Here is a 54,895-nt window from a genome sequence, read left to right as displayed (position 1 = left end):
TTGCTGCCGGGGGAAAAGTTTGCCGAACTGGCGGCGGATCAGCTTGAGGCGCAGACCGGGCGCCGGATGCAGGTGCAGGGCGAGGTGGCGTTTTCGGTCTGGCCAGTGCTGGGTATTCGCACCGGGGCGGTGACCCTTTCCAATGCAGACTGGGCTGGCCCCGAACCCATGCTGACGGCCGAGGGCCTGTCGGTTGGCGTTTCAGCGCCCGATCTGTTGGGCGGCGACATCAGGATCACCTCGGTCACAGCAACAGCGCCGCATCTGAGCCTGGCCACCAATGCCAATGGGCAGGGCAACTGGGTACTGGCGAGCTCTGCCGCAGCTGCTGATCCGGCCTCCACTGCGGAGGCGAGTGCTTCTGCGCAGCCATTTAGTATCGAAAAACTGGTGCTGAGCAGTGCCAGCGTCACCTACGCAGCGCATGGCGAGGCCCCGGTTGAAATGACAGCAATTGATCTGGATCTGACCTGGCCGGAGCCCGGTGGCACGGCGGATCTGACACTGACCCTGCATCCGAACGGCACCCCGGTGAAAGTTGTGGCAGAAGTTGGCACATTTGCAGCGTTTCTGGGCGGGCAGGTGTCTTCGGTTGGCGCCACGGTGACCACTGCGGGTGGATTTGCGCGGTTCGATGGCCGTGCCGGGGTCAGTGGTGAGGTGACCGGACGGTTTACCGCCAAGGCCGAGGACACTGTTGGACTGATGCGGTCAACTGGCCTGGGTGAGGTCAGTCTCCCACGCGGGTTGGGGCAGGGCGCTGTGATTGGCAGTGATCTGACCTATACTCCAGACGGCCGATTGGCGCTGCGCGACCTGAGCCTGGATCTTGATGGCAATGCCATGACCGGAGCTGTGGATCTGGTCATGGGGAAGGTGCCGCAGTTTACTGCAAAGTTGCAGGCCGAGGCGCTGGATTTGTCGGCACTGGCCGCAGAGGGTGACAGCAGCGATGGAGCCGGGGGGGCAGCGAGTACAAACAGTGGGTGGTCAGCAGAGCGGATTGACGCTTCAGCTTTGGGATTGGCCAACGGAACCCTGGACCTGTCGCTGGCCAGTCTGGATTTGGGGCAGGTCAAATTAGGGGCGAGTAAGTTCAGCCTGTCGATCGACAATGCACGGGCTGTCATGCGTTTTCATCCGGCCGCGATTTTTGGCGGCACGGTGCAGGGCCAGTTGGTGGCCAACAACCGCGGTGGGCTGTCGGTTGGCGGTAAGCTGACCTATTCGGGTATCCAGCTGGAACAGGCGCTGGGGCAGTTGGCAGGGTATAATCGACTGAACGGCGAAGCCTTGGGCGAGCTGAATTTCCTTGGGGTTGGCAATTCACAGGATACCATTATGCGATCCTTGAGTGGCGCGGGCTGGTTGGAAATTGGCAAGGGATTTTTTGACGGGTTTGATCTGGAAGGGTTGATGCGGTCCGGCGGTGGCAATGGCGGCAGTACGGTATTTGATGCGCTGAGTGCCAGTTACACCATGAAGGAAGGCAATCTGGACAATCAGGATCTGCTAATTTCGCTAAAAGCCTTGCGGGCAGAGGGTAAAGGACGCATCGGGTTGGGCGCGCAGGATCTGGATTACCTGTTTGTGCCAACAGCTCTGGCTGCAAACAGTGGACAGGGGCTGTCTATCCCGTTGCGGATTACTGGCCCTTGGGCTGATCCCAAAATCCGCCCCGACCTGAGCCAGGCGCTGGAGGCTGAGATAGATGGTCTTGAAGAGCAGGCCACAGATCAGCTGCGTCAGAAGTTGAGCGAAGAGCTGGAGGTTGAGATTGCACCAACGCAGGATCTGGAAGAGGCGATTCAGGATGGGCTGGAGCAACGTGCCAAGGACAGTCTATTGCAGCTGCTGCAGGGGAACTAAGAGCGGGTAAGAGCTGGGGCGCTGCCCCAGACCCCGGGATATTTTTAGCTAGATGAAACCTGGGATCCCGACTGGGGCCTCATGGCGCGAGGGTTGAAAACAGCGCGCCATGAGAATGTGTTGATCAGAAGGTTTGGTCGTAGTCACCTACCAGAGGTTCGGTGCGGATCACGGCATCGATTTCGGCAAAAATGGCGCGCAGTTCTTCTTCACTTTGCGAACTTTCGCAGACTACCACCAGATTGGGGGTGTTGGACGAGGCGCGCACCAATCCCCAAGAGCCGTTGTCAAGAATGACGCGGGCCCCGTTGACTGTAACCACCTCTTTGATGCTGCGGCCTGCCAGGGTTTCGCCAGCTGTGTGTTTCGCAACCAGCTTGGCGACCAGACGATCCAGCACATCATATTTTTCGGTATCAGCGCAGTAGGGTGACATGGTGGGCATCGCCCAGGTTTTGGGCAGCGCCCTGCGCAGATCGGACATTTTCATGTCCGGGTTGCGATCCATCAGTTTACAGATCTCAACCGCCACCCGCATACCGCAGTCATAACCACGGCCAATGGGTTCTGCCAGAAAGTAATGTCCGGACTTTTCAAAGCCAGCAAGGGCCCCGATTTCTTTGACTCGGCGCTTCATGTGGCTGTGACCGGTTTTCCAGTAATCAGCAGTGACGCCGTTTTTCTTTAGCTCTGGATCAGAGGCAAACAGACCGGTGGATTTCACATCCGCAACAAAGGTGGCGTTGGGGTGCAGTTTGGACAGATCGCGCGCCATGATGACGCCCACTTTGTCGGCAAAGATTTCTTCGCCTTCATCGTCGACCACACCGCAGCGGTCACCGTCGCCATCAAACCCCAGCGCAAAATCTGCCCCCGAGGCTTTGACGCTGTCCGACATGTCGTGCAGCATTTCCATGGCTTCGGGGTTTGGGTTGTAATGGGGGAAGGTATAGTCCAGCTCGTTATGGCTGGGCACAACTTCAACGCCGATGCGTTCAAACAGCTCCGGAGCAAAGGCAGCGGCAGTGCCGTTGCCGGTGGCACAGACCACCTTGAGCTTGCGGGACATTTTGAAATCGCCGACCAAATCATCCAGATAGGCTTCTTTGACGCCATCGACAAATTCGTAGGATCCACCAGCACGGGCAACACCTTTGCCCTGCAGGACGATTTCGCGCAATTCGCTCATCTCATCTGGGCCGTGCGTCAAGGGGCGTTCAAAGCCCATTTTAACCCCGGTCCAGCCGTTGGGATTGTGGCTGGCGGTGACCATGGCAACCGCAGGCACATCCAGATGGAACTGCGAGAAATAGGCCATGGGTGACACAGCTGGACCAATGTCTTTGACGGCGATACCGGCCTGCATCAGACCCAGCATCAGTGCGTTTTTGATGCTGAGCGAATAATCGCGATAATCGTTGGCGACGGCAATGATCGGGTCAATGCCGCGCGCAATCATCTGTGTGCCCAGACCAAGACCCAAGGCGGTAATGCCGGGCAGGTTAATCTCATCCGGGTACTTCCAGCGCGCGTCATATTCGCGAAAACCGGTGGGGGTTATCATTGGATCGCGCAGGAAATTCCAGGTGTTGGGCGTCACCGGGGCGGTTGGTTTTGTCATGGAAAACTCTTATCGCTAAATCAAAAGGTCATTGGATTGGCTTTTGCCAAAGTGTCAAATGCCATCAGGGTTTCAATGAGCTGGGGCATCTGGTCGAGATAAATCATGTTGGGACCATCCGAAGGAGAACGGTCAGGATTTTCATGTGTTTCGATGAAAACTGCACCAACGCCAATGGCGGCTGCTGCACGGGCCATCACCGGCGCAAACTCACGCTGACCACCAGTTGAGCCCCCAAGGCCAGCCGGTTGCTGCACCGCATGGGTGGCATCCATCACAACGGGATACCCAGTGGAGGCCATTTGCGGCAGGGACCGCATGTCGGTGACCAGAGTATTATAGCCAAACGAGGTTCCCCGCTCGGTCAGCAGAATGCGCTGATTGCCGGTGCTTTCGATCTTGGTGACGATATTGGCCATGTCCCAGGGCGCCAGAAATTGGCCCTTTTTGACATTGATCGCGGCGCCGGTTTCCGCCGCTGCCAGCAATAGGTCGGTTTGACGACATAACAGCGCCGGGATCTGCAGGATATCACAGACCGCAGCTGTTGGCGCACATTGATCGGTGGTATGTACATCCGTCAGAACAGGCACACCGATGGCCTTTTTGACGCTGTCCAGCATCGCAAGACCTTCGTCCATGCCGGGTCCACGAACACCGCTGATCGAGGTGCGGTTGGCTTTGTCGTAGGACGCTTTGAACACATACTGTGCCCCGGCGGCGTCGCATGCCTCTTTCATTTTTCCTGCGATCATCTGTGCGTGATCGGCGCTTTCCAACTGGCAAGGGCCAGCAATGAGGGTCAGGGGGCGGTCATTACCGATGGTTAGGTCGGCGATTTGGATATTTTTCATGGCTTAAGATGAGACCTGTTCGCGAAGGATGGAGGCTGTGAGTGAGAACATCAGATAGATACCTGAAAAGATCAGGAAAGCCAAAATCGTATTTTCGAACTTGCGCGGATAGGAGGGTTCCTGACTGGGAACAGGCTGCACCGCCGTGGTCAGATAGCGCACCTGACGGTTGGCTTCCATGCGGGTTTGTTCAACTTGCTGCAGCGCGGATTGCAGCATCAGATCACGTGTGGCGAGATCAGCCTGCGCCATCTGGATCTGTACACTGAGACTGGCCAGGGAATTTTCACCAGCAGAGGCGTTGATCATGCGTTGGTTCAAACGATCAATAACGGCTTGCAGCCGGGCGATGTCGGCACGGGTGCCGGCGACTTTTGCCTTGTTGGGGCGGGCATTGTCGAGCAAAGCCGCAAGTTCCAGCTCGTTTTCCTGAACTTGTAGTTCAAAGGTGCTGATTTGCGACCGCAACGACAGAATTACACCTTCTGGGTCTAATACAGCCCCCTTTTGCTGAAGACGCACAAGCGCCTCCTGGGCTTTTCGGCGTTCAATACCAGCGATTTCCATGCCACGCTCAGCGTCTTTCATCTGATTGGAGCGTTTGTTCACGGACAGATTGTTGACCATCTCTTCGGCATAATTGATCAGGCTTTGGGCGAACTGGGCTGAGACCTCGGGGTCGGCGGCAGAGACCTCCATCCGGACCACACCTTCGGTCGGATCATAGCCAATTTTGACGTTGCGCGAATAGGTTGTATAGGCCTCTTCGTTGGTTGGGTTTTCGTTCAACCGTTGCAGGGGATCGATCCACTCTTGGGTAAAGTGGGACTTGAAACCGACATCTCTGTCCAATCGCAACATGGCCTCTTTGGACTGCAAAAAGCTTTGTACTGCGATCGAATCCTGGCTGGTGGCAAACTGGGTGCCGCTCAATAATCCGCCAAGACCAGCGCCGCCAGCATTGTCAGCCTTAAGGATCAGGAATTCAGATTTGGCGGCGTACATTGGGGTCGCCACTTTGTAGAAATAATAGCCAGCAAGAATTGTTGGCAACATGACGAAAAACGCCAGACGACTAACCAAAAGCAGCAGCTTGCGGCGACGGCGGCTGGCAATGTCGCGCTGGATATCCTGAATTTGGCGATTGCGCCGCTCGGTTGCACTCAACTCGGTTGATGGCAGGTTGGTCTTGGCTGCGGGCACCGTCTGTGGCAGCTGCACCGCGCCAGGGGCCAATGGCCCGCCAGCAGGTTGGGCGCTGTTCTGCGGCACCACCAGTTCAAGCATATTGGCGCGTTTGAATGGATCGATACCCTTTTCCCGCAACAAACGTACCGCGTCAAAATCGGAGGTGGCGGGTAGATTGTGCTTTTGCGCGACACGGCGTGCCATGCGCAATTGGCGCCCCGTCAGACCTTCGTGGCGAATGGCATCGATATCAGTTTCAGCACCGGTCTCTCGTGCTGAGCTAACCTGACCGCTCATTGCGGGTTTTGCATTTGGCGGAGCCGATGCCGCAGCTGCATCACCTTTGGGGCCGGGAACAGATTGCGCCCGTGCCGGTTGCTCCGACGGCTGTGCCGCAGCCTGAGGGGCCGCATCCGCGGACGGGCGGGCGGCGGCTGCCGCTGCGGTAGGTCCGGCGCCGCGGCGGATGCGAAATTTCTTAGCCTTGGGTTTCATAGTCATAGAGCTGTTTCGCTTCTTCCAAGGTTTCAAACATATGCAAATGCCCGTCCAACAGGACTGCGGCAGAGCGGGCAAATTTTTCCAGCGTCTTTGCCTGATGCGAGACGATGATAATGGTGGTGGTCAGCAGCCGCTCTTCCAGTATTGCGCCGGCTTTCTTATTAAATTCAACATCTGTGGTGCCGGGCATGCCTTCATCGATCAGGTAGATATCAAAATCCAGCGCCAGCATCAAAGAGAACGAAAACCGCGCCCGCATACCTGAGGAATAGGTGCCCAGTGGCTGGTCAAAGTACTCGCCCAAGCCACAAAGCCAGCGGCAATAGGCTTCGACGTAATCAGGGTCCAAACCATATAGTTTGGCAATAAAGCGAGAGTTTTCAAAGGCCGAAAGCCGGTTGACCACTCCGCCCATAAAGCCAAGCGGAAACGATACTTTGCTGGATCGGATGATTTCCCCATCATCGGGTTTTTCCAATCCGGCCATCATGTTGATCAGGGTTGTCTTGCCAGTACCGTTTGGTGCAAGCACGCCCAATGACTTGCCCAGTTCCACCTGGAACGAGACTTTGTCCAGGATCACCTTGCGCTGGGTTCCTGTCCAAAAGGACTTGCTGACATTTACAAACTCAAGCATCGATATTCCGGTACTGCCCGATTGGCCCCTGGTCCGGGACTCTTGACACGGTTGTTACTTGGTGACGTGGCACCTTTTCCCTCCATATCAGAGGAGTGTTAACGGCTTACGCGTCGAATTTGGCCATATTATGTCGAATTGTAGCATAGTTTATCAATGGTCTATTAACCTTTTTGGTTGGCCTGAAACTGCGAATGCGTAAATTACTATGGTTATTTCGATGGTTAAACGAAGTTGGGTCTAGGGTCTTATTGTTTCCTGATGGGCGACAATAGATATGTCAAGAGGGTGAACAATGGAGAACCTTGGCGCGCTAAAGCGTGAGATCCGCGCTTGTCAGTTGTGTGCGGATAGGTTTGCGATGACAGCCACGGGCCACTCGCCCCGGCCCATAGTGTGGTTTCGATCCTCGGCGCGCCTCTTGATTGCAGGTCAGGCGCCTGGTGCTCGCGTTCAACAAACCGGTCGCCCTTTTACCGATGCCTCTGGTGACCGGTTGCGAGAGTGGCTGGGGATTAGTGATGCTGACTTTTATAACAAGGACCGCGTCGCGGTGGTGCCGATGGGGTTTTGTTTTCCCGGTTACAACGCCAAGGGGGCTGACCTGCCGCCGCCTGCTTTGTGCCGCCGCACCTGGCATGAACGGGTGTTTCAGCACCTGCCACAGGTATCGTTGACGGTCTTGGTAGGTGCGCATGCACTGCACTATCACTTGGGGGGCAAAACACCGGTGAACGATCTGGTGCGTGGTTGGCGGGATCATGCGCCGCAGGTCTTTCCCTTGCCACATCCGTCTTGGCGCAATACCGGATGGTTGAAGAAAAACCCGTGGTTCGAGTCTGAGCTGGTGCCAGAACTGCAAGCCAGGGTGAAAGAGGTGTTGAGATGACTGAGACCACAGCGCTGGACCGCGCCCATGCTGCGATGATCGCCGCGCCGCAAGATGATACTGCGCGACTGCGCTTTTACGAGCGACTGGCGGATTCCGAATTGTTCATGATGCTGAGCAAAGAGGCAGAGGGCGACAATATCTCGCCTGAGATGTTTGAGTTGGCTGATGGTGCGTTTGTTCTGGTGTTCGACCGCGAAGAGCGGCTGGCCCAATTTGCCGACCGGGTGGTGCCCTATGTGGCTCTGTCCGGGCGGGTAGTGGCCCAGATGCTGGCCGGGCAGGGGATTGGGCTGGGGGTGAACCTCGAAGTCGCTCCTTCATCGATCCTGATCCCGGCCGAGGCAGTGGATTGGCTGCATCAAACCTTGGAACATGCGCCAGATCAGGTCGAGGCCGCGCTGACCGAGATTGTGCCTCCGATCGGACTGCCGGAGGTTCTGTTGACTGCGCTGGACGCGAAGCTGGCCAGTGCCGCCGGGCTGGCAACATCGGCGTATCTGGTTGGTGTACGGTATGACGGAGGAGGGCAGGGGCACCTCTTGGGCTTTGTTGATGCCAAGGAGGCCGCGCAATCGGCCCTGGCCAAGGCCGCAGGTGAAGCGTTGACCTTCTCTGGGATCGAGGCTGGGGCGATGGATGTCGGCTTTTTTGCATCGTCTGATCCGATGTCAGCCAAACTGGCTAAGGTCGGTTTGCGGTTTGACCTGCCTCAACCGGAAGAGCCCAAGGTGCATCAACCAAAGATACCGGGAGGAGACCCGGACAGTCCGCCACGGCTGAAGTAAATATATAGGCAAGCCCGGCCTGTCGGCCGGGCAAGATGTCTTACTCCGCTGCTGTTTCCAGCTTGTCTTGTGTGCGGGTGTCGAAATCCGATGCATCGTGGCGTTCGCGCAGCTGAGTGTGCAGCTCGCCAAAGGCACGGTTTACCATACGGCCACGGCTGACCGCTGGGCGGGCGTCGATGGCTTTGGCCCAGCGTACCACATGGGTATAGCTTTCAACGTCCAGGAATTCGGCCGCGTCATACAAGCGGCCCAGAACCAACTGGCCATACCAGGCCCAGATCGCCATATCGGCAATGCTGTAGTCACCACCAGCGATGTACTGATGATCCGCCAGTTGGCGATCCAGCACATCCAACTGCCGTTTGGCTTCCATCGCAAAGCGATCAATGGGGTATTCCCATTTCTCGGGCGCATAGGCGTAGAAGTGGCCAAAGCCGCCGCCCAGATAAGGCGCGCTGCCCATCTGCCAGAACAACCAGCTCATCACTTCGGTCCGCTCAGAGCCTTCTTTGGGCAGGAATGCGCCAAATTTTTCTGCCAAATGCATCATGATCGAGCCGGATTCGAAGACCCGCTGTGGGGCGTCGCCGCTGTGATCCATCAATGCAGGAATCTTGGAGTTCGGATTGACGTCGACAAAACCGGATCCAAACTGGTCGCCTTCGCCGATGTTGATCAGCCAGGCATCATATTCGGCCCCTGTATGGCCGGCTGCCAGCAGTTCTTCCAGCATCACCGTGACCTTGACCCCATTGGGGGTGGCCAGCGAATAGAGCTGCATGGGATGTTTGCCCACGGGCAGGTCTTTGTCCTGGGTGGGGCCTGCCACGGGACGGTTGATCGAGGCAAAACGACCGCCGCTTTCCTGGCTCCATGTCCAGACCTTAGCGGGGGTATAAGAAGTATCACTCATCTGTTGGGCCTTGTTGTTGGAAACACTGTTTAGTCCAGCAATAACGTTTTTGCTGCAAATTGCATTCCCTGACTTAAGGTGCATTCTGAAAATTCCAATGACTGGAAGGTCTGATTGAAACATTTTGGCCTGTTTGTTCACATCCACTCGTGGCCGGACACAGAGACGTGACACCCCCTTCGCATTATGGCTGCAATGCATATTGTGATCAGCAACCCGGCGGGATGCTGGTGAAATTGAACGAATAACATCTTTGAGAGGATGACGTGATGAAGCGTATTTTATTGGCGGCCGCAGCGGTTATCACCCTTGGTTTGCCAGCCCTTGCGGGGGAGCAGTATATCGATGGTACGGGGTATGCGGTGTCCGGGTATGATGTCGTTGCCTATCGCAGCCTACCGCAGTCGACGGTTGGCACCTCTCAGCCCTCCGGAGTTCCTGGGAAATCCAGCCTCACCGCAGAACATAATGGCGCTACATTTGCCTTTGCAACCGAAGCCAACCGCGCAGCGTTTCTAAGCAATCCTGATTACTACGCGCCGGAGTACGATGGCCACTGTGCATATGGGGTGTCCAAAGGTGGCAAAGTGCCGGGCAACCCAAACCTGTGGCGCATTGTCGATGACAAGCTCTACCTGAACATTACCACGGTTGTGAACGGCTTCTGGGAAGAAGACATTCCCGGCAATATCAACCTGGCAGAGGGAAACTGGCCGGGGATCGAGGCCAACAATGCCTCGGGTAACAAGATCCCCAACTTCACCTCATCCGCGCCTGATTAAGGTCTGAAAACAAAACCCCCGGTGACCATTTCGGGTCATTGGGGTGTTAATCGGATGCTAGGTTTTGTGCCATGTTGCACAGCATTTCGAACATGATCGAAGCCCCCAAAAATGCCGTCGCACCAGCCGTGTCAAAGGGCGGCGAGACTTCGACCAGATCTGCGCCGACAATATTCACACCGTCCAGCATCCGGGCCACCTGAATGGCCTGAAACGAGTTGGGGCCGCCAACTTCGGGGGTGCCGGTGCCGGGGGCATAAGCTGGATCGACAAAATCGATATCGTAGGACACGTAGGTTCTGCCGTGACCTGCTATTTCTTTGGCTTCCGCCATCACATCCTCGACGCCACGCGCATGGAATTCCTCGATGGGAATGATTCGCACGCCGACGCTTTGGGCGAAATCACGGTCTTCGCTGTCGTAGGTTGTGCCCCGAATACCAATTTGGACAACGCGTTTGGGATCCAGTAACTCCTCTTCGATGGCGCGACGGAATGGGGTTCCGTGGGTATACATCGTGCCGCCAAAATAGCTGTGGAACAGGTCTGTGTGGCTGTCAAAATGGATCATTCCCAGTGGGGCGTCCTTTGCAAGTGCGCGCAAAATTGGCAACGAGCACAGATGGTCTCCGCCAGCAGTCATGGGGAGAATGCCAGCCTCGGTGACCTGATCATAAAATGCGGTGATCCGCGCCATACTGTCTTCCAGTCCGGCCGGGTTGGGGGCTACGTCGCCCAGATCGGCGCAGTTCACCAGTTCAAACGGGCGGATTTGGGTGGCCCCATTCTGGGCGCGTATCATCGTGGACATGTCCCGCAACTGACGGGGGCCGTGGCGGGGACCGGGCCGGTTGGTTGTGCCACCGTCCCAGGGAGTGCCGATCAGGCCGATCTGAACGTCTTTGATCCGGGGATCGTCTAGCGATACATGTGGCAACCGCATGAATGTCGGTACGCCGGCAAATCGCGGCAGATCAAATCCCGATACCGGGTGGAAAAATGGATCGCCCATATTGCAATGTCCTTTTGAAGTGTCCGTCCTAGACGCTGCGGTAGTCCGCAGATGAAGTCGAATGAAGCTTGGGCTATTGAGCATCACCAGATGATCTCGGGCAACAAAAAAACGGCGCCCCAAAGGGCGCCGTTAGGTTATTCATATATCTGCCAGAGGTTACCGTTTACGGTCGCGGCGCGCACTCATCGGCTGGAAGGCGACGCCAACATGGGCTTCGCAATAGGGTTTGCCCTGCTGAACTGACAAACCGCAGAACCAGAAGTCCTCGGTTGCAGGATCGCCAACAGGCCACTTACAGGTGCGCTCGGTCAATTCCATCAGAGACAGGCGCTTGGCCTTCTTCTCGATCTCGTTGACCTTGGCCAGTGCCTCTGGGCTGATTTCATTGGCCGAGGGCTGCGGTGGCAGCGGCTGACCAGCTGGAATGATTTGCTTGCGAGCAGGTAGCATCGGCTTGCCATCGGCTGACTTGGCAGCAGGTGGGGTGATTGGACGTGCAGGCTCGGTCTTGGGCTGCACTTTGGGCTTGGGCACAGGTTTTGCCGCGGCTGCGGGTTTCTCCTTGGGCTCAGCAGACTTGGCCCCACCAGTGGAGTTGCGGTTGGATAGGCCCAACCGGTGCACCTTGCCGATCACTGCATTGCGGGTGACCCCGCCCAGTTCTTTGGCGATCTGGCTGGCCGACTGACCCTCGCCCCACATCTTTTTGAGCAGTTCAACGCGCTCGTCTGTCCAGGACATATCTTGCCTTTCCAAGCTAAAAGCGGCCCCAAGAAACCTGCGACCGCCATAGTATTCCGTATCAGTGGCCTATTCTAATCACTGCGCCGCGAGTTACAAGCCATCTTGCACTTGTCGGAGCAATAGGTATGCAGGCCGGACACAGAATGTAGGGGCAGTCATGTCAGACACCAGCTATCGTATTGGCCTGGGCGAACGTCGCTTTGGGCGTTTTAACTGGATGGGGCTGCGCACACTGGCCGGTCGGGAGATCACCCGGTTTCTGGTGGTCTGGACCCAGACCCTGCTTGCCCCATTGGTAACGTCTGCGCTGTTTCTGATGATTTTCAATATCGCCATCGGCCCACAGCGCGGCGATGTCATGGGGGTTCCGTTCCTGACTTTTCTGGCACCGGGCATCTTGATGATGACGGTAATCCAGAACGCCTTTGCCAATACCACATCATCGATTGTTATTACCAAGGTACAGGGCAATATCGTGGATACCCTGATGCCGCCATTGTCCGGGCTGGAGATCCTGTTGGGATATCTGGCGGGCGGTGTTGCCCGCGGCTTGCTGGTGGCGCTGGGCATTGCACTGGGGCTGGGGCTGACCTTAGGCATCTGGCCTGCTCATCCCCTTGTTGCGCTGGTGTTTGTCCTTCTGGGCGCGTGTTTTCTCGGGGGGCTTGGCATCGTTGCCGGCGTGTTTGCTGAAAAATTCGACCAGATGGCAGCGATCACGAATTTTATCGTCACACCTTTGGCGTTTTTGTCCGGCACCTTCTACTCCGTCTCGGCATTGCCACCGGTTCTCAAGACACTTTCTTATCTGAACCCGGTTTTCTACCTGATTGATGGGGTGCGATTCGGCATGATCGGCACTTCAGACAGCTCACCTTGGTTGGGATTGGCGGTCTGCAGTGGCGCAACCTTTGCAGTCTGCCTGCTGGGTTGGGCGATGCTGCGCACGGGTTACCGTCTAAAGGCCTGAACGCGGCGGATACGTGATCGGTCATTTACAGACCCTATGTGCCGTGCAATTCTCCGTCGGCCTTACATATGGAAATACCTATGACCTATGAAACCTGGATCGCTTTTGTCCTCGCCAGTGCAATTGTGGTCGTGATCCCCGGCCCAAATATTATCCTGACGGTGAATTTTGCACTGCGCAGCGGACGGCGCACCGGTTGGGGCACAGTGACAGGGACAGCATTGGGGGCGCTGGTGGCGATGTCTGCGACGCTAATGGGCGCAGGCGCGATCCTTGCAACTTCGGTGACATTGTTCTCAATCCTTAAAATTGCCGGGGCCGCTTATCTGATCTGGATGGCCTATTGCTTGTGGACTGCGCCAGTCGAAGAGGTCGAGGAGCCAGGGAGCGTTGCAGGCAGGTCCCTGTGGTCGATCTTTGCCCAGTCTTTTCTCGTCAGCGCGCTGAACCCAAAAGGTCCAGTGTTTTACATGGCGTTTGTACCGCAATTCGTGAACACATCGCTGCCGGTGTTTGAGCAGTTTGCGATTCTCACTGCCACGTTCGTGGGTGTTGCCGCACTTAACGGGCTGATGTGGCTGTTCTTTGCGTCCGGGTTGCGGGCGCGATTGCAGAAGCCGCGTGCGCGGCGCGCGGTCAATAGAACGGGCGCATCCTGCATGTTTGCAGCAGGCGTATTTACCGCCAACGCCTCCCGCGTTGGCTGATCCTGACAGGGGCGTTATTGCGGGCTTTTGGGCTTTCGCAACCGCCCCTCTCGCCAGGCAAGGACCGCCGCTCCGGTCAGGATGATACCGGCGCCGAGAATGGTCACAGCATCTGGTACTGCACCAAAGCCAAGAAAATCATAAAGAGTGGCAAAGATCAGCGTTGCATAACTGAATGGGGCCACAAACGATGCATCGGCACGCGCCATTCCGTTGACAAAGCAGGCTTGAGCACAGGCCATCAAAACACCGATTGCAGCTAGGGCGACCCACTGCTCAACACTGGGCATCTGCCAGACTGGAATGACCGCTGCAGAGGCAATCAGCATGCCAATTGTGTTGTTGATCAACAGGACCTGTAGCGGAGATTCGCGACTGGCCAGCTTTTTGATGAAAATCAGTTCAAATCCCATGATCATCGCCGCCGCAAGGGCCAGCAATGCGGCGGGCTGAAAGCTGTCCGGGGTCGGCCGCAGCAGGATCATCGCGCCAAGCAACGCCGTCACGGCAGCCCCCCAGCGCCACGGGCCAACCCTTTCCCCCAGCAACGGAATGGCCAGCATCATCGCAAAAACCGGGTTCAAGAAAGTGATCGCAGTGGCATCCGCAAGCGGGATATAGGCCACCGAGGCAAACATCAGCGAAACCCCAGCCCAGCCAAATGAGGTTCGCCCGATATGCAAACCCCAATGGGGACGGCTAAAACGAGGCCGCAGCATAATTGCGGCTGTTGAAATCGCCACAAAAGCAAACACAAACCGCCCATGACTGACTTGCAACGGGTGAAGCGGTTCTCCCAGCGCATCGGTGACCAGCGCCTTGGCCACCAGCGTGGTGCCGGCAATGAACGTGGTCGCTACCAGAATGAAGGCGGCAGCTAGGGATGGGTTTTTCTGGATTGCTTTTTGCATAGGGTTGCGATGCGTCAGCCGGTCTTGGGATGCAAGAGTTTTTGGTCAGCTCGCCAACGAAGCTTTTTGAATAGAGGGTAGGAAAGTTGCGCGTTCAGTTTCGCCGGATCTGCCGAAGTGCTCACCGTGGGTGTACAAAAGGACTTTCCTTCTGGTCTATCCTCCGCTATGGGCTGTTCCTATGATCAAACTTGCACATACCACCCGACGGGCACCTGCACTGCGACGCCGACGCTAATCCGCGTTACGGCCTCTTGATCCATGCGTCTCTAATTGGCGCACCTCTCTTCAACATCGTTGACCAACTGCCCATCATACTGCACGTCTTGGGCGTCTATTTTCGAAAAGGATGATCCCGATGATCGCTTCCGTTCTGCCAACCTATAACCGCGCCCCTTTGAACTTTGTCAAAGGCGAAGGCTCCTGGCTGATCGAGGCGGACGGGCGACGTTTTCTGGATCTCGGCGCAGGCATTGCGGTGAACGCTTTGGGCCACGCCCACCCGGCATTGGTTCAGGCCCTGACGGATCAGGCACAAAACCTGTGGCACGTCTCCAACCTCTACCAGATCCCACAGCAACAGGCATTGGCCGACAAGCTGGTGGAGCATACCTTTGCCGACACCGTATTTTTCACCAACTCCGGCACCGAAGCCTGTGAGTTGGCGGTGAAAATGGCGCGCAAGTATTTCTATGACAAAGGGCAGGAGCAGCGGGTTGAAATCCTCACCTTTGACGGCTCTTTCCACGGTCGCTCATCTGCTGGGATTTCGGCCGCCGGATCCGAGAAAATGACCAAGGGCTTTGGTCCTGTCTTGCCGGGTTTTGTACACCTGACATTTGGTGATATGGATGGTGTGACCAATGCGATCACTGACAACACTGCGGCAATCCTGATCGAACCCATTCAGGGGGAAGGTGGCATTCGCGCGGTTCCCGATGCAGAGTTAAAAACTCTGCGGGCTCTTTGTGATGAGCATGGTATCCTGCTGATCCTGGACGAAGTACAATGTGGTGTTGGCCGGACTGGTAAACTGTTTGCGCATGAATGGGCGGGCATCACCCCGGATATCATGATGGTGGCCAAGGGCATCGGCGGTGGCTTCCCGCTGGGCGCAGTGCTTGCCACCGAAGACGCGGCTTCAGGGATGACCGCGGGCACCCATGGATCGACATATGGTGGCAACCCGCTGGGCTGCGCGGTTGGCTGCGCGGTGATGGATCACGTCACCGACCCCACTTTTCTGGACGAGGTGAACCGCAAGGCCGGATTGCTGCGGCAAAAGCTTGAAGGTCTGGTTGGTGCCCACCCAGAGGTGTTTGAAAGTGTCCGCGGCTCTGGCCTGATGTTGGGGCTGAAATGTAAGGCCACCAATATCGATGTGGTCAATGCCGGCTATGACAATCAGGTCATAACTGTCCCAGCCGCTGACAATGTGATCCGCCTGTTGCCGCCACTGACTCTCAGTGATGACGACATCACCCAGGCCCTTCTTCGCCTCGATCAAGCTGCAACTCAGATTGAAACGGCCTGATCCTCATCTAGCTATAAATATCCCGGGGGTCCGGGGGCAGCGCCCCCGGCCCGGTCTCACGAAAAGCGAAACAGCATGAACCATTTTCTCGACATTCATAAAACAGACCCCACCGAACTGCGCAGCATGATTGATCAGGCCAGCGTGATGAAACAGGCGCGTCTCGATCGCCCTAAGGCGGCACCGGATGATGACCAGCCGCTGGCGGGCCGCATGGTTGCTCTGATTTTCGAAAAACCGTCAACCCGAACCCGAGTCTCGTTTGACGTTGGCGTACGCCAGATGGGTGGCCAGTCGATGGTGTTGTCGGGCAGTGACATGCAGCTGGGCCACGGTGAAACCATCGCTGACACCGCCCGTGTGCTGTCGCGCTATGTCGATATGATCATGATCCGGACTTTTGACGAAACCGTGCTGATGGAAATGGCTGAATACGCCTCAGTTCCGGTCATCAATGGCCTGACCGACCGCACTCACCCCTGCCAGATCATGGCCGATATCCAAACCTACGAAGAACATCGCGGTTCGATCAAAGGTAAGAAAGTGGTCTGGACAGGGGACGGCAATAACGTCTGCGCTTCGTTCCTGCATGCGGCTGGGCAGTTTGGTTTTGACCTGACCTTTACCGGCCCTTCGCAGTTGGACCCTGAGGACGAGTTTATTGGTCTGGCCCGTAACGCCGGATCCAAAATCGTGATCGAGCGTGACGCGCAAAAAGCTGTCGAAGGCGCGGATCTGGTTGTTGCGGACACCTGGGTGTCGATGCATGACAGCCAGTCCTCCAAGGAACGTCGCCACAACATGCTGCGCGGCTATCAGGTTAATGCCGAACTGATGTCCCATGCCAAACCTGACGCGCTGTTCATGCATTGCCTGCCTGCGCACCGCGAGGAAGAGGTCACTTCAGAAGTGATGGATGGCCCACAATCGGTGATCTTTGACGAAGCCGAAAATCGTCTGCACGCCCAAAAGGCGGTCATGCGCTGGTGCCTTGGCGTCTAAGGCAACCCGTTATGAACGCACCTAAATTGCTGCTGCGGGAATTGCCGGGGGACTATGCTGTCTCTCGTCTGGCGGCCGGTAGCGACACGCCAGACTGGGTGAATGGGCCCGGTCTGGTCACTGTGACCAGTGCCGAGGACGAAACCTCGATCCTCTGTCTGCGCGAACGGGTTCCGTCGGAGGTTAAACAGTCGGCAGGCTGGACCGCCATCCAGGTCTCCAACCTGTTTGATTTTGATGAACCCGGCGTAGTTGTCGCTGCAACCCGTCCTGTTGCCGAGGCCGGACTGGGTATCTTTGTTGTTTCGACCTTTGACCGGGACTATCTGCTGGTGCGTCAGGACAGTCTGCACCGGGCAGAGATGGCGTGGTTGGGCTATGGGCATAGGGTTCAGCGAGGTCAGTTGTTTTTGCGAAACGCAGAGATATCGGACTGCGATGCGATTGCTGCGTTTCACCTGCGGATCTGGCGGCAGACTTACGGTGCGATTGCGCCTACCGCTGCGGTTGAGGCGCTGAATTTTGACCGCCGACAGGAGCAGTGGCGTGTCAAACTGTCTGGAAATCGCGAGCAGTCTGTCACTTTGCTGGCAGAAGATGAGCAGGGACAGCTTATGGGCCTTTGCGATCTCACAGGTTCCACGATCTCTGGATTTGAGGATGCGCTCGAAATTACACATCTGTATCTGGATGAGAAATTGCGCGGGCAGGGGGGTGGGCGATACTTTCTGAACTTGGCGCAGCACATTGCGCAAAGGTTTAAGAAGCCAGCCGTGGTGCTGGAGGTGGTCCGCGAGAATACGGCTGCGCTCGATTTTTACCGCGCGTGTGGCGGTGATCCCGTGGCTGAGCAAACCTATCGCGGGCCTTTGTGGCCGTCGGAAAATGTGATTATACGCTGGTCTTCAGATCTCTGACCTGTACTCATTGCGTTTGGTATTTAGAACGCGAGAAATGACATGGACCAGACAACTGCTCTTTTGATTGTCGATATGCAGATGGAAATGACCTTCCGAACAGAGGCAGGTCGTCCACGCGCAACCCCACAGGCCGAAGACCGTGTCACGGATCTGGTGGCAGGGTTTCGCAGTGCAGGACTGCCAGTTCTACATGTCCACCACGATGCCCCTCAGCCGGAAAGCCCCTTCCGCCGGGATGCCCCCGGTGGCGCGCCAATGCCCTGTGCCGCGCCCATAGGGGATGAGCCTGTATTTTGGAAAACCGGCTCATCCGGGTTTGTTGACACCGGGCTAGAGGATCACCTGCGTAAAAACGGCATTACCCGACTGGTAATTGTTGGCGGTGTCGCGGCATTCTGCGTGAATTCAACCGCACGGTCCGCGGCAAATTTGGGGTTTGAGGTGCTGGTCCCCGAAGATGCGCTGATCGCTTTTGCACTGCCATCGCGGCACGGTGGCGACATTGACGCAGATGTGGCTCTGGAGGTGATACTGTCGGCCCTGCATGCTGGATTTGGCCGGGTGTTGCCAACCAGCGAAGTGTTGGCAGAGATTTCCTGACTGTCAAAAATAGACCTCCGCAGTCGTGCTGCGGAGGTTTCCGTTGGTCGGTGTCTAGCCAAGATCAAGTTATCTGGAGTGGAAATAGTCCCGAAACTCCTGACGCAGGCGCAGGCGCTCAGGATGTTCTGCAACAAATTGCTCCGGCGGCTTGCCTTCCCACACCTGCGCATAGACCCGCATTTTATTGCCACCATAGATTTTTGCCAGATCTTCGTTGGTATAGCCGCGTTCCCATAAGTCATCGGTGATGGCTGCCAAGATCTTAGCCAACTCTCCATTTCCGGTCGCCCCTTTGTTGAAGGCGTCGATCATATAGCCGCCGTCGTCATACATCGCGGCGTTTTTGGTCGCAAAATCCACAACCAGTTCTGTTGAAAACATGTCGTCGGTGGCCAGGCCCACGTGATCTACACCGACAAGTTTGACATAATAGTCGATCATGTCTGCCGCCTGTTTGGGCGAAATGTCCTCGGGCCAAACACCGTCCATCATCCATTCGGTAAAGGTAGGCGATACATATCCACCGGAGTTGGCCGCACGGAGGGCTTCGTCATCGGGTATGGCGCGATAACACCCGCGAGCTGTCGCATTGGGTTCGCTTTTATACAGCCCAGCCGGAACAGAATGGGTGTAGATAAAGGGTATGCCGGGATAGGTCTCTTCCATGTAAGCCATGGCATCGTTGGCAGTTTTTGATCCGGTGTGACTCAGGTCTAGCAGAATGCCGAACCGCACCAGCTCGTCGATCACAGCTTTCCCCCAAAGGGGTCAGGCCAATGTCATTGCCGTTATAGGCTGCCAACTGTCCAGTTCCGGTGCGAAAAATGTCGTTGTAAGCCAGCATCATGCTCTTGATGCCCATATCCTTGAACACAGCCATCTTCTTGAGGTCGCCATTCAGGATGGTGGCAGTCTGACTGTTCCACAGCACTGCGGTTTTGCCATGTTGGTGCGCGGCCTCAATATCGCGAGTGTGGTTGACGATTTGGTACTTGTCTGGCCGTTCTGCCATAGCTGCGCGAAAGTGGTAGTGCTGTTCCAGTAACGTCTCAAACGACTGATCTGCCGCAGCCAGTGTCATTTCGTGGCCTGTTATGCCGTTGGCTCGTGCTCGGTCAAAATACTCGTGCAGCTGGCTGTATTTGGTCCAGCCAGTGCCATAGGGGCTGGCGAGCATGCCGATGACGATGGTGTCCTGGACAAATTGTTTGGCTTTATCTGAGGCATCCCAGACTTTGCTTTCTTCGCTGGCAGTTGCAGGGAACGCCAGTGTGACAGCAATCGCTCCAATATAAATTGCTTTTTTTAAACATGCTTCAAATCCTCCCTGATATGGCGATGAGCATGCACAAGAGGTTGCAAATGGCAAAGAAAAACCCTCGCAGGCATACTGCGAGGGTTTTTGCAGTTTTTCTGTGTGCAGGCCTTAGCCAACCATGGTGATCAGCAACAGGTAGATCACTGCTGACATGACCGCTGCCGCAGGAACCGTGATCACCCAGGCGGCGATGATGGTCATGAAGTGGCTGCGGCGCACCAGTTTGCGGCGGCGGCGTTCTTCAGGGGCCAAAGCTTTCTTCTTGGGATGTGCCAAGGCAGATTTGCGCAGACGGCGCTCCATGTGCCATTCCCGGAAAAAGCCAACCCCAAACACCGCACCCACAGCAATGTGGGTCGAGGAGACCGGCAGACCGAGCCAGCTGGCCACAATCACGGTGATGGCAGCCGACAGGGACACACAAAAAGCGCGCATCGGGTTGAGCTTGGTAATCTGGCTTCCAACCATGCGGATCAACTTGGGCCCAAACAGGAACAGACCAAACGAGATACCAAAGGCACCAATCACCATGACCCAGGTTGGAATGGCCACCTTGGCGGCAAAGTCGCCAAACTCAGAAGCATGCACAATAGCCGCAAGTGGTCCCACTGCATTGGCCACATCGTTGGCACCGTGCGCAAATGAGAGCAGCGCGGCAGAAATCACCAGCGGAATACGGAACAGGATTTTCAGGGATTTGTTACGGTTTTCCAGACCTTCGGATTGCTTGCTGATCAGCGGTTTGGTGATCGCCCAGCAGGCGGTTCCCAGAACCAGACCAATCAATAATGCGGTCTGAAGGTCGATCTTGACGATCCGCTTGAGCCCCTTAACAGCAAGGTAAGAGGCAAATGCCCCGGCCATGATGCCCACCAGGATAGGAACCCAGCGGCGGGCGGCAGCAATCTTGTCTTCTTTGTAGATGACCTGCGCCTTGATCAGCGCCAAGAAGGCCGCCGCGATAACACCACCCAGAACGGGAGAGATCACCCAGCTGGCGGCAATTTTGCTCATGGTGCCCCAGCTCACAGCGGAAAGGCCGGCAGCGGCGATTCCAGCGCCCATCACGCCTCCAACAACCGAATGGGTGGTCGAGACAGGGGCGCCAACCCAAGTGGCCAGATTGACCCAGAGTGCCGAAGAAATCAGCGCCGCCATCATCGCCCAGATAAAGATATCTGTTGAAGCCATCACCTGCGGATCAATGATCCCTTTGGAGATAGTCGAAACAACATCACCTCCGGCCAGCAGGGCACCGGCACTTTCAGCAATGGCGGCGATCAGAATGGCGCCACCCATGGTCAGCGCATTTGCACCTACCGCTGGCCCCATGTTGTTGGCGACGTCGTTGGCGCCGATGTTGACGGCCATATAGGCGCCAAAAGCAGCGGCTGCGACCACCACAAAGTTAACAGGTGTGGTGCCCAGTAAGACGGCTGCGGCCAGACCGGCCAAAACGATAAACACCAGCGCAATGCCTGATCCAACCATAGGCCGCGCGACATAACTGGTCGCATTTTCCAGCTGCGCGATCCTGTTCAGATCTTTGTCGAGTGTTTTCCATTGTCTGCGTTGAGGGTCGTCGCTCATCGTATCAGTCCCGAATCCAGTGATCGGAAACGCGCCTAGCCCTCCCTTGGATTCGGTGCAAGGGATTTGTCGCAAATAGTTCGTAAGACTGTTACAGTTGGCGTAGCAAATCGCGCAACTGTGGCTCATGTACCAGATTGGCGGCGTCTTCGACGGGGACCCATTGGCGCTTGCGTTGTTTACGCTCGGGATAGGATTTGGACAGTTTGGTCACCTGAGCAATATAGACCAGTGTTTCTACCGTTTCGACCCGGCCCCGACCTCGATTTTTTTGATAGTCATAGTGCCCGATCGGTTCGCCTTCGATCTTGGCTTTTTTGACCCCGGCTTCTTCCCAGGCTTCTTGTAGAGCGGATTGGGCGCCGTCTTTGCCCTGGATCGGCCAGCCTTTGGGGAGGATCCAGCGGCCGGTGCCACGGCTGGTGATCATCAGCACATCCGTGCCGTCGTCTGTCTTGCGGTAGCACAGGGCTGCTACCTGTAGGCGCTTTGGCCTAAAGATCATGGGCCTGAGAATCTCTTCCCAGGCACGGGTTAACGCGCGCGTCATAACTGCTCGGTGCCTTTGCGGCTTGCCTCAGTGTGATATTTGGATGTCGGACATATAGGCCCAGCTCGCCTTGGTTACAATGCGGGCTGGGGACAACGGCTCAAAGTGCGGTATTTTTGACGATCTCAATCTTGTGGTGTGAATGGATTGACAATTGCAGTGTGCTGAGGCGCCATGCGCCAGTGAAGAAACTGGCCTAGGAGAGTTCGATGAAATCTGCACTGATCACCGGTGGCGCGCGCGGCATTGGTTTTGCCACAGCCAAAGAACTGATGGCCGAAGGCTGGCAGGTCGCAATTCTGGACCGCGACAGCGCCGAGTTGGCAGTGGCGCTGACTAAACTGCCCGGTGCCATCGGCATTGATGCGGATGTCTCAGACCCGGCAGATGCGGATCGGGTTCTGGCTGAGGTAACCGAAGCATTTGGTCGTCTGGACGGGCTGGTCAACAACGCAGGTGTGGCGGATTTTGGTCCTATCCGGGACACAACGTTTGAGCGCTGGCAGCGCGTGATGCAAACCAATCTGGACGGTCCATTCCTGATGACACAGGCCTTTACCGGCTTGCTGGCGGAAAGTGGTGGCGGGGCGGTGGTGAATATCACCTCGATCTCCGGGTTGCGCGCCAGCACATTGCGGGTCGCCTATGGCACCTCTAAGGCGGCCTTGGCACAGCTGACGCTGCAACAGGCTGCTGAGCTGGGCGAACTGGGCATCCGGGTAAATGCGGTGGCTCCGGGGCCCGTGGCCACCAAACTGGCAATGGCAGTGCACTCGCCTGAAATTATTGCCGCGTATCACGACGCGTTGCCTTTGAACCGCTATGGCAAGGAAGAAGAAATCGCCGCGGCCATAACATTTTTGCTGTCGGATAAAGCCAGTTTTATCACCGGTCAAATCCTGGCGGCTGATGGCGGTTTTGAGGCTGTGGGGATTGGATTGCCTGCGCTGAGAGCCACAAACACAGCGGACTGACAGACTTGCCCCGATCTTAAGGCAGGCGATGCCGCATTGCTCATCACTTTGGCAGGGGGTGTTGTTGGGGAAATGATGGGGGCAGCGCGCCGGGGAGGGATTAAACGCGCCGCCCCACTTCAGGCTCAAATGCCTGATGCCCCTATTGCCCGAGATCATCTCGGGTAAAGAGGAAGGGGGTGAAAAGAGGTGCTACTCGATGCCTGTCAAGTCTGCCTATATTCAGTGTTCTTAGGGTCGTGTTTTTGTTTTTGGTCTTGTTTTTGTTCTTGTGCATTTAAGATACATTTTAGATGGCTCTGTGGATATGAGCATTGACGCCAAAATTTTCATAAATGCCGCCAATGTGGCGGGTGGAGTGGCAGATCCACCATTTTTGCCGCCAAAAGCACCAGAATAGACGCCGATTCGCTGCATTTTGTCGTGGCTATCTAGGTCGCCGCTTTGCACGCAGGGTTGGATCTGCCTGTGTGGGGTCTTCTGGCCAGGGATGTCTGGGATATTGCGCCCGCATGTCCTTGCGCACGTCCGCATAAGATCCGGTCCAAAATCCGGGTAGGTCTCGGGTGATCTGAATGGGGCGACGGGCAGGGGACAGCAAGGTTATTTTCAAGGGTACACCACCACTGGCCGGATGCCGGGTGACGCCAAACAATTCCTGTATCCGCACCTCGATCTCGGGGCCGGTCTCGGCATAGGTGATCGGTATCCGGTTGCCCAGTGGGCTGGTGAAGTGGCTGGCGGCCTCGCGGTCCAGCAGTTGGGTTTGGTTCCAGTCCAGCGCCGCACGCAGGGCAGGCAGCAGGTCGAACCGCTTCCAGTCCTCTGCAGTTTTTATCCCGGTCAGCATCGGCAGCAGCCAGTCACCTATAGTGTCGGTGAGGCCTTGGATTGAGAAGTCAGGCAGGTCGTGACCTTCGGCGCGCACCAGTTCAACCCGCGCTGCCAAGCGTGCCGCCGCCCCCGTTAGGCGTAAACCAAGGTCACGCACCCCGTCCAGCATCGCCTCTGCCACCGCTTCGGGTGGGACATCTTTCCAGACCTGATCGTCCAGGACTATGGCGCCAAACCGCTCTTGCTTGCGCGACACCACCCGCCGGTCACGTTTGGACCATTCACAAATGTCGTTCCAAGCGATCTGATCCTTGAACAGGGCACGGATCTCGCTTTGTGAGATCTGTGCCGCCATCCGCACCCGCGCTTCGCGCAGGTTACCGTCACTGTCCAGCGTCACAATGAAGGGCGCCGATGCCAGGGTATCGCTGTCATCCAGCACCACGCCCTTACCGCCGGAGAGGACATAGCGCGGCGTGTCCCCTTTGCGGCGCTGTCCGATACGATCAGGATAGGCGAGCGCGGCCATGGCGGCAGGGGTCAGCGGGGCATCAGGTTTCGGCTGCTTCGTGCCCTGCCGCCGCAGGCGGCGGCTCTCTGCTTTGATCCGTTCAATCACCGGCATGTTCACCTGGTAGGGGCGTTTCCGCATGAACCCCTTGGGATCCTGCATGGCCTGCATCCGCAGCAAGAGGTCACTTGGTGCACCGCGCAAGGGATCGCGTTCGGCCATCAATGCTGCCAATTGCACCGCGTCTGGACCGCCGGTGACCAGCATATGCCCCAGTCGTGGGTGGAGCGGCAGGGTGGCCAGAGCCTTGCCGTGCCCGGTGATCCGACCCTGAGCATCCAAGGCGCCGAGCATTCGCAACAGGGCCTGTGCCTCAGTCATTGCCCCCTCGGGCGGTGGGGTCAGGAAGGACAAATCGCTTGTGGCGGCGCCCCATAAGGCCAGTTCCAGCGCCAGCCCTGTCAGATCTGCAGCTTCTATCTCGGCTGGTGGATAGGCCGCCAGCGCGCCCTCTTCGCCCTTGGTCCACAGCCGATAGCAGATGCCCTCTGCCACCCGTCCAGCCCGGCCTCGCCGCTGGGTGGCTTCGGCCCGTGTTACCTTTTCGGTGATCAATCGCGACATGCCGGAACCGGGATCAAACCGGGCCCGGCGCGCCTGACCCATATCGACCACCACGCGAATGTCCTGAATGGTCAGTGATGTCTCAGCAATGGACGTCGCCAGCACAACTTTGCGGCCGGATTTGACAGGTGCGATGGCGGCGCGTTGTTCACTGAATGGCAGGGCGCCAAACAAGGGCCGCACGACGCAGGTTTCCGGCAGCTTTGCCGTCAGTGCCGAGGCCGCCCGGCGGATCTCCCCTTCGCCGGGGAGAAACACCAGGATACCCCCCCCTGTGTCACGCGTGTCTTTTTCGGCCTGTTGCACCAGATCCACCAGCGCATCCAGTCGCTGTGTTCGCGCGGCGGCCCCGCGTGATGGCCCACGAGGCCCCTGTGTCGTAATGGGTCGGTCAAGCCAGCGTGTTTCTACATCATAGCTGCGTCCCTCAGACGTAACCATTGGGGCCTGCATCAACTCGGCCACGGGACCCGCATCCAGTGTCGCAGACATCGCCATCAGGATCAGATCGTCGCGCAGGGCCTCTGCCACTTCCAGACAGAGAGCCAAGCCAAAGTCGGCGTTCAGCGACCGTTCGTGGAATTCATCAAAGATCACCGCGCCGATGCCCGGCAGGTCTGGATCTGACTGTAACATCCGGGTCAGGATGCCCTCGGTGACCACTTCGATGCGGGTGGTCTTGGACACTTTGGATTCGCCGCGCACCCTGTAGCCAACGGTGTCGCCAACCCGCTCGCCCAATGTCTCGGCCATCCGTTCAGCTGCGGCACGCGCGGCCAGACGGCGCGGTTCCAGCATTACGATGCGGCCCTTGCACAGGTCGGCCTCCAGCATCGCCAATGGCACACGGGTGGTTTTGCCCGCACCAGGGGGAGCTTGCAGGACGGCCCGGCCATCGGCGCGCAGGGCATCAATCAATTCGGGCAGGACGGCATCAATGGGAAGTTTTGTCATGGCGCTGTTATCGCCAATGACTGCACGAAGGTCTAGCCACTGGACAAGCTGCACCGAGCTGCGTCAAGTAAGCGAGACCAAACCAAGGGGGCAGGCATGGATATTGCCGAGCTGAGCACAAAGATTCTGAGCAGTGACCGACGCGCATTGGCCCGCGCCATCACGTTGGTGGAAAGTGGTCGTGCTGATCACCGGGCGCGGGCAACCGAGCTGCTGGATCTTTTGGCCCGACACAAACGGCAGGCGCTACGCATTGGCCTGTCCGGCACGCCCGGTGTTGGCAAATCCACCTTCATCGAGAGCTTTGGCCTGATGCTCACCGCACAGGGGCTGCGGGTGGCGGTGCTGGCAGTCGATCCAAGTTCAGCGCGTTCGGGGGGATCGATTCTTGGCGACAAGACCCGGATGGAACGACTGTCACGTGACCCCAACGCCTTTATCCGCCCTTCGCCCAGTCAGACCAATCTTGGTGGGGTGGCGCGGCGGTCCCGTGAAGCTGTGGCGTTGTGTGAGGCTGCGGGCTACGATGTGGTGCTGATCGAAACGGTTGGGGTTGGTCAGTCCGAAACCGTGGTGAGCGAAATTTCTGACCTGTTCTTGCTGTTGCTGGCCCCGGCTGGTGGGGATGAGCTGCAGGGGGTCAAGCGTGGCATCATGGAAATCGCCGATGTGATTCTGGTCAACAAGGCTGATGGAGAACTGAAGTCTGCCGCCAGCCGTACCTGTGCAGACTATTCCGGCGCGCTGCGACTGCTGCGCAAGCGCCCGCAGGACCCTGCGGGTTTCCCCAAAGCACTGATGGTGTCTGCGCTGGAAGATCAGGGGCTATCCATTGCCTGGGACGAGTTGCAGCAGTTAGATGCCTGGCGCCGCGAACATGGGCACTGGCAGCAACGTCGTGCCGAACAGGCCCAATATTGGTTCCACGAAGAACTGCGACAGGCGGTATTGTCTCAATTGAGTACCGCTGAAGCGCAAAGTGAGATCAATCAGCTTGCGCTTCAGGTTGCCAGTGGTGAGGTGTCTTCGGTCAAAGCGGCGGGCCTTGCCTTGGCCTGCCTGAAAATTACCACCGGGTAGAGGGCTGGCGACCTGTTTCATTGAACAGGCCAATGTCCTTTTGAATATGGCTGGACAAATCGCGCAGCGATGAACGTGCTTGCAACTGCCGGACCAACTGATCGCGGCGCTTTTGGGGCCAGCGCAGTTTCAGGCCTGTCCAAAGTGATCTTTGTGGCTGGTGCTCAATACAATGCGTGGTCATAGCGCTTTCCTTTCATCTCTTACATTGGCTAAATGGGGATGAGGTGCCGGAATGACCAATTGAATTGCCATGGGGAGGCATAAGGAGATTTTATGCCAGATCAGCTACCTCTTCCACCGTTGACCGCCGTGCGCGCATTTGAAGCCGCGGCGCGCTTTGGCAGTTTTACCCGCGCAGCTGAAGAGTTGGGGATGACTCAGGCCGCGGTGAGCTATCAGATTAAACAGTTGGAAGATCGCGCTGGGGTGCCCTTGTTTCGCCGCCAGCCACGCGGCGTGCAACTGACGCCAGACGGGGCGCAATTGGCGGCCCGCGCCGGAGAGGCGCTGGAGATCCTGCGTGAGGCCTTTGCTGAACTGCGCCAGACGACCGAGGACACTTTGGTGATTTCTGTTATTGCCGCTTTTGCAGCCAGTGTTCTGGGGCCAAGGTTGTGGCAGTTTCAGGCCGAGAACCCGGATATCGCCACCCGGATCGATATCAATCAAAAACCGGTCAATCTGGAGGCCGGTGAGGCGAGCGTTGCCATCCGCATTGGTGATGGCAATTGGGAGGGCATGCGAGCGGACCATTTGATGCGGCCTGAGATTACGCCGATGATCAGCCCGGCCTACATCGAACGTCACGGGCCGTTGACCTGTCTTGAGGATCTGTTGACAGCTCCGCGCGTGGTTGCAGGGCATCCTGCCTGGGATCGCTGGTTTGAAGCGGCCGGGCTGACACCGCCGTGTACCAAGAACCTGCGTGATAAAACCATGGGGTCGCAAATTTTTGAGGTTCAGGCCGCCAAGGCCGGGCAGGGGGTAACCCTGCTGACCCCAACCTATTACCGGCGGGAACTGGCCAATGGGGAATTGATACAACCCTTTGATATCGTGGTTGAGAGTGGACGCCCGGTGTGGTTGGTCTATGCTGAACGCAGGCGGAAATCTCCTGCGATCCGGGCGTTTCGGAAATGGCTGCTGGCAGAAATGCAAACACTAGTGGTCGCAGGGTGACCTGACTCGCTTGACGCCCGTTTTGATTCCGCGTATGAGCAGCCAACGAAATTCTGAGTGCGGCTTAGGCGGCGCTCTCTTACATTGACGGGGTCTGCTTCCCCGTGACGAAAACGAGGATAATGCCATGTCGCGCCGTTGCGAATTGACCGGAAAAGGCCCGATGACGGGCAATAACGTAAGCCATGCCAAAAACCGCACACGCCGTCGGTTTTTGCCAAACCTGAACGACGTAACCCTGCAGTCCGAGACTCTGGGCCGCGGCGTTAAGCTGAAGATTTCGGCTGCTGCTCTGCGCACCGTTGATCACCGTGGTGGTCTGGACGCATTCTTGGCAAAAGCCAAAGACGACGAGCTGTCAACAGGCGCGTTGAAAGTGAAGAAAGAGATCGCCAAGGCAGTTGTTGCTGCTCAGGCCTGATCCCTTCACCGGATCAAAAAATTTGCACCCTGTACGAGTGATCGTGCAGGGTGTTTTTGTTTGTTGTGCCAGCACAAACTGCGACTGTTTTGCGACTTGCAGATTGACCAAACCCCGGCCTATCTTGCGGCAATGAGACATCTTATCCGTTCATACCTGACCCTGTTTCTGGTCTTTGCGATCACCCTGACCGCCCATAGCGCCGGCGCTGCGGCGGGGATGCGTGATGCGACCGGTCAGATGGTGATCTGTTCAGGCAATGGACCGGTGGTGATCTATGTGGACGCGGATGGTCAGCCCACGCGGGCGCCACATGACTGTCCTGATTGCATTTCTGCGGCGCTGGATGTGGTGTTGCCAGTGCAACACGCAGAGCATGCCACCCCCGAGCCAATGCGCCGGGCTGAGTTTCTTGTAGCGATACGTCTCCAGTCTCGGATGCCACTGCAGGCCGGTGCGCGTTCACCGCCGGTTGGGTCCTGAACCTACACAAACTCAAACTAAGAAATCAAAATCAGACTAAAGGAGAGACGACTATGTCTTTCAAATCCGTAGTTATTGCTGCCGCTGCATCCCTGACTCTGGCTGGAGCAGCCTTTGCCGATATGTCCAAGATCATGGTGGAAGATGCTTATGCGCGGGCTTCTAACAAGATGGCAGGCGCGGCCTTTATGGCTGTTGCCAACCACACAGGTGAGGACGACCGCCTGATCGCAGTCAGCAGCGATATCGCCAAGCGCACCGAGCTGCACACCCATAAGGACATGGGCGATGGTGTCATGAAGATGATGCATGTCGAGGAAGGCTTTGCGATTCCTGCTGGCGAGACACATATGCTGCAACGTGGTGGTGACCACGTGATGTTTATGGGTCTGACCCAGGAGCTGAAACAGGGGGACACAGTTACGCTGACCCTGACCTTTGAAAAGGCTGGTGATGTGGTTGTTGAAGTCCCAGTCGATCTGGAGCGCAAGGCGAGCCATGGTGGTATGGGTCATACCAAACACAGCAACTAAGCAAGCGGGGCGCGGCGTCCGACGGCGCTGCCGCCCTCCTGCGCGCCTGGCCAGCCCTTTGGGGCTGGCTTTGACGTTTCAGGGCTGGCCGATCACCTCATTGACCCATTGAGGGACAATCACGGTGGCAGGGCCAAAGCGTGTTTCAGCAAAACTCGAAACCATTGACGATGGCTCCAGATTAAGCTCAACCGTGTGAGCGCCCGCCGCCTGAGCTTCGTGGACAAATGCCGCTGCCGGATAGACCTGTGATGAGGTTCCAATGGAAGCAAACAGATCCGCACCGGCGAGCTGGGCATAGATCTGCTCCATGTCATAAGGCATCTCGCCAAACCAAACGATATCGGGACGTGCTGCAGGCATCTGACAAGACGGGCAGAGTGTGCCCCGGTGCATGTCCTCAGCTGCGTACCAGCGGTGGCTGCAAGCCGCACAAAGGGCGCCGTCCAGAATGCCATGCATATGCCAAACGTTAGAGGCCCCACCTTTCTCATGAAGCCCATCAACGTTTTGCGTGATGATCACAACCTCGCCGGGGTGTTGGGCCTGCAGCTGTGCCAGTGCCATATGGGCGGCATTGGGCTGCGCCGCCGAGGACTGGTGCCTGCGGGCATTATAGAAGGAATGAACAAGATCAGGATTGCGGGCAAAGCCTTCGGGTGTTGCGACATCTTCGATCCGGTGTTGCGCCCAGAGCCCATTTTCATCTCGAAACGTGCCCAAGCCACTTTCAGCTGAGATCCCGGCTCCGGTGAGAATAACGATCTTGCTCAATTCAACACTCCCAGGGCCAAGGCCTTTGCGGCTTCATAACTCGGTTTTCCCGTGAAGAAATCGAGGGTGCCATGCTCGTCTTCTTTGTAATGATCGGCATGAAACAACCGCCCGGAACCATCATGCATCATCGCGGTAATCGCATAAGAACCAATGGAAATCACTTCGCGAAAGCAGATGCCATCATCAAACAGGAACATATAGGCCTTTGCAAAGTCTCCGACTATGGGCGACAACTCATATGCAAGAATGTCTCCATTAGGGTGTGGAAGAACTTCTTTCAGAGTGATTTCCTGTTCGTAGGGGGCAAGGTAGCCAGCCCAGGTTTTCATTGTGCAGTCTGTTTCGTAGGGGGATGGCGCAGTGTCTGCCCAGAGCGGACTGGCCGAGATGACAAATAGGGCTATGGCAAACCCATGCAAGCCGTTGTTAAGTAACTTCACATCTGCGCCTTTCCACAACTAACACAGGACACCTCTCTACCATGCCTCAGAAAATTCTGTTTGTCTGTCTTGGTAACATCTGCCGCTCGCCTGCAGCTGAAGGCGTGTTTCGCGATCTTGCGCCGGAGTTTATGACGGACAGTGCTGGCACATCAGACTGGCATGTGGGGGAGCCACCATATGGGGCCATGCAATCTGCGCTGCGGGGACGTGGGGTTGATATCTCTGACCTTCGGGCCCGGCAATTCGCCCCATCTGACTATGATCGTTTTGATCTGATCATCGTGATGGATGCCGACAATCAAGCTAAAGTCGAGACCCTGCGCCCATCAGGGTGTCAGACACCAGTGCAGTTGTTCACAGACTACGCCGCTGCGACGCAGGCGGATCATGTGCCCGACCCCTATTCCACCCGCGATTTTGACGGCTGTCTGGATTTGATTGCTCAGTGCGCCACTGGATTGAAGCAGGCACTCGACGCGCCTGATTGATCTTTCGCAGGAGCCAGCGAGAGAGGCAGGGTATTACTCTTCCATCACCTGCAACTGTCCGGCTAGCCAGGGTAACTGGCTGATCGCAGGCCCAATGACCTGGCTTTGCAACAGGTGACGCATGGTTTGCGCGACGTCGCGTGGTACCCGATCGGCCCAATCGGCGGCGGCGAACAAGGAAATGTCGCGTGAAAACGCCCCGAAAGGCAAAGGAAAAGCATCAATTTGATCGTGGAACCGACCCGCCCGCATATAGCCAAGTGGCGTGGTCACCGACCAGCCAATCCGCCGCGCAACCATAGCCATAAGGGCCAAATGAGAGCCGATTTCAAAGCGCTCTTCAAACTCTAGTTTCTGCTGCGCCAGATGGGCTTCGATTTGTTGTGAAATCAGTTGCTCGTGATCATACCGGAGCAGGGGCAACTGTCTTAGTAATTCTTCCTGAGTGCTGGGATCGGACAGGAACCCTTTGGGGGCCACCAGAATGAAAGGGTCGCGTACCAGAGGGTATTCCACAATGTCTTCGCGCTGTTCACCGGTGCTGGCTGCCACCGCAATGTGCAAATCCCGCGCGGCCATTGCCCGGCTGATGTCATGGCTGGACGCAGTGATCATCTTGAACCGGCATTGGGTCAGGCTATCGGCCAGAATGGTAACCAGACGAGGGGTGAGATCATTGTCGAAATCGTCGATCAGGCCAATCGACAAGGTCGACAGGTGGGTCAGATCCATGACCGTCAATTCGCTCTGCGCCAGCCGCAGCTCTGACAAGACGACCTCGGTTCGGTTCAGGAAATTGCGGCCAGCTGCGGTCACCAGCATCGGGCGGCGGCTGTGATCAACCAGGTCAGACCCCAGTGCCTTTTCCAGATTGCGCAGCTGTTGGCTCACGGCCGGCTGGCTTAGTCCGGTCAGTTCAGCGGCCTGTGCGACTGACCCCGTTTTGGCCAGGGCTTCAAACACCTCGAGCCCCCGAAGGGTTACCCCTTTCATCAGCATTTGCACGCTCCCCATTTTTGTTCAGCCTTTTGTGAGTATGCGGGGTACTAGGGTCAAGAGCGAAAACCGGAAGGCGGGAATGTCGAGGCGGCGTAACAACTTAAAAGTCATTAAAATTGTAAGTACTTGGTGGAAGTGATTTCCCTAGCGTCACACGTCCTGAAGTGACGCCAGAGGTCTGGAGGTGGTTTTGGGCGGAACAGGCAGCGCGTTGATTAGCTGCAAGTGCGGGCTGCACGCTCTCCAAAGGCCTTGTAGCGCAGCCAGAGACGCTCATCGCTGCGGCTATCGGATTGCCGGATTACTTGTGCCTGATGTGGATCATCAAACCACTTGGCGACGGTGCGCTGTTCAGAACTCGAGAGGCTGGCCTTGGCGACCTTGCCAATGCACCGACACAGCGATGGCGATGACGCCGAGCGGTCGGATTGGCGGCAAGCGCGCTCAACGGTACTCGCCTGAACAGGCGCGGAAGGTACAATAACAAGTGGCCCTGCACAGAGCAGGGGGATCAGCAGCAGCTTCATAGTCGACGTCCTCGGGCCAGATAAGCGAGTCTTGGTGCTCGCGTTTTGGGCACTATGACGAAAGCGCGGGTTTGTTGCAATCATGGTAAATGCAGCAAAAGCTTTGGGCAGGAATCTGCCGGGCCTATGTTGTTTGAGATGTATTGCGCTAAAATATCAGGTGTGACCCGAGGACAGTGTCGTCAGGATTGATTGGGTCCGCGCAGCGCGCGAATGGCTTGCCGGATGGCTTTCCAGTCCTGAACCTTGTCACTGTTACCCGCGGCCTCACATTCTTGCATCTTATGAGCCGCTTCTGCTTCTGCCTTGTCGCCATGCGCGCTGTACAATGCACGAGCAAATTCTGCGGTTTGGATGGCATTCATAGGGTGGTCCTCCTGCGGTTGGCACCTGGCTGTTCGCGCGCCTGGAGAGGTTAGTATACACGAAATGGCGGTTTGATGCATGGGGGGGGGACGCAAGTAAGGCCTTAGAACTACCGCTAAGGGCAGCGGCTGACGTTGGGGAGGTGCAAAGCGCCTTCTCCGTTTTGCCGGAGGCAAACCTCTGGTTTGACGGGAAGGTCAGGCGCGGCCCGGTCTGGCGACCGGGCGAAGGAGCTAGCGTTCCTCTTCAGCCAGCTTTCTAGCTGCTCCATATCCTCAATAGCATCAAAATCCGCCAACGAATGCACCCATAGATCAAATAACCTTGCCCGCACCCTATACGGCCGCTTGACCAGCGCAAGAATCCAAATCATATCCACACCCATGACCGAACTGTCCAAAATCCGCAATTTCTCGATCGTGGCGCATATTGACCACGGCAAATCCACCCTTGCTGACCGTCTTATCCAAGAGACCGGCACGGTGGCTGGCCGTGATATGAAAGCGCAGTTGCTCGACTCTATGGATATCGAGCGCGAGCGCGGTATCACCATCAAGGCCAATACGGTGCGGATTGATTACAAGGCGGACGACGGGGAGAACTATGTTCTGAACCTGATCGACACCCCCGGTCACGTCGATTTCGCCTATGAGGTCTCCCGCTCGATGCGTGCGGTCGAAGGCTCGCTGCTGGTCGTCGACAGCTCGCAAGGGGTCGAGGCGCAGACGCTGGCCAATGTCTACCACGCGATGGAGGCCGACCATGAGATCGTGCCTGTGTTGAACAAGATCGACCTGCCGGCCTCTGACTGTGACCGCGTGGCCGAACAAATCGAAGATGTGATTGGTATTGAGGCCACAGGCGCCATTCAGGTTTCTGCCAAAACCGGGCAGGGGATCCACGAAACTCTCGAAGCTATCGTCAACGAACTACCCGCCCCAACCGGCACCCGCGACGCGCCGCTGAAGGCGATGTTGGTGGACAGCTGGTATGACAGCTATCTGGGTGTGATCGTTCTGGTCCGCATCATCGACGGTGAGTTGAAAAAGGGCATGCGGGTCAAGTTCATGTCCAACGACACCCTGCACAGCGTTGACCGCATCGGCGTGTTCCGCCCCGAGATGGAAACTATTGATGTGCTGGGCCCCGGCGAGATGGGGTTCCTGACCGCGTCAATCAAGCAGGTGCGCGACACCCGTGTGGGTGATACCATCACCAATGACCGTCAGGGCTGCGAAGTGGCGTTGGACGGCTTTAAGCCCGCGCAACCCGTGGTGTTCTGTGGCTTATTCCCGGTCGACAGTGCCGAGTTCGAAGACCTGCGCGACGCGATTGACAAGCTGGCGCTGAACGACGCCTCCTTTACGTTTGAGATGGAGACATCCGCGGCGCTGGGCTTTGGCTTCCGTTGTGGCTTCCTGGGGCTGCTGCACCTCGAAGTGGTCCGCGATCGTATTGAGCGTGAGTATAACATCGAGCTGATCACCACCGCGCCCTCGGTGGTGTATCACGTGTTCATGCGCGATGGCACTATGGTTGAACTGCACAATCCAGCAGATATGCCCGACCTGACCCATGTGGACCACCTGGAAGAGCCGCGGATTAAGGCGACTATTCTGGTGCCTGACGAATATCTGGGTGATGTGCTGAAGCTGTGTCAGGATCGCCGTGGTCTGCAGGAAGACCTGACCTATGCCGGTTCGCGTGCGATGGCAGTTTATGACCTGCCATTGAACGAGGTAGTGTTTGACTTTTACGACCGTCTGAAATCGGTGACCAAGGGCTATGCCTCGTTTGATTACCAGATGACCGGCTACCGCGAGGACAATCTGGTCAAGATGTCGATCTTGGTCAATGACGAGCCGGTGGATGCGCTGTCGATGATGGTGCACCGTGACCGGGCTGATGCCCGTGGCCGCGCCATGGTCGAAAAGCTCAAAGACCTGATCCCGCGCCACATGTTCAAGATCCCGATCCAGGCGGCCATCGGCGGTAAAGTGATCGCCCGCGAAACCCTGTCTGCCCTGCGCAAAGACGTGACCGCCAAGTGTTACGGCGGCGACGCCAGCCGTAAGCGGAAGCTGCTGGACAAGCAGAAAAAGGGTAAGAAAAAGATGCGCCAGTTTGGTAAAGTCGACATCCCACAAGAGGCGTTTATTTCCGCACTTAAAATGGACAGCTAAAGCTGCCCATTTTAAGTGACGGCGGCAGCGAATGACGAAGTCAATCGCGCGCCCACACGGGAATGTTCTGCGGTACGTCGCGCAAAGGCCCCCTTCAGCACCAACCTCAATCGCATCACCTAAAAACCGGCGGGGCACCAGCTCCGCCGGTTTCCGTTGTACGCCCCCCTAACAGCCCTCCAGCCCGGCGGCACGTCGGGCCGCGCGACCCTCTCCCCACGGGAGGGCGCTTCACGCCCAGCCAGGGTCGTGCGCTTCCCTTAGTTCTATTATCAAAACTGTGCCGCTAGGAACCTGCACCCATGGGCTCCGTTCGTTTAGAAACGAAACCATCCCCCAGATGGTTTCTGAGAAGTGTCTTCACTCCCTCAGATCATTTCCAAGACAGTCCTCACCCCCAAAGCACACCAAACGCACCGGCAAAGGCTTTCACTCTGTCGGGGTGGCCAATCTAGGCTGGGTTCTACTCAGAGGCATCATCTCGTGACGTCCTCGTGAAACGGTTCTGTTGATCATCCATTGTAAATTCAGGCGGCGCCGCCCGAGGGGCGGAGGAGGTCGGGGGTTTCACCCGGCCCGCAATATCCATTGCTAGGCGCCCCGGTTTTAATCGGGGCCCGGTTCCATGTCAGCCGGAGGTGTCAGGTCCGGCTGGGGTGTCGCGACAGGGGGACACTGGCGTATTGGTTTTAACATCGTGCAAGCGTTGCGCACGCCGATAATATGGGCGCGCAACGCTTGGGGTGGCTTACAGCGCGTTCTGGACGTCTTGTGCGGCGTCGCTGATGGCGGTTCCGGCTTTGGAAATGTCGCGGCCGGCGCCTTTGGTGGTTTCACAGGCGGCAAGAGCAAACAGGGCCAGGCCCAGTGCGAGGAATTTGGTCATTGGTGTCTCCGTCTTTAGCGTTGGGGATCTCTACCAGCATTCCGTTGTCTCTGCCAATAGGAGGCTTGGGGCGGGTTTGGGGGCGGCGCAGACTCCTCATATCCAGTGAGTTTATTGCGTTGGGTCAACGAACTAAGCTTCCAGTGACGTCAGGAGATGGCGCAGGGGTTGTGAAGGGAGCGATGGAGATGAATTTTGCCGCCCGCAGAAACACACTAGAAGCACAGCGTCGGATACTGGCCGGACATCTGCCCGAGATCGGCACTGGTGCGGGGGCTGCATTGGCTGGGGCGATCCCTCTGGGTTGGCAGCCAAAAGGAGACGAGCAGCGATGTGGCGAAATGTTGGGTCATTTTGAAATGGATGAGCTGCGGCGGATTGATGTGGCCTTGGCCCGGTTGCGCGAAGGCAGCTATGGCTTCTGCCAGATCTGTGGCGACGATATCGAAGAAGAACGGCTGGACAAATGCCCGGCAACCCCTTTTTGCTCTAGCTGTGACGGCTGATACGTCGCTGCTTTCCTTTGTGTTCCGGCTGACTTATAGCACCTTTGACTTTTGTCTTTTCCGGAGTGCCCCCAAATGACATGCGCCCTATGTTCCGCTGATGTCCCGCTGTCTGATGTCCCTGTCAGTGGCGGCCCAGACGGCGCAATTGCAGCCATTTGCGAGACCTGTCAGACGCAGATTGAGGGGGATTTGGACCCCAGCCACTGGCGTTGTCTGTCTTCGTCGATGTGGTCGGAAGACCTGCCAGTACAGGTGCTGGCTGCTCGTCTGTTGACCCGGCTGGCGGATCACGATTGGGCGCGCGATCTGAGCGATCAGCTGTGGCTGGATGATGAGACCCGCGCCTGGGTTGAGAACGTCGCAGCTGTTGTCGTGCATCGCGATAGCAATGGAGGCAAGCTCAACCAGGGCGATACCGTGGTTCTAATCAAGGATCTGCCGGTCAAAGGGGCCGGATTTACGGCCAAACGTGGGACCGCGGTGCGCGGCATTTCGCTGGTGGCGGACAATCCTGAGCATATTGAGGGCCGTGTCGAAGGGCAGCGCATTGTAATACTGACCCAGTTTGTCAAAAAGAAGTAGACGCGCAGCATCAGCACACTGCAATTTTGCCATCTCCCGTTGCCGCGCCTTCGGGGATGTGGCACAACCGGACACAACTGACTGAACAGATGAGTTTAGCACATGACTGACTTTGCCGAACGCCGCCGTATGATGGTGGATACTCAGGTCCGCCCGTCGGACGTCACCAAGTATCCGATCATTGAGGCTATGCTCCACGTCCCGCGCGAGAAATTCGTTGCTGGCGCACAGAGAGATGCGGCCTATGCCGATCAAAATATTGATCTGGGGCAGGGCCGGACCTTGCTGGAGCCACGCACGCTGGCCAAGATGCTTGATGCGCTGGATGTGCAGAACGACGAGCTGGTGTTGGATGTCGCTTGTGGGATGGGCTATTCTTCGGCTGTTGTTGCCCGCATGGCAGAGATGGTTATCGCTGTCGAAGGCGACGAAGAGCTGGCCGCTGAGGCTCAGGCCCAGTTGAGCGAAGTTGGCGCTGATAATGCAATCGTACATGTCGCCGATCTGGTTGAGGGTGCTGACGAGCACGGCCCATATGACGTCATTCTGATTCAGGGCGGGGTCGAAGAGCTACCACAATCGCTGCTGTCGCAACTGAAAGACGGCGGCCGCGTTGCCGCGATCTTCATGACCGGTGCGCTGGGGCAAGTCAAAGTTGGCTACAAAAACGGCGAGCAGATTTCATGGCGTTTTGCATTCAATGCGGGTGCTCCTGTTCTGCCAGGGTTCGCTGCGGCGAAAGAATTTGCGCTCTGATACCGGGATCGGGTCAGGGCATGATCTGCTGTTATTTTCGGCGGTGACTAGAAACATGTTCTGACCGGGACTATTTGTATCGTTCAGAATTCCAACGACAGGGCCTCTAATGGCCTGAACAGGTGAGGCGACAGATGCGCAAGACAGTAACAGCAGGACTAATCAAAAACTTTGTTTTTGCGGGCGGCCTGCTGGCTGTTGCGCTGGCTCCCAAGATTGTGCAGGCCGACAATATTTCGGATGCCATGATTGGCGCCTATAAAACCAGCGGCCTGCTAGAACAGAACCGTGCTCTGCTGCGCGCGACCGACGAAAACGTCGCAATTGCTGTGGCGCGGTTGCGTCCTGTAGTGAATTGGACGCTGACGGCGGCGCAGTCGTATAGCCGCACCAACACCGGCGCAGTGATATCGCAGACCAGCAGCGATGCTTTGTCCACAGGGCTGCGTTTGGATTGGTTGTTGTATGATGGCGGTGCGTCGCTGCTCAGCCAGCGGGCTGCACAAGAAACAGTTCTTGCGACCCGTCAAACATTGATCGATATCGAGCAGCAGGTCCTGTTCTCTGCTGTGCAAGCTTATGTAAATGTGCTGCTGCAGCAAGATACGGTTGCCTTGCGTGGCAACAACCTGCGCCTGTTGCAAGAAGAGCTGCGGGCCGCACAGGACCGGTTTGATGTCGGCGCTGTAACGCGAACGGATGTGGCTCTGGCGCAGAGCCGCGTGGCTGCTGCTCAGGCTAACCTGACCGAAAGCCGCGGAGATTTGCTCACAGCTCAGGCCGTTTATATCGAAGTGGTTGGCCATGCGCCCGGTGGGCTTGCAGGGCAACCCAACATACCACGCCGGGCTTCCTCTCTTGATTCTGCAACGTCTGTAGCTGTGCGCAATCACCCTGCGTTGTTGTCACAACAGCATTCGGTCAAAGCGGCAGAGTTGACATCTGAGAGCACAAGCAAGTCGCTTGGGCCGAGCGTTTCCTTTAGCGCCAGTGCCGCTTACTCGGACCCATGGGGCAGTACTGGCGGGACCGATACCTCTAGCACCAGCATAACCCTGACACAGCCAATTTATGCTGGCGGTGCACTTGCTGCCACCACCCGCGCCAGCGTGGCCCAGGTTGATGCCCAAAAAGGGGCTTTGATCTCGGTGCAGCGCTCGGTGGTGCAGTTTGTCAGTCAGGCCTATGTTGTTCTTGAAACTTCGCGCGCGAGCCTGGTGTCCTCAAACGAGCGGGTGCGGGCTGCACAAGTTGCTTTTGACGGGATCCGCGAAGAAGCGACCCTGGGTGCACGTACGACTCTGGATGTCTTGCAGTCCGAACAAGAATTGCTGGATGCACAGACAGCGCGGGTTCAGGCCCGGGCCAATCAGGTGATCGCAGCCTATGGGTTGCTTAGTTCGCAGGGGCTTTTGACAGCTGAACATCTGGGTCTGGCAGTCGAAATTTATGACCCGACGCTCTACTATAATCTGGTGAAAGATGCGCCAGCTTATGTCAGCCAGCGTAGCAAAGATCTGGACCGGGTGATGAAAGCCTTAGGAAAGAATTAACAATTCGTTCTATCGGTTGTGCGGATAAGCTAATCTCGCTACACTTTCCCCAAGAGGCGAAAGTGGTAAGCGAGATATGTCTGAACCTGTAACCCATGCTGAGATAGAGGATGTGCTGTCTTCGATTCGCCGTTTGGTGAGTGATGATGGCCGATCCTCTGCCCCCGTGGCTGACCGACCAGCTGAGCCTACCCAAAAGCCTGCTGCGCGTTTGGTTCTGACACCTTCCCTGCGAGTGGCCGATAAGGCGTTGGACGCCGTCGAGGATATTGGCAGCCGCGAGTCTGCTCACAAACTTGATGCATACCACCTTGTAGATGCCGAAGCTGAAGATACTTCGGCCCAAGCCATCACCGAAACGGGTGGCACTCCAACGGATGAATCTTTGGCAGAGTCATTGGATCTGCAACAGGCTGCTTCAGTGTCTTCGGAGGAACCTTCTGCCGAGGCGTTCAATATTGAGCCTGCAGAAGTTGAACCAGTTCAAGCCACCGAGCCCGATGCGATGTTACAAACGCAAGAGTTAGCTCCTGCGGAACCATCAACTGATGCGCCACAGGCTGAACAGGTGGAACCGGACGATGCCCCTTGGCGCGATCCAGATGCAACGCTGTATGCTGCGGCTGGTGTGGCCGAAACACCGGCAGCGGATGGCTCCGCTGCGCTGGATGACGACAAATCAAACTTTAGCTTCGCCGATAAAATCGCTGCTTTGGAGGCCGCCATTGGCCAGACCGAAGAGCAGTGGGAGCCGGATGGCGAGACGGATGAAGAGTATTCCGGCACAGCAGTAGAAACTCTGGATTGGGAAGATCTTGAGGAAGATGCTGCCGAACCGGGCGTCAGTGCTGCTGATGATGTTGTTGAGGCTAGTCCTCAATTCACAGCCTCGCCTGAGGTTGTTACGACAGAAGCAGACACTTTGAACGCGGCACATCTGGCTGAGCAGGCAGTTGCAGACGAAGTCCTGGGTGATTTTGCTGCTGACGAAGCCATCATGGATGAAGAGACACTGCGCGAATTAGTTGCAGATATCGTCCGTGAAGAACTTCAGGGCGCTTTGGGCGAACGTATCACACGCAACGTCCGCAAACTGGTCCGCCGCGAAATCCATCGTGCCTTGGCGGTGCAAGATCTAAGCTAAATTGCGATCAACGCCGGGTGACTTTGGCTCAGCTCAAGTGGATTTGGGCAGCTTAGGCTTTGACGGGCTTTGCCAGGTCCAACAGCTGATCCAGATCCATATAGCGCTCCAGATGATCCGCCAGCGCGTCCAGTGTTGCTTCGACACCATCGTCGTAGCCTGCGCTGCTTTCGTGCCCCAACCCAGCCAGAAAGCGGGCTCGGAATAGATCCGAGCTGAACAACCCATGCAGATACGAACCACGCACCCGTCCGTCCGGTGACGTCGCGCCCTCGGGGCGGCCTTCGACGCTCAGCCAGGCCCGAGTACAATCTGGCCCTTCGCTGCGCCCCATGTGGATTTCATAGCCAGAGACTGGTTCATTGCCACCAATGGCATGTGCGTGACGCAGGGCAACTTGCTTGTCTCCTGCCATCACCGTGTCGATATCCAGTAGTCCCAAACCAGGCACTTTACCCGGTGCGCCATCAACACCGTCCGGGTCATCAATGCTCTGGCCCAGCATTTGATAGCCACCGCAGAGCCCCAAGACATGTCCGCCGCGACGATAATGCGCCAGAATGTCGATATCCCAGCCCTGCGCCCGCAGATAGGCCAGATCGCCGATGGTGGATTTGCTGCCGGGGATCAGGACCAGATCGGCATCGCCGGGCAGGGGGCGGCCTGCAGGAACGATCTCGACAGTAACGTTGGGTTCCGCCGCCAGTGGGTCCAGATCATCAAAGTTTGCCATCCGTTCCAGCTGCGGCACCACCACTTTGCAGGCACCACCTTTACGCGACGTAATGTCCATCATGTCCTCGGCTGGTAGCTTCCAGGCGTCAAAGAACCACGGAATCACCCCCAACGATGGCCAATTGGTGCGCCGCGCGATGTCGTCGCGCCCCGCATCAAACAGGCTGAGTTCGCCGCGAAACCTGTTCACGGCAAAACCAACCACGTGATCCAAGTCCTGTTGGTCCAGCACCGCATGTGTCCCAACGATCTGTGCTATCACACCACCCCGGTGGATGTCACCAACCAGCACCACAGGGACATCGGCGGCGCAGGCAAATCCCATATTGGCAATATCATTTTTACGAAGGTTGGTTTCGGCCGGAGAGCCTGCGCCTTCGATTAGCACCAGATCGGCGGTGTCTGACAACCGATGGAAGCTCTCCAGCGCGGCCTCTAGAAGGCCGCTTTTGTCGCGCATGAACGAGCCAGCCACCTGAGTGCCACGTCGCTTGCCTTGCACAATCACCTGAGCGCCAGTGTCACTTTCGGGTTTTAGCAGGACAGGGTTCATATCCGTGTGTGGAGCGCGCCCGGCTGCCCGTGCCTGCAGCGCCTGTGCGCGACCTATCTCGCCGCCCTCAGGAGTCACTGCGGCATTGTTGGACATGTTCTGGGGCTTGAACGGTGCCACCCGCAGCCCACGCCGCAGGTAGGCGCGTGCAAGGCCCGCTACAATCAATGACTTACCAACATTGCTGCCGGTGCCTTGTATCATGATCGCCTTGGTCATTGCGTGCCTCCCGTTTCATCCTATTGCATGCCGTATTCCCCCCCATGAGGGAAGACCTGCATTGTAAAGTAGGCGATGCTTTTTGTCCGGTGTCAGGCCTGGGAGGCATCTCAGACTTCATTGACGACGATGGAGGGGAATATTTTGGGAGCCAGAAACAGAAAAACGCGCCCCCAGGACGCGTTTTTCTGTAGTCAGCTTGGCAGGCTAATCTTAGGCAGCTTCGGCCTGAGCAGCATTGCGGCGCTCGCTTTCTTCGCGGGACAGTGCAACCGAGGTGCGGACACCACGACCAACAAAATCCATCAATCCTGAAACAACCCGCTCGTTAGGGTCGATACCTGCACAGGACAGCACTTCGCGACCATCGCGCGAGCGTGCCCAGCGGGCGATTTGTTCAGGTCCATTGCCGTATTTCTTGTCATCGGCTATGGCATCATCCAACGCAGCCAATACAACAGCTGCGAACAGTTTACGGGCACGATTACCTTGCTCGTTATTAAAGGCAGTGCCGTCAACGAAATCTCTCATCTCGTTTCCTTTGTTGTTCTTGCTCTTGCAATTCTGGCGTGGCGCTCCTTATGACTGATCTAAAACGATTCGGATAGGCTCTTGTTGCATGGCTCTTATGCAAATTTTGCATACCTTTTTCTTGCTAACCACAAAATATCGTTGTCTTGCCAGTAAGGGGCACGCCAGATATAGGAACGGTTAACAATTCATCAACACCCGAGAGAGATTTATCTCATGCCCAAGATCAACGGAAATGAAATCCGGCCCGGTGCCGTGCTCGAGCACAACGATGGACTTTGGGCTGCAGTCAAGGTCGATCACGTCAAACCAGGCAAGGGTGGGGCCTTTGCACAGGTAGAACTGAGGAATTTGCGCAACGGTTCCAAACTAAACGAGCGTTTCCGCAGCGCCGATAAAGTTGAAAAAGTGCGCCTGGAGCAGAAAGATCAGCAGTTTCTCTATGAGAGTGACGGAATGCTGGTCTTCATGGACACAGAAACCTACGAACAAATCGAATTGCCAGCTGAGTTGTTGGGCGACCGCCGCCCTTTCCTGCAAGACGGTATGACCATTGTGGTGGAATTTCACGAGACAGAGGCCCTGCATGCAACAGTGCCACAAAAAGTGGTCTGCAAAGTGGTTGAGACCGAACCTGTGGTGAAAGGTCAGACTGCGGCGAAGTCTTTCAAACCAGCCGTACTGGACAATGGCGTCCGCGTGATGGTGCCGCCGTTTGTTGGCCAAGACGAAATGATCGTCGTCAACACTGACACCATGGAATACGCTGAGCGCGCTTAAGCAATAAGCATCGCTATGTATGAGGCTCTACGCTGGCAACAGCGTGGGGCCTTTTTTGTTCCATTTGCATATTAGTGCATTGCTAGTGAAAAACCGCATTCGTCCATCATTTTACCATATGCGGCGGTGAAACCCGCGAGCGAGGCAGTGGCAATGACATTGGGGCCAATATGGGCTTCAACAGAGTCTGAACGGCGCATTGACATCAGCATGGACAGAACTGAGTTGGGCAGTGGCGCACCTTCAGCCTGAAAGAAGCCTTCCTCGTTTATATAGGCACTTGCTTCGCCCTGAATGGAGCTGCCTGTGTCAAATTGAAACTGAACGGCTTGCTGATCCTGCATGGCCGTTTGGTGGTGACTGGGAGCAATTTCGATTATGCGCGGCGCGGGAAAAAAGTCGGGCGGTCCGGCGTCCCCGTTGGAGACTTCCAGTGCCCAGACGGGATCACCATCGCCACCTGTATGAGCATAGCAAGTGATCCGCAGGTCTTCGCCAGTGTCAATTCGATTCACCGAGACGTGCCAGTCCTTGTAGTTCCAATAGTCGCCACCTATGGCAGCGACGGGAAAGGCAGGCGCAGTGGCCAGCGTCAGTGAAATCATCAATACTCGCATCAATCTACCCTCTGATATCTGCTGTCAGGGTGGCACGTGATGGCACGTATGGCTATTCCCGTTCATGTACAATTCGCACAACCCATAGCCTCATTGCTCTCTGCAAGGTTGCGAGTGAAAGGATGGCTTCAGTATTTAGTTGAAACTATTTGATATTTTTTGGGCCCGGAAGAATGTCACGCAATAGCTCAAATTTGACCCGATTGGCACTGACCTGGCGATAAAACGCGATCAGAAAGGCCGTGGGGGCCTGCAAGCGTGACAATCCAAGTGTCGCGGCCACAACAGTGCCAACGTCAGTGCGCCCCTGAAGCACCAGCCAGCCACCCAGCATGAGAACAGAAACGGTGCCCGCGCCATTGATCGTACTGAGCAAAAACTTGGTCGACAATTTCCAGATGAACATCCGTCGACGCGTTTCATAGATGTGATCGAATTCCTCCAAAACAGTTTGCTCCAAGGCATTGGCCTCGGCGCTGCTGATCTGGTTGGTGGCCTGGCGAAGAATACGTACACGGTTGGCAACCAGGGTGTTGATCCGCCCCTGAGTGAAAAGCACCAATGCCACCTGAGGCGCAATCATTGCCAGTGCGATGGTCCCTAATCCTGGCTGGGTTGAAGCAATAAAGCCGATAACGCTGATCAGAGTGCCTATTTGCACCACAGGTTCTGAATAAGCGCTGCCTGCAAACTTTCCCAGCTCTTCGGCCTCTGCTGAAATTGCGGTGGTCAAGGTGCCGGTCTGAATGGCGTTTGGGTCAGTTACACATCGAGTGGTCTGTGTATACAAACGCTGGCGGAGTAGCCGGATGATGTCCTCTCCCAGAATGCCCGATCGCAGCCCCATCACCCATTTTAGCGCAAGGCTCAGCAGGATGGCTGCTGACATGCCTGCGCCGAGCAAAAACAGGGTGTTTATCGTTGCGGCGCCATCGGTCAGGGTGTTGACGATCTCTTGTTGAAATTTCAACGGCAATGCAGCCAGCGCGGCAATAGCCACCGACAAGACAATCAGGACAAGTTGGCGACCGCCGCTGACGCGCCAGATCGCAATATAAAGCTGCAACACGAAAAGGGGCCTTTGTTTTTGTCAACGTTGCGGGATCGTGGACCGGGAAGCGCTAAAGCTCAACCTGTATTGGGCAGTCTCAGCTGTGCATCGGCTGCTATCATTTCACCCTTGGCACGATCCAGCCGCAAGTAAGCGATGGCAAGTGGGCCGGACTGGGTGAACAAAGTGCCGACAGGTTTGCCCGCCGCTGTGATTGCGCTGCCAGTAGGAGCCATGCCGTTGATTTCAACTACGCGCAGTCCCTTGCGTAGTTCCGTTTTGTGCTTCATGCGGGCGGTGATTTCTTGACCAACATAGCAACCTTTACGGAAATCCACCCCGTTCAGTGCTTCAAACCCTGCTTCGAGGATATAGCTGTCCGGTGTCAGCTCAATACCGGTTTCCGGGATACAATGGGCCACGCGGATTGCATCCCAATCGCTGCCGTCATCGCCACCTTGGTCGCCATACAGCCGCCATCCCAAGTCGCTGTGCCGCGGATCCGCCAGTGCACCATCGGGGGCGTGCCCGATGCCGCGCTGTACCTGCACCTCGCTTAAGGTAATGTCGACTTTGGCCCGCAATCGATACATAGACAGGCGTTTCATCAGGTTTTCGGCCTGATCAGCGTCGGCGTCTAGCAGGACATCCGGACCTTCAGCCAGCAAAAAGAAATCGGCCAAATATTTGCCCTGCGGTGTCAACAGTGCTGCATAGACCAGCCCTTGATCGATTTTCTCCACGTCATTGGTCACCAACCCTTGCAGAAAACTGCGGGTATCAGGACCAGACAGGCGCAGGATGCGGCGTTGGCTCATTTGGGATCTCCATCACCATGGTCATATGTTGAGGCAGTGATATAGCAAGACCGGTGGAAGAAAACAGGAAAACGCGAGATGCGGGCTGAGATCAGCATAGTGATACCCACCTTAAACGCCGAAAAAGAGCTGCCGGGCTGTCTGGAGACGTTGATGGAGGGGCTGGCTGCCGGGCTTATTCGTGAACTGGTGGTCAGCGATGGCGGATCAAAAGACGCAACAGTGCAGGTTGCTGAAGCGGTAGGTGCGCGGGTGGTCACCGGGCCTGCCTCCCGCGGGGGGCAGTTGCAGCAGGGCTGTACCGAGGCGCAGGGGAATTGGCTGTTGGTAGTGCACGCGGATACCCAGCTTGCCGCAGGCTGGAGCTCGGTGGTGGCCCAACATTTGGATCAGGGTCAGGGGCGGCCAGCCTATTTTAGCCTGAGGTTTCGTGCGACGGGGCTGATGCCGGTTCTGGTGGCAGCCTGGGCCAATCTGCGTGCAAGGGTGTTTGGGCTGCCTTTTGGCGATCAGGGGTTGCTGATCCGACGTTGCGATTATGGGGCGGCGGGTGGATACCCGGATCAGCCTTTGATGGAGGATGTGGCCCTGGTTCGGCGCTTGAACGGGTTGGTGGCCCTACAGAGCGACGCGCTGACCAGTGCGAAGCGATATCAACAGCAGGGATGGCTGCGGCGCGGCACCCGAAACCTGTGGCTGCAGCTGCGGTATTTGACCGGGGAGCGTCCCGACACCTTGGCGCGATCGTATGAGCGGGGACGTGGGGACGAGATGTGACACAGGAAGGTGCGTGCAAGCACGCACCCTACGCAGCTTTCATCCAAACACCTTGCGACTGATACGGCGCCACCAACTGGGCTGAATTGTGGCGTCCTGTGTTATGGCTGGCACCTGAGCTGCAACGCCCACAGGATCTACAAGAGTTTTGCCATCCTGAAACTGAAGCCTGTAGAGATCAGCATAAATGCCACCGCGGGCCAGTAATTCATCATGAGTGCCCTGGTCGGCCACCTGTCCACGTTCCATGACTATGATTTTGTCCGCATTGCGGATGGTTGACAGTCGATGCGCAATCACCAGGGTCGTACGACCGCCAGACAGTTTGTCTAGCGCCTGCTGCACCACTTTTTCAGACTGTGCATCAAGCGCCGACGTCGCTTCGTCAAGCAACAGGATCGGAGTGTCGCGCAGCAACGCACGGGCGATCACCACCCGCTGACGCTGTCCGCCGGACAGAGCTGAACCGCGGGGGCCAACCGGTGTATCCAAACCCTGGGCCAGTTTGGGCAAGAAATCTGCGACATGGGCGGCTTCGAGGACCTCTTGTAGACGGTCGTCACTCACATCCGTGCGGCCCAAGAGGATATTCTCGCGGAGCGTTTCATCGAACAAAAGCGCCTCTTGGGTAACCACAGAGAACAAGTCCCGCAAATCTTTAAGCGCAAGATTGTCGACAGCGACATCGCCAACTGTAACCGCGCCCTTTTGCGGATCGATCAACCGCGTCAGAAGGTTGAAAATGGTCGATTTTCCCGCCCCGGATGCCCCAACCAGTGCAGTGGTCTTGCCCGCCTCAGCAACCAGTGACAAATCCCTTAGTATCGCTGCGTCACCATAGTTCAAGGTCACTGCATCCAACTTAATTTGTGGCAGGCCAACTGGCTGTGCGACGGGATTATCCGGAGAAACCAGCAGGATCGGTGCATCCATCAATTCTTTGATCCGTTCCAACGCCGCCGCCGCCGCCTGCCAGACACCGCTGATCGCGGCCAGCCGCCGCATTGGATCAAAGGCAAGGCCAATAGCTGTGAAAAAGGTCATGAACTGGCCTACAGTTTTCTCGCCCGCTATGATTTCACTACCACCATAGAGAACCACGCCCATCACCCCAAGCCCGGCCATGATATCGATCATTCCAGTGATCGAGGCGGTACCAAATGAGGCTTTGACTTCGGCACGGACAAAAGTGTTGGTTTGGCCAGAAAACCGTTCGGTTTGATAGTCTTCGAGACTATTCAACTTGATTGGGACCATGCCGTGGAAAATTTCGTCCAAACGCGTCGCCAGTGACGCGCCCATGTCCCTTGCAAGGGTGGCCTTTTTACGGACATATCGCTGGATTGCCGCGATTGGCACCAGCAGCATTGGCAACCCAATCAGCATGATCAGCGTCCAGCGCCAATCTACACTAATGGCCACCCCAAGAACCGCCACCAGTTGCGCCATATCGCGACCTGCGCCGGTGACCACAGCCTGCCAAACCTGATTGATCGCCATGACGTCGCTTTGTATCCGCTGGATCAGAAAGCCGGGAGGGTGGAGTTGGTGAAAGGCGGGGTCCTGACGGATCATCTGCGCAAGCATATCTTTGCGCAGATGTGCGGCTGAGGTCTGTGAGATTTTACTGAGGATTACTTTTTGACCAACACTGGACATGCCGCGAAAGGTGAAAATGATCAAAAAGGCTAATGCAACCCAGAACAAAGCGTCCGAATTCCCAGCGACAAATACCTCATCAAACATCGGTTGCATCATATAGCTGAGCGCCCCAACTGTGCCGCCTTCGATCAGCATCAACACCACGGCTACTCCCAATAAGGGAATGTGATGGCGCAGGTAGCCGCGCCAGAGCCAGCTCATCAACTCGCGGGAAGACTTTGGTTTGCGGGTCATGCTGGGATCTTTCGCCAAGAGTGTTGAGGCATTTCACGGCCAATTGGTTGAACTGGCGCTATTTAAGCATCTCGCGCCGACGGTGCAAGCATGCAGGCTCGTTGGAATTTGGCGTGAGAAGTCCTGGCATGGGGAGGGCGCAGGCCGTTGGGCTTTGTGGACGAGGTTACACAGCAGATCCGCAACGCGAACAGAGCAGGGAAATGTTGGGAGCGTTTTGATGCTCTTATCAGCTTTGGTGGAATTCAAACCTGCTAATGGCGTGGTTGATTAGCACTGCAAGCACCAGTACCGGGACCATGCCATACAGCATCCAGACCACAAGAAAGATCCAAACCAAGTTTATTCCCAGAAATGTGACAACCCCATTCACGAGGTCTTCTGATTGGGACAATTTTTGATCACGCATAAGGGCCTCCGGTTTTTGAGGGGGACCCTTAACAAGCTAGGACAGTGGGCAACATTGTCCGGTAAAAGAACCGAGAAGCGGGCGTGAAACCTGCGTCAGAGTGCTCTTTGGGCTGAGATGAGCGCTTGTGGTAACGCGGAGGCAAAGGCTTCGAGGTCTTTACTTGGGCCACAGCTGATACGGATGCAGCGATTTTGCGGGGCTGCAAAAGGCATACGAACAAAGATTCCCTGAGCAATCAGCGCGTCCAACACTCGTTTGGCAAAAATGCTGTCCTGTCCGCAGTCGATTGCGACAAAGTTGGTGGCGGAGGGAAGGGCTTTTAGGCCGTTTTGATCGGCGATTTCACCAATCCGGCGACGTGCTGTGGTGATTTCAGCTAGCACATGACCCAGCCAGTCTTGATCCTGCAATGCCGCAAGGGCCCCGGCTTGTGCAGCGCGGTTCATGCCAAAGTGGTTGCGCACCTTATTAAAGGCAGCGATCAAATCTGGGGCAGCAAGAGCATAGCCGACCCGGGCTCCGGCCATGCCATAGGCCTTGGAAAAGGTGCGCATGCGGATCAGGCGGGTATCGTTGGCATCAACGGGTGCAGCAGTGCCCTTGGGGGCACATTCGACATAGGCCTCATCCAGCAGCAACAAGCAGTCGCTGGGTAAGTGGTCCAGTGCGGCAACGATGTCTGCACCACGATGCCAGCTGCCCATCGGGTTGTCCGGATTGGCAAGGTAGACAAGTTTGGCACCGACCTCACCTGCCTTGGAAAACAGCGATGTCAGGTCTTCGTGGTCGTCTTTGTAGGGAACGGTGTGCAGCACGCCGCCATAGCCGCTGACGTGATAGTTGAAGGTTGGATAGGCCCCAAGAGAGGTCACCACCGTATCTCCGGGTGAAATCAGCAGACGAACCAAATAGCCAAGCAGGCCATCGATACCTTCGCCGACCATGATGTTGTCTGGACTTAGATCGTGATGTGCCGCCAGTGCTTGCCGCAACTCGTGGTTTTCGGGGTCGCCGTACATCCAAATATCAGCAGATGCGGTCTGCATGGCTTCAATAGCTCTGGGCGAGGGACCAAAGACGTTTTCATTGGCGCCTAACCGCGCAGTGAAGGCGGCGCCTCGGGCGCGCTCCTGCGTTTCGGGGCCAACAAAAGGCACGGTTGCAGGCAGCGAGAGGGCAAGCGGGGTGTAGCGCGGATCTGTCATAGGGGCAGATAACCGTATCAGGCCCGTGGCGGCAAGACTTGGCTGCCCCAACGTTGTGCTGGCCTGTACCTAGTTTGTGCGCCACCTTGGGATCTGTGACCAAAAAGGGAGGCTAAAATGGCGCGGGTATCCGTCGAGTACAAAGATCACATTGCCTATGTGACCCTGACCAGAGGCGACAAGATGAACGCGCTGGATCGTGAAATGGTTCAGGCGATAATTGACGCAGGGCAAGGGGTTGCAGGTTCTGACGCCCGTGTGGTGGTATTGTCTGGTGAAGGCAAAAGCTTTTGTGCCGGGCTGGATTTGATGAGTTTTGCCCAGATGGGGCAGATTGATCCTGACGAATGGCTGATGGCACGCAGCCACGAAGATGCCAATGAAATGCAGGAGGTGGCCATGGTTTGGCGGCGGGTGCAAGTGCCGGTGATCGCAGCGTTGCAGGGGGCTGCCTATGGCGGCGGGCTTCAACTGGCACTAGGGGCTGACATACGTGTGGCAGCACCAGACGCACGGTTGTCCGTGATGGAAATGAAGTGGGGCATTGTTCCCGACATGGGGGGCATGGTCCTGTTGCCACGCCTATTGCGGTCCGATCTATTACGGCGACTGACGTACACAGCCGAAGTGTTTGATGCGAAGCAGGCGTTGGACTGGGGGCTGGTGACGGAACTGGCTGAAGACCCATTGGCGCGGGCAGAAGAATTGGCCGCGAAGATCGCCAATCAGAGCCCCTCGGCCATTCGAGCAGCCAAGCGATTGATTGAACGGGCAGAGGCAGAGGGTCGCGAGGCGGTTTTGCTGGCCGAGTCGTCTGAACAGGTTGAGCTGATTGGCAAAGCAGAACAGATGGAAGTGATTTCGGCCCAGATGCAAGGCCGGGTGCCAGTGTTTGATTAGAGAACGCCTGCGGGCAAGCGCTTGCAGGCGCTGGTTCGATTAGCCGACTTCATGAGGATTAAGCAAACCCAGAACACCAAGGTGCAAGTCAAAACTTGCGTCTTTGTATCGGTGGAAGATGGTGCTGACCAAGGCGAGTGAGCTTTGGTCGCCTTAGATTGCCAAAATTAGTAATCAGTTGAGTGCGCCGGGAACAAAGTCGAGCCTGCGCCTTTTCCCCTCGTTCTTAATCCGTAGGGAATAGATACATACCAGTTTAGCGGGCTACTCTGGTGGATCTGAATGCAAAGTGTAGCGAGCAGGGCCAAGGGAATTCCCATAATTGGCCCAGCTCGGTGTAGTTCTAGACCCGTCAGTGCTGTTCCTGACGCCATTCCCATGGTGGCGGGGTGTGAGCCTGCCAAATGCCAAGCCCGTCTGCCTGAGCAGTGGTGACTTCCGGCTGGTAGTAGCCTTGATCACGATCAGGCCAAGCCAGTCCTTCTGCCACCAAAAGTGCGCCGACGTCTTGGCCGTCTGCGTCACATGTGGCGATGTAGTGGCCACGGCTTTCTGGTTGGCTGCTAAAACACTCAACGCGCTCTGCCAGATCCATGATGTCCTGAACCCGGTCACTTGCCCGGCCGGCGCAGTCCCAAATATCACCGCTTTGCGAGTTGCACTGCTGGGCGGCTTCGGGAGCATCAATGCCGATGAGACGTATCTTGAGTTTACCCAATGCAAGCACCTCGCCATCAATAACGCGGAATGCTTGACCGGGGGCCGAAACCAAGGGGCGGATGTTGCCCGCGAGTTTCTGAATACTATGCAGTTCCAAAAAGATCCGTGCCGAGATGGGGTCACTTTGTTGGAGTTCTGTCGACGAAGCTCCGCTTGCAACAATCGCAAAGGCAACGCCTGTCAGGGTTTGTTTAATCATCATCGTTCTGGCCATTCAGGTTATTGATTTGGACATAGGTCTGCCGAAAACATAATCCTGAAGACGTCAATATTCCGTTTATTCGGTATATTTTCGTGAATCTGTATCTTTGCGCGTTTGCATTTTCGCACGCTACTCAATTTGATTTACCTCCGCCGTATGAGGTGGCAGTGATCAATTTGTTCAATATTGTATATCAGGCGGCTAATCCATTGGTCCTGCAATTCAAACCCACAAAATGCCCTTGGAAGGCCCGCGTCCCCATCTGAAGCCGCAGATCACCGGGTCATCAAATCGTGCTGTTTCGCGCCGCTAGGATGTGCTCATGATGTTCAAGCCCCCAATCATTTAGCTTCATCACGCAATCGCGCAAAGAGTTGCCCGATTCTGTGAGGGTATGGTCGACTTTGGGGGGGACTTCCGCGTGGTCCCTCTGGAGAACCAATCCGTCTCGCACCATTGAACACAGGGCTTGGGTCAGCATTTTTTGACTGCTCCCTTCGATGCTCATTCTGGCGTCTCAGCATGGAATGATTTGGGGGCCGCCTGCATTTAATCCTGGTTTCACCAAGTCTATTCAGAAATACGAAGCTGCAATTCATCGCACCGGCTTTCATACTGGTGCCGGCTCAGAGCAAGCGTAAGCTTTGTAGGACGACTGAAGTCAAAGACTTAAAGTCAGGAACCGCGCCCTATCAGGCGCGGTTCTTTGTCAATTTAGCTACTTGCTACAGCGAAGCTTGGCAAATTTTGCCAATGTTTGCGCTCAGCGCGGCGTTGTAGTCCTCATCGCTCATCGCCACGTTCAACCCTTCGGTCAAGGCGCGCGAGAAAGAGGCGATCATTTTGGCGTTCTGGCTCAGCAGGGCACAGGCCTGATCGGTGGAATAGCCACCTGACAGCGCAACAACCCGAACAACATTGGCGTGATCCGCGAGGTCATCATACAGACCTGATACATTTGGCAGCGTCAGCTTTAGCGCAACATTGGTCCCGGCAGGCAGGGCATTCAACTGCTTCAACAGCTCCGCCTTGAGCAGGATTTCAGCCTCGCCCTTGGTGTCAGAGTGAATGTCGACTTCAGGCTCGACAATGGCCAGCAGGCCCGCTGCCGCTATCTGTTTGGCCACTTCGAATTGCTGGGCCACCACATCGCGAATCCCATCGGTGTTGGCCTCTTTGATCACTGACCGCATCTTGGTTCCAAAAATACCGGCCTTGCCGGCACGGGCCAGAAGCGCATCCAGATCAGGCATTGGCTTCATCACCTGGGTGCCGTTGGCCTCGTCTGCCAGGCCTTTGTCGACCTTCAAAAAGGGCACTACGCCACAGTGATCCCAAAGATAGGCCGGCACAGGGGTGCCTTCGATTTCGGCATCCATGGTTTTTTCAAACAGAATCGCACCAAGGATTTTCTGACTGTTGAAGTCTGCGGCGGTGATGATGCGGGCGCGCATCTTCTGGATTTCACCAAACATTTCTTCGTCACCGGAGTAGGCGTCTTCCATCACCCCATAAAGGGCCAGCGCCTTGGGTGTTGAGCCTCCGCTCTGATCCAGTGCGGCGATAAAACCGTTGCCATTTGCGATGCGGTCAAATTGCTGCTGCTGAATGGAATTCTCTTGTGTCATATGCCCAGGTCTCCGCGAATGTTCAAAGCTTAGCCCGTCTATAACGCGGTTTGGAGCGGAAACAACCTGCGCGGGCTGGGTGTTGCGCTAACAGTTACCAGATTTCTGGTGCCTGCGTACCAAAGGGCACAGAAGCTCTATTCAGGCCTGTTGATACAACAACGAGAAAGGCGCACTGGAAATCCAGTGCGCCTTGCAAAATGGAGTGTAGGGTGTGTGCTTGCACGCACCTGCCGCAGGGCTAGACCAGCCGCGAAGAGTCGATTGCAGCGCGGACAAAGTCACTGAACAGCGGGTGTGGCGCAAACGGTTTGGATTTCAACTCAGGATGGAATTGCACACCGATGAACCAGGGATGGTCTGCCCATTCGACAATCTCGGGCAGGCTGCCGTCGGGCGACATGCCTGAAAACTTAAGACCGGCTTCTTCAAGCTTTTCGCGGTATTTGATGTCTACCTCATAGCGGTGGCGGTGGCGTTCCTCAATATGACTGCCGCCATAGACACGGGCCACATTTGATCCCTCCGCCAGGGTGGCGTCATAGGCGCCCAGACGCATGGTGCCGCCCTTGTCGTCGCCCACTTTGCGTTCAACCTTGTGGTTGCCCTGCACCCATTCTTTCAGGTGATAGACAACGGGTTCAAACCGCTTCTTGCCAGCTTCATGGTCGAACTCTTCTGAGCCCGCTTCGGAGATGCCAGCGACGTTACGGGCGGCCTCGATCACTGCCATCTGCATGCCAAGGCAAATACCCAGATAAGGCACCTTATGCTCGCGGGCAAATTGGGCCGCTTTGATCTTGCCTTCGGTACCGCGCTCGCCAAAGCCGCCAGGGACCAAAATAGCGTGGAACCCCTGCAGATGCGGCGTGGCATCTTCGCTATCAAAGGCTTCCGCGTCGACCCATTCGATCTTGACTTTGACCCGGTTGGCCATGCCGCCATGGATCAGCGCCTCGGCAATCGACTTATAGGCATCCTCGAGCTGCGTGTATTTACCAACGATTGCAACTTTGACCTCACCCTCGGGGTTGTAGACCCGGTCGGCGACATCTTCCCAGCGTGCTAGGTTTGGCTTTGGGGCAGGGGCAATGCCAAAGGCATCCAGAACTGCCTGATCCATACCTTCGCGG

General features: G+C 56.6%; 58 protein-coding genes (2 of these 58 running past the window's edge). 26 read left to right on the top strand and 32 right to left on the bottom strand.

Features of this window, described 5'->3' with window-relative positions; genetic code table 11:
- Nucleotides 1-1,869: the 3' portion of an AsmA family protein gene (locus tag FEE96_RS07905; RefSeq protein WP_138162477.1), read on the top strand. It extends 69 nt beyond the left edge of the window; 1,869 of the gene's 1,938 nt are visible here — the last part of the coding sequence; its start codon lies off the left edge, out of view; it ends in the stop codon at nucleotides 1,867-1,869.
- Between the two features lie 124 nt (nucleotides 1,870-1,993).
- Here FEE96_RS07905 and FEE96_RS07900 read toward each other — a convergent pair whose 3' ends face one another.
- The 4 genes from FEE96_RS07900 to FEE96_RS07885 are packed head-to-tail and all read right to left on the bottom strand — an operon-like array spanning nucleotide 1,994 to nucleotide 6,670.
- The gene (locus FEE96_RS07900; protein WP_138162476.1) at nucleotides 1,994-3,490 is read right to left on the bottom strand and encodes a phosphomannomutase/phosphoglucomutase; all 1,497 of its coding nucleotides are present in this window, start codon (nucleotides 3,488-3,490) and stop codon (nucleotides 1,994-1,996) included.
- A 20-nt stretch (nucleotides 3,491-3,510) separates the two neighbouring features.
- Nucleotides 3,511-4,344, bottom strand: coding sequence for a 3-deoxy-8-phosphooctulonate synthase (gene kdsA, locus FEE96_RS07895; RefSeq protein ID WP_138162475.1), 834 nt, complete (start codon nucleotides 4,342-4,344; stop codon nucleotides 3,511-3,513).
- A gap of 3 nt (nucleotides 4,345-4,347) precedes the next feature.
- Nucleotides 4,348-6,033: a KpsE/RkpR family capsule polysaccharide export protein gene (locus FEE96_RS07890; RefSeq protein ID WP_138162474.1), complete on the bottom strand. Its 1,686-nt coding sequence runs from the start codon at nucleotides 6,031-6,033 to the stop codon at nucleotides 4,348-4,350.
- On the bottom strand, nucleotides 6,011-6,670 hold the full coding sequence (locus FEE96_RS07885; RefSeq protein WP_138162473.1) for an ABC transporter ATP-binding protein: 660 nt from the start codon (nucleotides 6,668-6,670) through the stop codon (nucleotides 6,011-6,013). Before FEE96_RS07885 ends, FEE96_RS07890 begins: the two co-directional genes overlap by 23 nt.
- 295 nt (nucleotides 6,671-6,965) lie before the next feature.
- On the opposite strand from FEE96_RS07885, the gene FEE96_RS07880 reads away from it, so the two are divergent.
- Together FEE96_RS07880 and FEE96_RS07875 are read left to right on the top strand one after the other, a co-directional pair.
- Complete coding sequence (locus FEE96_RS07880; protein ID WP_138162472.1) at nucleotides 6,966-7,559, top strand: uracil-DNA glycosylase family protein; 594 nt, start codon at nucleotides 6,966-6,968, stop codon at nucleotides 7,557-7,559.
- Nucleotides 7,556-8,347 (top strand): SseB family protein, encoded by a 792-nt coding sequence (locus FEE96_RS07875; protein ID WP_138162471.1) that lies wholly within the window; start codon nucleotides 7,556-7,558, stop codon nucleotides 8,345-8,347. The genes FEE96_RS07880 and FEE96_RS07875 overlap by 4 nt, the downstream gene beginning before the upstream one ends.
- 40 nt (nucleotides 8,348-8,387) lie before the next feature.
- Here FEE96_RS07875 and yghU read toward each other — a convergent pair whose 3' ends face one another.
- Nucleotides 8,388-9,263, bottom strand: coding sequence for a glutathione-dependent disulfide-bond oxidoreductase (yghU, locus tag FEE96_RS07870; protein WP_138162470.1), 876 nt, complete (start codon nucleotides 9,261-9,263; stop codon nucleotides 8,388-8,390).
- 269 nt (nucleotides 9,264-9,532) lie between these two features.
- Here yghU and FEE96_RS07865 point away from each other — a divergent pair, with 269 nt between their 5' ends.
- Nucleotides 9,533-10,045, top strand: coding sequence for a YHS domain-containing (seleno)protein (locus tag FEE96_RS07865; protein ID WP_138162469.1), 513 nt, complete (start codon nucleotides 9,533-9,535; stop codon nucleotides 10,043-10,045).
- 46 nt (nucleotides 10,046-10,091) lie between these two features.
- Here the strand turns inward: FEE96_RS07865 and speB are convergent, their stop codons facing one another.
- Together speB and FEE96_RS07855 are read right to left on the bottom strand one after the other, a co-directional pair.
- Nucleotides 10,092-11,057, bottom strand: a complete 966-nt coding sequence (gene speB / locus FEE96_RS07860) for an agmatinase (RefSeq protein WP_138162468.1) — start codon at nucleotides 11,055-11,057, stop codon at nucleotides 10,092-10,094.
- A 159-nt stretch (nucleotides 11,058-11,216) separates the two neighbouring features.
- Nucleotides 11,217-11,801, bottom strand: coding sequence for a GcrA family cell cycle regulator (locus FEE96_RS07855; RefSeq protein WP_138162467.1), 585 nt, complete (start codon nucleotides 11,799-11,801; stop codon nucleotides 11,217-11,219).
- Between the two features lie 160 nt (nucleotides 11,802-11,961).
- Between FEE96_RS07855 and FEE96_RS07850 the strand changes: the two genes are divergently transcribed.
- A complete protein-coding gene (locus tag FEE96_RS07850; protein WP_138162466.1) occupies nucleotides 11,962-12,774 on the top strand; it encodes an ABC transporter permease in 813 nt (270 codons plus the stop codon).
- Between the two features lie 80 nt (nucleotides 12,775-12,854).
- Nucleotides 12,855-13,481, top strand: coding sequence for a LysE family translocator (locus FEE96_RS07845; RefSeq protein WP_138162465.1), 627 nt, complete (start codon nucleotides 12,855-12,857; stop codon nucleotides 13,479-13,481).
- 14 nt (nucleotides 13,482-13,495) lie between these two features.
- Here FEE96_RS07845 and FEE96_RS07840 read toward each other — a convergent pair whose 3' ends face one another.
- On the bottom strand, nucleotides 13,496-14,392 hold the full coding sequence (locus FEE96_RS07840) for a DMT family transporter (RefSeq protein ID WP_138162464.1): 897 nt from the start codon (nucleotides 14,390-14,392) through the stop codon (nucleotides 13,496-13,498).
- A gap of 358 nt (nucleotides 14,393-14,750) precedes the next feature.
- Here FEE96_RS07840 and FEE96_RS07835 point away from each other — a divergent pair, with 358 nt between their 5' ends.
- The 4 genes from FEE96_RS07835 to FEE96_RS07820 all read left to right on the top strand — a co-directional run bounded on the left by FEE96_RS07835 (nucleotide 14,751) and on the right by FEE96_RS07820 (nucleotide 18,448).
- On the top strand, nucleotides 14,751-15,926 hold the full coding sequence (locus FEE96_RS07835; protein ID WP_138162463.1) for an aspartate aminotransferase family protein: 1,176 nt from the start codon (nucleotides 14,751-14,753) through the stop codon (nucleotides 15,924-15,926).
- A 75-nt stretch (nucleotides 15,927-16,001) separates the two neighbouring features.
- A complete protein-coding gene (argF, locus tag FEE96_RS07830) occupies nucleotides 16,002-16,928 on the top strand; it encodes an ornithine carbamoyltransferase (RefSeq protein WP_138162462.1) in 927 nt (308 codons plus the stop codon).
- 11 nt (nucleotides 16,929-16,939) lie between these two features.
- Complete coding sequence (locus FEE96_RS07825; RefSeq protein WP_138162461.1) at nucleotides 16,940-17,845, top strand: GNAT family N-acetyltransferase; 906 nt, start codon at nucleotides 16,940-16,942, stop codon at nucleotides 17,843-17,845.
- 42 nt (nucleotides 17,846-17,887) lie between these two features.
- A complete protein-coding gene (locus tag FEE96_RS07820) occupies nucleotides 17,888-18,448 on the top strand; it encodes an isochorismatase family protein (RefSeq protein ID WP_138162460.1) in 561 nt (186 codons plus the stop codon).
- A gap of 69 nt (nucleotides 18,449-18,517) precedes the next feature.
- Here FEE96_RS07820 and FEE96_RS23960 read toward each other — a convergent pair whose 3' ends face one another.
- From FEE96_RS23960 to FEE96_RS07805, 4 genes are all read right to left on the bottom strand, one after another.
- Entirely contained in the window at nucleotides 18,518-19,162 is a 645-nt protein-coding gene (locus tag FEE96_RS23960) for a membrane dipeptidase (protein ID WP_281278356.1), read from the bottom strand.
- Nucleotides 19,053-19,820, bottom strand: coding sequence for a membrane dipeptidase (locus FEE96_RS23955; RefSeq protein ID WP_281278354.1), 768 nt, complete (start codon nucleotides 19,818-19,820; stop codon nucleotides 19,053-19,055). The genes FEE96_RS23960 and FEE96_RS23955 overlap by 110 nt, the downstream gene beginning before the upstream one ends.
- Before the next feature lie 57 nt (nucleotides 19,821-19,877).
- On the bottom strand, nucleotides 19,878-21,359 hold the full coding sequence (locus FEE96_RS07810; protein WP_138162459.1) for an inorganic phosphate transporter: 1,482 nt from the start codon (nucleotides 21,357-21,359) through the stop codon (nucleotides 19,878-19,880).
- Nucleotides 21,360-21,450: 91 nt separating this feature from the next.
- Nucleotides 21,451-21,909, bottom strand: coding sequence for an NUDIX hydrolase (locus tag FEE96_RS07805; RefSeq protein WP_138162458.1), 459 nt, complete (start codon nucleotides 21,907-21,909; stop codon nucleotides 21,451-21,453).
- A 209-nt stretch (nucleotides 21,910-22,118) separates the two neighbouring features.
- Here FEE96_RS07805 and FEE96_RS07800 point away from each other — a divergent pair, with 209 nt between their 5' ends.
- Entirely contained in the window at nucleotides 22,119-22,883 is a 765-nt protein-coding gene (locus FEE96_RS07800; RefSeq protein ID WP_138162457.1) for an SDR family NAD(P)-dependent oxidoreductase, read from the top strand.
- Between the two features lie 427 nt (nucleotides 22,884-23,310).
- On the opposite strand, the gene hrpB is transcribed toward FEE96_RS07800, so the two are convergent.
- Nucleotides 23,311-25,806 carry an ATP-dependent helicase HrpB gene (hrpB, locus tag FEE96_RS07795; RefSeq protein ID WP_138162456.1) on the bottom strand — a complete coding sequence of 832 codons (2,496 nt, stop codon included), beginning with the start codon at nucleotides 25,804-25,806 and terminating at the stop codon, nucleotides 23,311-23,313.
- A 96-nt stretch (nucleotides 25,807-25,902) separates the two neighbouring features.
- Here hrpB and meaB point away from each other — a divergent pair, with 96 nt between their 5' ends.
- Complete coding sequence (gene meaB / locus FEE96_RS07790; RefSeq protein ID WP_138162455.1) at nucleotides 25,903-26,886, top strand: methylmalonyl Co-A mutase-associated GTPase MeaB; 984 nt, start codon at nucleotides 25,903-25,905, stop codon at nucleotides 26,884-26,886.
- Here the strand turns inward: meaB and FEE96_RS07785 are convergent.
- Complete coding sequence (locus FEE96_RS07785) at nucleotides 26,873-27,070, bottom strand: hypothetical protein (protein ID WP_138162454.1); 198 nt, start codon at nucleotides 27,068-27,070, stop codon at nucleotides 26,873-26,875. The genes meaB and FEE96_RS07785 overlap by 14 nt on opposite strands.
- Nucleotides 27,071-27,162: 92 nt before the next feature.
- Here FEE96_RS07785 and FEE96_RS07780 point away from each other — a divergent pair, with 92 nt between their 5' ends.
- From FEE96_RS07780 to FEE96_RS07765, 4 genes are all read left to right on the top strand, one after another.
- Nucleotides 27,163-28,068 carry a LysR substrate-binding domain-containing protein gene (locus FEE96_RS07780; RefSeq protein WP_138162453.1) on the top strand — a complete coding sequence of 302 codons (906 nt, stop codon included), beginning with the start codon at nucleotides 27,163-27,165 and terminating at the stop codon, nucleotides 28,066-28,068.
- A gap of 127 nt (nucleotides 28,069-28,195) precedes the next feature.
- Nucleotides 28,196-28,489: a 50S ribosomal protein L28 gene (gene rpmB / locus FEE96_RS07775; protein WP_138162452.1), complete on the top strand. Its 294-nt coding sequence runs from the start codon at nucleotides 28,196-28,198 to the stop codon at nucleotides 28,487-28,489.
- Nucleotides 28,490-28,621: 132 nt separating this feature from the next.
- A complete protein-coding gene (locus tag FEE96_RS07770; RefSeq protein WP_138162451.1) occupies nucleotides 28,622-28,972 on the top strand; it encodes a hypothetical protein in 351 nt (116 codons plus the stop codon).
- 53 nt (nucleotides 28,973-29,025) lie between these two features.
- Nucleotides 29,026-29,505, top strand: a complete 480-nt coding sequence (locus FEE96_RS07765; protein ID WP_138162450.1) for a copper chaperone PCu(A)C — start codon at nucleotides 29,026-29,028, stop codon at nucleotides 29,503-29,505.
- Between the two features lie 78 nt (nucleotides 29,506-29,583).
- On the opposite strand, the gene FEE96_RS07760 is transcribed toward FEE96_RS07765, so the two are convergent.
- Both FEE96_RS07760 and FEE96_RS07755 read right to left on the bottom strand, forming a co-directional pair.
- A complete protein-coding gene (locus tag FEE96_RS07760) occupies nucleotides 29,584-30,279 on the bottom strand; it encodes an NAD-dependent deacylase (RefSeq protein ID WP_138162449.1) in 696 nt (231 codons plus the stop codon).
- On the bottom strand, nucleotides 30,276-30,722 hold the full coding sequence (locus FEE96_RS07755) for a hypothetical protein (protein WP_138162448.1): 447 nt from the start codon (nucleotides 30,720-30,722) through the stop codon (nucleotides 30,276-30,278). The genes FEE96_RS07760 and FEE96_RS07755 overlap by 4 nt, the downstream gene beginning before the upstream one ends.
- A 41-nt stretch (nucleotides 30,723-30,763) precedes the next feature.
- On the opposite strand from FEE96_RS07755, the gene FEE96_RS07750 reads away from it, so the two are divergent.
- Nucleotides 30,764-31,213: a low molecular weight protein-tyrosine-phosphatase gene (locus FEE96_RS07750; RefSeq protein WP_138162447.1), complete on the top strand. Its 450-nt coding sequence runs from the start codon at nucleotides 30,764-30,766 to the stop codon at nucleotides 31,211-31,213.
- Between the two features lie 33 nt (nucleotides 31,214-31,246).
- Here FEE96_RS07750 and FEE96_RS07745 read toward each other — a convergent pair whose 3' ends face one another.
- The 3 genes from FEE96_RS07745 to FEE96_RS07735 all read right to left on the bottom strand — a co-directional run bounded on the left by FEE96_RS07745 (nucleotide 31,247) and on the right by FEE96_RS07735 (nucleotide 33,104).
- On the bottom strand, nucleotides 31,247-32,212 hold the full coding sequence (locus FEE96_RS07745; RefSeq protein WP_138162446.1) for a LysR family transcriptional regulator: 966 nt from the start codon (nucleotides 32,210-32,212) through the stop codon (nucleotides 31,247-31,249).
- 215 nt (nucleotides 32,213-32,427) lie between these two features.
- Entirely contained in the window at nucleotides 32,428-32,739 is a 312-nt protein-coding gene (locus FEE96_RS07740; protein WP_138162445.1) for a hypothetical protein, read from the bottom strand.
- A gap of 182 nt (nucleotides 32,740-32,921) precedes the next feature.
- Entirely contained in the window at nucleotides 32,922-33,104 is a 183-nt protein-coding gene (locus FEE96_RS07735) for a hypothetical protein (RefSeq protein ID WP_138162444.1), read from the bottom strand.
- A 384-nt stretch (nucleotides 33,105-33,488) separates the two neighbouring features.
- Here FEE96_RS07735 and lepA point away from each other — a divergent pair, with 384 nt between their 5' ends.
- Nucleotides 33,489-35,288, top strand: a complete 1,800-nt coding sequence (gene lepA / locus FEE96_RS07730; RefSeq protein WP_138162443.1) for a translation elongation factor 4 — start codon at nucleotides 33,489-33,491, stop codon at nucleotides 35,286-35,288.
- 748 nt (nucleotides 35,289-36,036) lie between these two features.
- On the opposite strand, the gene FEE96_RS07725 is transcribed toward lepA, so the two are convergent.
- Nucleotides 36,037-36,174: an entericidin A/B family lipoprotein gene (locus FEE96_RS07725; protein ID WP_138162442.1), complete on the bottom strand. Its 138-nt coding sequence runs from the start codon at nucleotides 36,172-36,174 to the stop codon at nucleotides 36,037-36,039.
- A 188-nt stretch (nucleotides 36,175-36,362) separates the two neighbouring features.
- On the opposite strand from FEE96_RS07725, the gene FEE96_RS07720 reads away from it, so the two are divergent.
- From FEE96_RS07720 to FEE96_RS07700, 5 genes are all read left to right on the top strand, one after another.
- A complete protein-coding gene (locus FEE96_RS07720; RefSeq protein WP_138162441.1) occupies nucleotides 36,363-36,680 on the top strand; it encodes a TraR/DksA family transcriptional regulator in 318 nt (105 codons plus the stop codon).
- 75 nt (nucleotides 36,681-36,755) lie between these two features.
- On the top strand, nucleotides 36,756-37,265 hold the full coding sequence (locus FEE96_RS07715) for a PhnA domain-containing protein (protein WP_138162440.1): 510 nt from the start codon (nucleotides 36,756-36,758) through the stop codon (nucleotides 37,263-37,265).
- Between the two features lie 102 nt (nucleotides 37,266-37,367).
- Nucleotides 37,368-38,021 (top strand): protein-L-isoaspartate O-methyltransferase family protein, encoded by a 654-nt coding sequence (locus FEE96_RS07710; RefSeq protein ID WP_138162439.1) that lies wholly within the window; start codon nucleotides 37,368-37,370, stop codon nucleotides 38,019-38,021.
- 134 nt (nucleotides 38,022-38,155) lie between these two features.
- Entirely contained in the window at nucleotides 38,156-39,574 is a 1,419-nt protein-coding gene (locus tag FEE96_RS07705) for a TolC family outer membrane protein (RefSeq protein WP_138162438.1), read from the top strand.
- 76 nt (nucleotides 39,575-39,650) lie between these two features.
- Nucleotides 39,651-40,718 carry a hypothetical protein gene (locus tag FEE96_RS07700; RefSeq protein ID WP_138162437.1) on the top strand — a complete coding sequence of 356 codons (1,068 nt, stop codon included), beginning with the start codon at nucleotides 39,651-39,653 and terminating at the stop codon, nucleotides 40,716-40,718.
- A 52-nt stretch (nucleotides 40,719-40,770) separates the two neighbouring features.
- On the opposite strand, the gene FEE96_RS07695 is transcribed toward FEE96_RS07700, so the two are convergent.
- Nucleotides 40,771-42,225: a cobyric acid synthase gene (locus tag FEE96_RS07695; RefSeq protein ID WP_138162436.1), complete on the bottom strand. Its 1,455-nt coding sequence runs from the start codon at nucleotides 42,223-42,225 to the stop codon at nucleotides 40,771-40,773.
- A 213-nt stretch (nucleotides 42,226-42,438) separates the two neighbouring features.
- Nucleotides 42,439-42,756: a DUF6280 family protein gene (locus tag FEE96_RS07690; protein WP_127749698.1), complete on the bottom strand. Its 318-nt coding sequence runs from the start codon at nucleotides 42,754-42,756 to the stop codon at nucleotides 42,439-42,441.
- A 216-nt stretch (nucleotides 42,757-42,972) separates the two neighbouring features.
- On the opposite strand from FEE96_RS07690, the gene efp reads away from it, so the two are divergent.
- Nucleotides 42,973-43,536: an elongation factor P gene (gene efp, locus FEE96_RS07685; RefSeq protein WP_138162435.1), complete on the top strand. Its 564-nt coding sequence runs from the start codon at nucleotides 42,973-42,975 to the stop codon at nucleotides 43,534-43,536.
- A gap of 71 nt (nucleotides 43,537-43,607) precedes the next feature.
- Here efp and FEE96_RS07680 read toward each other — a convergent pair whose 3' ends face one another.
- The 3 genes from FEE96_RS07680 to ygfZ form a co-directional block, all read right to left on the bottom strand.
- Entirely contained in the window at nucleotides 43,608-44,153 is a 546-nt protein-coding gene (locus FEE96_RS07680) for a hypothetical protein (RefSeq protein WP_138162434.1), read from the bottom strand.
- Between the two features lie 145 nt (nucleotides 44,154-44,298).
- A complete protein-coding gene (locus tag FEE96_RS07675) occupies nucleotides 44,299-45,222 on the bottom strand; it encodes an ABC transporter transmembrane domain-containing protein (protein ID WP_138162433.1) in 924 nt (307 codons plus the stop codon).
- Between the two features lie 59 nt (nucleotides 45,223-45,281).
- Nucleotides 45,282-46,022: a CAF17-like 4Fe-4S cluster assembly/insertion protein YgfZ gene (gene ygfZ, locus FEE96_RS07670; RefSeq protein ID WP_138162432.1), complete on the bottom strand. Its 741-nt coding sequence runs from the start codon at nucleotides 46,020-46,022 to the stop codon at nucleotides 45,282-45,284.
- 78 nt (nucleotides 46,023-46,100) lie between these two features.
- On the opposite strand from ygfZ, the gene FEE96_RS07665 reads away from it, so the two are divergent.
- Complete coding sequence (locus FEE96_RS07665; RefSeq protein ID WP_138162431.1) at nucleotides 46,101-46,799, top strand: TIGR04283 family arsenosugar biosynthesis glycosyltransferase; 699 nt, start codon at nucleotides 46,101-46,103, stop codon at nucleotides 46,797-46,799.
- A gap of 39 nt (nucleotides 46,800-46,838) precedes the next feature.
- On the opposite strand, the gene FEE96_RS07660 is transcribed toward FEE96_RS07665, so the two are convergent.
- From FEE96_RS07660 to FEE96_RS07650, 3 genes are all read right to left on the bottom strand, one after another.
- Nucleotides 46,839-48,695 carry an ABC transporter ATP-binding protein gene (locus FEE96_RS07660; RefSeq protein WP_138162430.1) on the bottom strand — a complete coding sequence of 619 codons (1,857 nt, stop codon included), beginning with the start codon at nucleotides 48,693-48,695 and terminating at the stop codon, nucleotides 46,839-46,841.
- A 229-nt stretch (nucleotides 48,696-48,924) separates the two neighbouring features.
- The gene (locus FEE96_RS07655) at nucleotides 48,925-49,104 is read right to left on the bottom strand and encodes a histidinol phosphate aminotransferase (protein ID WP_138162429.1); all 180 of its coding nucleotides are present in this window, start codon (nucleotides 49,102-49,104) and stop codon (nucleotides 48,925-48,927) included.
- Nucleotides 49,105-49,199: 95 nt separating this feature from the next.
- Nucleotides 49,200-50,312, bottom strand: a complete 1,113-nt coding sequence (locus tag FEE96_RS07650; protein ID WP_138162428.1) for a pyridoxal phosphate-dependent aminotransferase — start codon at nucleotides 50,310-50,312, stop codon at nucleotides 49,200-49,202.
- Between the two features lie 117 nt (nucleotides 50,313-50,429).
- Here FEE96_RS07650 and FEE96_RS07645 point away from each other — a divergent pair, with 117 nt between their 5' ends.
- Nucleotides 50,430-51,212 (top strand): crotonase/enoyl-CoA hydratase family protein, encoded by a 783-nt coding sequence (locus FEE96_RS07645; protein ID WP_138162427.1) that lies wholly within the window; start codon nucleotides 50,430-50,432, stop codon nucleotides 51,210-51,212.
- Nucleotides 51,213-51,564: 352 nt separating this feature from the next.
- Here FEE96_RS07645 and FEE96_RS07640 read toward each other — a convergent pair whose 3' ends face one another.
- The 4 genes from FEE96_RS07640 to FEE96_RS07625 form a co-directional block, all read right to left on the bottom strand.
- Entirely contained in the window at nucleotides 51,565-52,134 is a 570-nt protein-coding gene (locus tag FEE96_RS07640) for a thermonuclease family protein (RefSeq protein ID WP_171021646.1), read from the bottom strand.
- 286 nt (nucleotides 52,135-52,420) lie between these two features.
- Complete coding sequence (locus FEE96_RS24090) at nucleotides 52,421-52,642, bottom strand: winged helix-turn-helix transcriptional regulator (protein WP_138162425.1); 222 nt, start codon at nucleotides 52,640-52,642, stop codon at nucleotides 52,421-52,423.
- Nucleotides 52,643-52,859: 217 nt separating this feature from the next.
- Entirely contained in the window at nucleotides 52,860-53,762 is a 903-nt protein-coding gene (locus FEE96_RS07630) for a fructose bisphosphate aldolase (protein ID WP_138162424.1), read from the bottom strand.
- 241 nt (nucleotides 53,763-54,003) lie between these two features.
- Nucleotides 54,004-54,895: the 3' portion of a CTP synthase gene (locus FEE96_RS07625; RefSeq protein ID WP_138162423.1), read on the bottom strand. The gene runs 752 nt beyond the window's last position; only the last 892 of its 1,644 coding nucleotides appear in the window; its start codon lies beyond the right edge, outside the window — the gene reads right to left on this strand; its stop codon occupies nucleotides 54,004-54,006.

This window comes from Parasedimentitalea maritima (assembly GCF_005771405.1).
In the GTDB taxonomy this organism is placed as follows: Bacteria; Pseudomonadota; Alphaproteobacteria; order Rhodobacterales; family Rhodobacteraceae; genus Parasedimentitalea; species Parasedimentitalea maritima.
This window is presented reverse-complemented; position numbering and strand designations above follow the sequence as displayed.

What these genes read in the sequence shown, in the direction of transcription:
- FEE96_RS07875 (WP_138162471.1), top strand. Translation starts at nt 7,556, where the DNA reads ATGACTGAGACCACAGCGCTGGACCGCGCCCATGCTGCGATGATCGCC.
- FEE96_RS07770 (WP_138162451.1), top strand. Translation starts at nt 28,622, where the DNA reads ATGAGACATCTTATCCGTTCATACCTGACCCTGTTTCTGGTCTTTGCG.
- FEE96_RS07700 (WP_138162437.1), top strand. Translation starts at nt 39,651, where the DNA reads ATGTCTGAACCTGTAACCCATGCTGAGATAGAGGATGTGCTGTCTTCG.
- FEE96_RS07695 (WP_138162436.1), bottom strand. Translation starts at nt 42,225, where the DNA reads ATGACCAAGGCGATCATGATACAAGGCACCGGCAGCAATGTTGGTAAG.
- FEE96_RS07780 (WP_138162453.1), top strand. Translation starts at nt 27,163, where the DNA reads ATGCCAGATCAGCTACCTCTTCCACCGTTGACCGCCGTGCGCGCATTT.
- FEE96_RS07690 (WP_127749698.1), bottom strand. Translation starts at nt 42,756, where the DNA reads ATGAGAGATTTCGTTGACGGCACTGCCTTTAATAACGAGCAAGGTAAT.
- FEE96_RS07680 (WP_138162434.1), bottom strand. Translation starts at nt 44,153, where the DNA reads ATGCGAGTATTGATGATTTCACTGACGCTGGCCACTGCGCCTGCCTTT.
- FEE96_RS07650 (WP_138162428.1), bottom strand. Translation starts at nt 50,312, where the DNA reads ATGACAGATCCGCGCTACACCCCGCTTGCCCTCTCGCTGCCTGCAACC.
- FEE96_RS07655 (WP_138162429.1), bottom strand. Translation starts at nt 49,104, where the DNA reads ATGCGTGATCAAAAATTGTCCCAATCAGAAGACCTCGTGAATGGGGTT.
- FEE96_RS07725 (WP_138162442.1), bottom strand. Translation starts at nt 36,174, where the DNA reads ATGACCAAATTCCTCGCACTGGGCCTGGCCCTGTTTGCTCTTGCCGCC.
- rpmB (WP_138162452.1), top strand. Translation starts at nt 28,196, where the DNA reads ATGTCGCGCCGTTGCGAATTGACCGGAAAAGGCCCGATGACGGGCAAT.
- FEE96_RS07855 (WP_138162467.1), bottom strand. Translation starts at nt 11,801, where the DNA reads ATGTCCTGGACAGACGAGCGCGTTGAACTGCTCAAAAAGATGTGGGGC.
- FEE96_RS07660 (WP_138162430.1), bottom strand. Translation starts at nt 48,695, where the DNA reads ATGACCCGCAAACCAAAGTCTTCCCGCGAGTTGATGAGCTGGCTCTGG.
- FEE96_RS07900 (WP_138162476.1), bottom strand. Translation starts at nt 3,490, where the DNA reads ATGACAAAACCAACCGCCCCGGTGACGCCCAACACCTGGAATTTCCTG.
- FEE96_RS07825 (WP_138162461.1), top strand. Translation starts at nt 16,940, where the DNA reads ATGAACGCACCTAAATTGCTGCTGCGGGAATTGCCGGGGGACTATGCT.
- FEE96_RS07665 (WP_138162431.1), top strand. Translation starts at nt 46,101, where the DNA reads ATGCGGGCTGAGATCAGCATAGTGATACCCACCTTAAACGCCGAAAAA.
- FEE96_RS07840 (WP_138162464.1), bottom strand. Translation starts at nt 14,392, where the DNA reads ATGCAAAAAGCAATCCAGAAAAACCCATCCCTAGCTGCCGCCTTCATT.
- FEE96_RS07785 (WP_138162454.1), bottom strand. Translation starts at nt 27,070, where the DNA reads ATGACCACGCATTGTATTGAGCACCAGCCACAAAGATCACTTTGGACA.
- hrpB (WP_138162456.1), bottom strand. Translation starts at nt 25,806, where the DNA reads ATGACAAAACTTCCCATTGATGCCGTCCTGCCCGAATTGATTGATGCC.
- FEE96_RS07640 (WP_171021646.1), bottom strand. Translation starts at nt 52,134, where the DNA reads ATGATGATTAAACAAACCCTGACAGGCGTTGCCTTTGCGATTGTTGCA.
- FEE96_RS07740 (WP_138162445.1), bottom strand. Translation starts at nt 32,739, where the DNA reads ATGAAGCTGCTGCTGATCCCCCTGCTCTGTGCAGGGCCACTTGTTATT.
- FEE96_RS24090 (WP_138162425.1), bottom strand. Translation starts at nt 52,642, where the DNA reads ATGAGCATCGAAGGGAGCAGTCAAAAAATGCTGACCCAAGCCCTGTGT.
- yghU (WP_138162470.1), bottom strand. Translation starts at nt 9,263, where the DNA reads ATGAGTGATACTTCTTATACCCCCGCTAAGGTCTGGACATGGAGCCAG.
- FEE96_RS07735 (WP_138162444.1), bottom strand. Translation starts at nt 33,104, where the DNA reads ATGAATGCCATCCAAACCGCAGAATTTGCTCGTGCATTGTACAGCGCG.
- ygfZ (WP_138162432.1), bottom strand. Translation starts at nt 46,022, where the DNA reads ATGAGCCAACGCCGCATCCTGCGCCTGTCTGGTCCTGATACCCGCAGT.
- FEE96_RS07880 (WP_138162472.1), top strand. Translation starts at nt 6,966, where the DNA reads ATGGAGAACCTTGGCGCGCTAAAGCGTGAGATCCGCGCTTGTCAGTTG.
- lepA (WP_138162443.1), top strand. Translation starts at nt 33,489, where the DNA reads ATGACCGAACTGTCCAAAATCCGCAATTTCTCGATCGTGGCGCATATT.
- FEE96_RS07715 (WP_138162440.1), top strand. Translation starts at nt 36,756, where the DNA reads ATGACATGCGCCCTATGTTCCGCTGATGTCCCGCTGTCTGATGTCCCT.
- FEE96_RS07890 (WP_138162474.1), bottom strand. Translation starts at nt 6,033, where the DNA reads ATGACTATGAAACCCAAGGCTAAGAAATTTCGCATCCGCCGCGGCGCC.
- FEE96_RS07810 (WP_138162459.1), bottom strand. Translation starts at nt 21,359, where the DNA reads ATGAGCGACGACCCTCAACGCAGACAATGGAAAACACTCGACAAAGAT.
- FEE96_RS07645 (WP_138162427.1), top strand. Translation starts at nt 50,430, where the DNA reads ATGGCGCGGGTATCCGTCGAGTACAAAGATCACATTGCCTATGTGACC.
- efp (WP_138162435.1), top strand. Translation starts at nt 42,973, where the DNA reads ATGCCCAAGATCAACGGAAATGAAATCCGGCCCGGTGCCGTGCTCGAG.
- FEE96_RS07765 (WP_138162450.1), top strand. Translation starts at nt 29,026, where the DNA reads ATGTCTTTCAAATCCGTAGTTATTGCTGCCGCTGCATCCCTGACTCTG.
- FEE96_RS07630 (WP_138162424.1), bottom strand. Translation starts at nt 53,762, where the DNA reads ATGACACAAGAGAATTCCATTCAGCAGCAGCAATTTGACCGCATCGCA.
- FEE96_RS07745 (WP_138162446.1), bottom strand. Translation starts at nt 32,212, where the DNA reads ATGCTGATGAAAGGGGTAACCCTTCGGGGGCTCGAGGTGTTTGAAGCC.
- FEE96_RS07805 (WP_138162458.1), bottom strand. Translation starts at nt 21,909, where the DNA reads ATGACGCGCGCGTTAACCCGTGCCTGGGAAGAGATTCTCAGGCCCATG.
- FEE96_RS07850 (WP_138162466.1), top strand. Translation starts at nt 11,962, where the DNA reads ATGTCAGACACCAGCTATCGTATTGGCCTGGGCGAACGTCGCTTTGGG.
- FEE96_RS07865 (WP_138162469.1), top strand. Translation starts at nt 9,533, where the DNA reads ATGAAGCGTATTTTATTGGCGGCCGCAGCGGTTATCACCCTTGGTTTG.
- FEE96_RS07720 (WP_138162441.1), top strand. Translation starts at nt 36,363, where the DNA reads ATGAATTTTGCCGCCCGCAGAAACACACTAGAAGCACAGCGTCGGATA.
- FEE96_RS07820 (WP_138162460.1), top strand. Translation starts at nt 17,888, where the DNA reads ATGGACCAGACAACTGCTCTTTTGATTGTCGATATGCAGATGGAAATG.
- FEE96_RS07885 (WP_138162473.1), bottom strand. Translation starts at nt 6,670, where the DNA reads ATGCTTGAGTTTGTAAATGTCAGCAAGTCCTTTTGGACAGGAACCCAG.
- FEE96_RS07710 (WP_138162439.1), top strand. Translation starts at nt 37,368, where the DNA reads ATGACTGACTTTGCCGAACGCCGCCGTATGATGGTGGATACTCAGGTC.
- argF (WP_138162462.1), top strand. Translation starts at nt 16,002, where the DNA reads ATGAACCATTTTCTCGACATTCATAAAACAGACCCCACCGAACTGCGC.
- speB (WP_138162468.1), bottom strand. Translation starts at nt 11,057, where the DNA reads ATGGGCGATCCATTTTTCCACCCGGTATCGGGATTTGATCTGCCGCGA.
- FEE96_RS07845 (WP_138162465.1), top strand. Translation starts at nt 12,855, where the DNA reads ATGACCTATGAAACCTGGATCGCTTTTGTCCTCGCCAGTGCAATTGTG.
- meaB (WP_138162455.1), top strand. Translation starts at nt 25,903, where the DNA reads ATGGATATTGCCGAGCTGAGCACAAAGATTCTGAGCAGTGACCGACGC.
- FEE96_RS07800 (WP_138162457.1), top strand. Translation starts at nt 22,119, where the DNA reads ATGAAATCTGCACTGATCACCGGTGGCGCGCGCGGCATTGGTTTTGCC.
- kdsA (WP_138162475.1), bottom strand. Translation starts at nt 4,344, where the DNA reads ATGAAAAATATCCAAATCGCCGACCTAACCATCGGTAATGACCGCCCC.
- FEE96_RS07750 (WP_138162447.1), top strand. Translation starts at nt 30,764, where the DNA reads ATGCCTCAGAAAATTCTGTTTGTCTGTCTTGGTAACATCTGCCGCTCG.
- FEE96_RS07705 (WP_138162438.1), top strand. Translation starts at nt 38,156, where the DNA reads ATGCGCAAGACAGTAACAGCAGGACTAATCAAAAACTTTGTTTTTGCG.
- FEE96_RS07835 (WP_138162463.1), top strand. Translation starts at nt 14,751, where the DNA reads ATGATCGCTTCCGTTCTGCCAACCTATAACCGCGCCCCTTTGAACTTT.